General features: G+C 35.3%; 50 protein-coding genes (1 of these 50 running past the window's edge). 26 read left to right on the top strand and 24 right to left on the bottom strand.

Translation table 11 applies throughout. The annotated features are described in order from the left end of the window. Positions 1-18: 18 nt before the first annotated feature. The 3 genes from BUR19_RS18080 to BUR19_RS18070 form a co-directional block, all read right to left on the bottom strand. The gene (locus tag BUR19_RS18080) at positions 19-1,689 is read right to left on the bottom strand and encodes a peptide MFS transporter (RefSeq protein ID WP_074236914.1); all 1,671 of its coding nucleotides are present in this window, start codon (positions 1,687-1,689) and stop codon (positions 19-21) included. Between the two features lie 79 nt (positions 1,690-1,768). Then, entirely contained in the window at positions 1,769-2,386 is a 618-nt protein-coding gene (locus tag BUR19_RS18075; protein WP_074236913.1) for a hypothetical protein, read from the bottom strand. A gap of 8 nt (positions 2,387-2,394) precedes the next feature. Next, positions 2,395-4,533: a S9 family peptidase gene (locus tag BUR19_RS18070; RefSeq protein WP_083600829.1), complete on the bottom strand. Its 2,139-nt coding sequence runs from the start codon at positions 4,531-4,533 to the stop codon at positions 2,395-2,397. Positions 4,534-4,853: 320 nt separating this feature from the next. Between BUR19_RS18070 and trhO the strand changes: the two genes are divergently transcribed. From trhO to BUR19_RS18055, 3 genes are all read left to right on the top strand, one after another. Further along, positions 4,854-6,218 carry an oxygen-dependent tRNA uridine(34) hydroxylase TrhO gene (gene trhO, locus BUR19_RS18065; protein WP_074236912.1) on the top strand — a complete coding sequence of 455 codons (1,365 nt, stop codon included), beginning with the start codon at positions 4,854-4,856 and terminating at the stop codon, positions 6,216-6,218. 12 nt (positions 6,219-6,230) lie between these two features. Continuing rightward, complete coding sequence (locus BUR19_RS18060; protein WP_074236911.1) at positions 6,231-6,809, top strand: 5-formyltetrahydrofolate cyclo-ligase; 579 nt, start codon at positions 6,231-6,233, stop codon at positions 6,807-6,809. A gap of 158 nt (positions 6,810-6,967) precedes the next feature. Further along, positions 6,968-7,204, top strand: a complete 237-nt coding sequence (locus BUR19_RS18055) for a hypothetical protein (protein ID WP_074236910.1) — start codon at positions 6,968-6,970, stop codon at positions 7,202-7,204. A 33-nt stretch (positions 7,205-7,237) separates the two neighbouring features. Here the strand turns inward: BUR19_RS18055 and BUR19_RS18050 are convergent, their stop codons facing one another. Beyond that, the gene (locus BUR19_RS18050) at positions 7,238-7,834 is read right to left on the bottom strand and encodes a hypothetical protein (RefSeq protein WP_074236909.1); all 597 of its coding nucleotides are present in this window, start codon (positions 7,832-7,834) and stop codon (positions 7,238-7,240) included. Continuing rightward, positions 7,818-8,915: a hypothetical protein gene (locus BUR19_RS18045; protein WP_074236908.1), complete on the bottom strand. Its 1,098-nt coding sequence runs from the start codon at positions 8,913-8,915 to the stop codon at positions 7,818-7,820. The genes BUR19_RS18050 and BUR19_RS18045 overlap by 17 nt, the downstream gene beginning before the upstream one ends. A gap of 165 nt (positions 8,916-9,080) precedes the next feature. Here BUR19_RS18045 and BUR19_RS18040 point away from each other — a divergent pair, with 165 nt between their 5' ends. After that, a complete protein-coding gene (locus tag BUR19_RS18040; protein ID WP_074236907.1) occupies positions 9,081-9,311 on the top strand; it encodes a PG1828 family lipoprotein in 231 nt (76 codons plus the stop codon). Between the two features lie 50 nt (positions 9,312-9,361). On the opposite strand, the gene BUR19_RS18035 is transcribed toward BUR19_RS18040, so the two are convergent. After that, the gene (locus tag BUR19_RS18035; protein ID WP_074236906.1) at positions 9,362-10,132 is read right to left on the bottom strand and encodes a TrmH family RNA methyltransferase; all 771 of its coding nucleotides are present in this window, start codon (positions 10,130-10,132) and stop codon (positions 9,362-9,364) included. 242 nt (positions 10,133-10,374) lie between these two features. On the opposite strand from BUR19_RS18035, the gene lptB reads away from it, so the two are divergent. Next, the gene (gene lptB / locus BUR19_RS18030) at positions 10,375-11,103 is read left to right on the top strand and encodes an LPS export ABC transporter ATP-binding protein (protein ID WP_074236905.1); all 729 of its coding nucleotides are present in this window, start codon (positions 10,375-10,377) and stop codon (positions 11,101-11,103) included. Between the two features lie 194 nt (positions 11,104-11,297). Continuing rightward, entirely contained in the window at positions 11,298-11,777 is a 480-nt protein-coding gene (locus tag BUR19_RS18025) for a DinB family protein (RefSeq protein WP_074236904.1), read from the top strand. A gap of 45 nt (positions 11,778-11,822) precedes the next feature. Here BUR19_RS18025 and BUR19_RS18020 read toward each other — a convergent pair whose 3' ends face one another. Continuing rightward, on the bottom strand, positions 11,823-12,785 hold the full coding sequence (locus BUR19_RS18020; protein ID WP_074236903.1) for a helix-turn-helix transcriptional regulator: 963 nt from the start codon (positions 12,783-12,785) through the stop codon (positions 11,823-11,825). A gap of 139 nt (positions 12,786-12,924) precedes the next feature. After that, the gene (locus tag BUR19_RS18015) at positions 12,925-14,652 is read right to left on the bottom strand and encodes an ABC transporter ATP-binding protein (RefSeq protein WP_074237044.1); all 1,728 of its coding nucleotides are present in this window, start codon (positions 14,650-14,652) and stop codon (positions 12,925-12,927) included. Between the two features lie 272 nt (positions 14,653-14,924). Here BUR19_RS18015 and BUR19_RS18010 point away from each other — a divergent pair, with 272 nt between their 5' ends. From BUR19_RS18010 to BUR19_RS17995, 5 genes are all read left to right on the top strand, one after another. Further along, on the top strand, positions 14,925-15,497 hold the full coding sequence (locus BUR19_RS18010; RefSeq protein ID WP_074236902.1) for a cob(I)yrinic acid a,c-diamide adenosyltransferase: 573 nt from the start codon (positions 14,925-14,927) through the stop codon (positions 15,495-15,497). A 4-nt stretch (positions 15,498-15,501) separates the two neighbouring features. Beyond that, positions 15,502-15,630, top strand: a complete 129-nt coding sequence (locus tag BUR19_RS19220) for a hypothetical protein (RefSeq protein ID WP_262494443.1) — start codon at positions 15,502-15,504, stop codon at positions 15,628-15,630. Then, positions 15,620-16,255 (top strand): thiamine diphosphokinase, encoded by a 636-nt coding sequence (locus BUR19_RS18005; protein ID WP_074236901.1) that lies wholly within the window; start codon positions 15,620-15,622, stop codon positions 16,253-16,255. The genes BUR19_RS19220 and BUR19_RS18005 overlap by 11 nt, the downstream gene beginning before the upstream one ends. A 1-nt stretch (position 16,256) precedes the next feature. Beyond that, entirely contained in the window at positions 16,257-16,940 is a 684-nt protein-coding gene (locus BUR19_RS18000) for a hypothetical protein (protein ID WP_074236900.1), read from the top strand. Positions 16,941-17,010: 70 nt separating this feature from the next. Continuing rightward, positions 17,011-18,402 (top strand): type III PLP-dependent enzyme domain-containing protein, encoded by a 1,392-nt coding sequence (locus BUR19_RS17995; RefSeq protein WP_074236899.1) that lies wholly within the window; start codon positions 17,011-17,013, stop codon positions 18,400-18,402. Positions 18,403-18,555: 153 nt separating this feature from the next. Here BUR19_RS17995 and BUR19_RS17990 read toward each other — a convergent pair whose 3' ends face one another. Next, on the bottom strand, positions 18,556-19,188 hold the full coding sequence (locus BUR19_RS17990) for a nitroreductase family protein (RefSeq protein WP_074236898.1): 633 nt from the start codon (positions 19,186-19,188) through the stop codon (positions 18,556-18,558). A gap of 173 nt (positions 19,189-19,361) precedes the next feature. Here BUR19_RS17990 and BUR19_RS17985 point away from each other — a divergent pair, with 173 nt between their 5' ends. The 6 genes from BUR19_RS17985 to BUR19_RS17960 all read left to right on the top strand — a co-directional run bounded on the left by BUR19_RS17985 (position 19,362) and on the right by BUR19_RS17960 (position 29,045). Beyond that, positions 19,362-19,709 (top strand): winged helix-turn-helix transcriptional regulator, encoded by a 348-nt coding sequence (locus tag BUR19_RS17985; protein ID WP_074236897.1) that lies wholly within the window; start codon positions 19,362-19,364, stop codon positions 19,707-19,709. An 87-nt stretch (positions 19,710-19,796) separates the two neighbouring features. Beyond that, positions 19,797-21,278, top strand: coding sequence for a helix-turn-helix domain-containing protein (locus tag BUR19_RS17980; RefSeq protein ID WP_074236896.1), 1,482 nt, complete (start codon positions 19,797-19,799; stop codon positions 21,276-21,278). 2 nt (positions 21,279-21,280) lie between these two features. Then, on the top strand, positions 21,281-22,366 hold the full coding sequence (locus BUR19_RS17975; protein WP_074236895.1) for a tetratricopeptide repeat protein: 1,086 nt from the start codon (positions 21,281-21,283) through the stop codon (positions 22,364-22,366). 157 nt (positions 22,367-22,523) lie between these two features. Next, a complete protein-coding gene (locus BUR19_RS17970; RefSeq protein ID WP_074236894.1) occupies positions 22,524-23,954 on the top strand; it encodes a GEVED domain-containing protein in 1,431 nt (476 codons plus the stop codon). Positions 23,955-24,063: 109 nt separating this feature from the next. After that, positions 24,064-26,043 carry a T9SS type A sorting domain-containing protein gene (locus BUR19_RS17965; protein ID WP_074236893.1) on the top strand — a complete coding sequence of 660 codons (1,980 nt, stop codon included), beginning with the start codon at positions 24,064-24,066 and terminating at the stop codon, positions 26,041-26,043. A 101-nt stretch (positions 26,044-26,144) separates the two neighbouring features. Further along, complete coding sequence (locus BUR19_RS17960) at positions 26,145-29,045, top strand: reprolysin-like metallopeptidase (RefSeq protein ID WP_074236892.1); 2,901 nt, start codon at positions 26,145-26,147, stop codon at positions 29,043-29,045. Positions 29,046-29,203: 158 nt separating this feature from the next. On the opposite strand, the gene BUR19_RS17955 is transcribed toward BUR19_RS17960, so the two are convergent. The 5 genes from BUR19_RS17955 to BUR19_RS17935 form a co-directional block, all read right to left on the bottom strand. Further along, entirely contained in the window at positions 29,204-30,859 is a 1,656-nt protein-coding gene (locus BUR19_RS17955) for a serine hydrolase domain-containing protein (RefSeq protein ID WP_083600821.1), read from the bottom strand. Positions 30,860-30,872: 13 nt separating this feature from the next. Next, positions 30,873-31,445 carry a hypothetical protein gene (locus BUR19_RS17950; RefSeq protein WP_139297424.1) on the bottom strand — a complete coding sequence of 191 codons (573 nt, stop codon included), beginning with the start codon at positions 31,443-31,445 and terminating at the stop codon, positions 30,873-30,875. A gap of 4 nt (positions 31,446-31,449) precedes the next feature. Continuing rightward, positions 31,450-31,716, bottom strand: a complete 267-nt coding sequence (locus tag BUR19_RS17945; RefSeq protein ID WP_074236890.1) for a DUF2089 family protein — start codon at positions 31,714-31,716, stop codon at positions 31,450-31,452. A 144-nt stretch (positions 31,717-31,860) separates the two neighbouring features. Continuing rightward, a complete protein-coding gene (locus BUR19_RS17940) occupies positions 31,861-32,553 on the bottom strand; it encodes a hypothetical protein (RefSeq protein WP_074236889.1) in 693 nt (230 codons plus the stop codon). 35 nt (positions 32,554-32,588) lie between these two features. Continuing rightward, positions 32,589-34,217, bottom strand: coding sequence for an acyl-CoA carboxylase subunit beta (locus tag BUR19_RS17935; RefSeq protein ID WP_074236888.1), 1,629 nt, complete (start codon positions 34,215-34,217; stop codon positions 32,589-32,591). A gap of 292 nt (positions 34,218-34,509) precedes the next feature. Here BUR19_RS17935 and BUR19_RS17930 point away from each other — a divergent pair, with 292 nt between their 5' ends. Genes BUR19_RS17930 through BUR19_RS17915 form a run of 4 tightly spaced genes read left to right on the top strand, consistent with a single transcriptional unit; the run spans position 34,510 to position 40,258 of the window. Continuing rightward, a complete protein-coding gene (locus BUR19_RS17930; RefSeq protein ID WP_074236887.1) occupies positions 34,510-35,409 on the top strand; it encodes a DMT family transporter in 900 nt (299 codons plus the stop codon). Positions 35,410-35,419: 10 nt separating this feature from the next. Beyond that, positions 35,420-36,502, top strand: a complete 1,083-nt coding sequence (locus BUR19_RS17925) for a putative type IX sorting system protein PorV2 (protein WP_175565931.1) — start codon at positions 35,420-35,422, stop codon at positions 36,500-36,502. Positions 36,503-36,517: 15 nt separating this feature from the next. After that, positions 36,518-39,481, top strand: a complete 2,964-nt coding sequence (locus tag BUR19_RS17920; RefSeq protein WP_074236885.1) for a T9SS type A sorting domain-containing protein — start codon at positions 36,518-36,520, stop codon at positions 39,479-39,481. Between the two features lie 12 nt (positions 39,482-39,493). Next, positions 39,494-40,258 (top strand): hypothetical protein, encoded by a 765-nt coding sequence (locus BUR19_RS17915; RefSeq protein WP_074236884.1) that lies wholly within the window; start codon positions 39,494-39,496, stop codon positions 40,256-40,258. 74 nt (positions 40,259-40,332) lie between these two features. Here BUR19_RS17915 and BUR19_RS17910 read toward each other — a convergent pair whose 3' ends face one another. Beyond that, on the bottom strand, positions 40,333-40,968 hold the full coding sequence (locus BUR19_RS17910; protein WP_074236883.1) for a peroxiredoxin: 636 nt from the start codon (positions 40,966-40,968) through the stop codon (positions 40,333-40,335). A 137-nt stretch (positions 40,969-41,105) separates the two neighbouring features. Beyond that, positions 41,106-41,609, bottom strand: a complete 504-nt coding sequence (locus tag BUR19_RS17905; protein WP_139297422.1) for a hypothetical protein — start codon at positions 41,607-41,609, stop codon at positions 41,106-41,108. Between the two features lie 127 nt (positions 41,610-41,736). On the opposite strand from BUR19_RS17905, the gene BUR19_RS17900 reads away from it, so the two are divergent. The 5 genes from BUR19_RS17900 (at position 41,737) to BUR19_RS17880 (ending at position 47,452) form a co-directional block, all read left to right on the top strand. Continuing rightward, a complete protein-coding gene (locus BUR19_RS17900; protein ID WP_074236881.1) occupies positions 41,737-43,488 on the top strand; it encodes a glycoside hydrolase family 3 protein in 1,752 nt (583 codons plus the stop codon). Positions 43,489-43,555: 67 nt separating this feature from the next. Continuing rightward, on the top strand, positions 43,556-44,707 hold the full coding sequence (bshA, locus tag BUR19_RS17895; protein WP_074236880.1) for an N-acetyl-alpha-D-glucosaminyl L-malate synthase BshA: 1,152 nt from the start codon (positions 43,556-43,558) through the stop codon (positions 44,705-44,707). A gap of 226 nt (positions 44,708-44,933) precedes the next feature. Continuing rightward, on the top strand, positions 44,934-45,734 hold the full coding sequence (locus BUR19_RS17890) for a hypothetical protein (RefSeq protein ID WP_074236879.1): 801 nt from the start codon (positions 44,934-44,936) through the stop codon (positions 45,732-45,734). Between the two features lie 198 nt (positions 45,735-45,932). After that, a complete protein-coding gene (locus BUR19_RS17885) occupies positions 45,933-47,201 on the top strand; it encodes a DUF2851 family protein (protein ID WP_074236878.1) in 1,269 nt (422 codons plus the stop codon). Positions 47,202-47,215: 14 nt separating this feature from the next. Beyond that, positions 47,216-47,452 carry a PspC family transcriptional regulator gene (locus BUR19_RS17880; protein WP_074236877.1) on the top strand — a complete coding sequence of 79 codons (237 nt, stop codon included), beginning with the start codon at positions 47,216-47,218 and terminating at the stop codon, positions 47,450-47,452. A gap of 171 nt (positions 47,453-47,623) precedes the next feature. On the opposite strand, the gene BUR19_RS17875 is transcribed toward BUR19_RS17880, so the two are convergent. The 8 genes from BUR19_RS17875 to BUR19_RS17840 all read right to left on the bottom strand — a co-directional run. Continuing rightward, entirely contained in the window at positions 47,624-48,397 is a 774-nt protein-coding gene (locus BUR19_RS17875; RefSeq protein ID WP_074236876.1) for a succinate dehydrogenase/fumarate reductase iron-sulfur subunit, read from the bottom strand. Positions 48,398-48,420: 23 nt separating this feature from the next. Beyond that, entirely contained in the window at positions 48,421-50,433 is a 2,013-nt protein-coding gene (locus BUR19_RS17870) for a fumarate reductase/succinate dehydrogenase flavoprotein subunit (RefSeq protein ID WP_139297420.1), read from the bottom strand. A 10-nt stretch (positions 50,434-50,443) separates the two neighbouring features. Beyond that, positions 50,444-51,103 carry a succinate dehydrogenase cytochrome b subunit gene (locus BUR19_RS17865; protein WP_074236874.1) on the bottom strand — a complete coding sequence of 220 codons (660 nt, stop codon included), beginning with the start codon at positions 51,101-51,103 and terminating at the stop codon, positions 50,444-50,446. 194 nt (positions 51,104-51,297) lie between these two features. Beyond that, entirely contained in the window at positions 51,298-52,767 is a 1,470-nt protein-coding gene (gene rpoN, locus BUR19_RS17860) for an RNA polymerase factor sigma-54 (protein WP_074236873.1), read from the bottom strand. Between the two features lie 142 nt (positions 52,768-52,909). Then, on the bottom strand, positions 52,910-54,991 hold the full coding sequence (locus tag BUR19_RS17855; RefSeq protein WP_074236872.1) for a M13 family metallopeptidase: 2,082 nt from the start codon (positions 54,989-54,991) through the stop codon (positions 52,910-52,912). Between the two features lie 105 nt (positions 54,992-55,096). Then, positions 55,097-56,545, bottom strand: coding sequence for an asparagine--tRNA ligase (gene asnS, locus BUR19_RS17850; RefSeq protein WP_074236871.1), 1,449 nt, complete (start codon positions 56,543-56,545; stop codon positions 55,097-55,099). 111 nt (positions 56,546-56,656) lie between these two features. Next, complete coding sequence (locus tag BUR19_RS17845) at positions 56,657-57,256, bottom strand: CDP-alcohol phosphatidyltransferase family protein (RefSeq protein WP_074236870.1); 600 nt, start codon at positions 57,254-57,256, stop codon at positions 56,657-56,659. Between the two features lie 2 nt (positions 57,257-57,258). Then, positions 57,259-57,671: the 3' portion of a hypothetical protein gene (locus BUR19_RS17840; protein ID WP_139297418.1), read on the bottom strand. It continues 142 nt past the right edge of the window; the window shows 413 of its 555 coding nt (coding positions 143-555); the start codon falls outside the window, past its right edge; it ends in the stop codon at positions 57,259-57,261.

Here is a 57,671-nt window from a genome sequence, read left to right as displayed (position 1 = left end):
TATCGATCATCGTTATTATTAATGTCCGCTTTCCTTCATTATTTTATTAAGTCTTTTCAACATCGATAATCCCAACAAAGTTGCAAATATCAAAAGCCCAAAATTGACCAAGAAATAATTGGCTTTGTTCTCATAATTGTACCAGGTGCTGGCAAGGATTCCAGATAATTTATTCCCAACTGAATTCGCTAAGAAGAATCCCCCCATCATCAACGCCGTCAATCTTGCAGGAGACAATTTGGAAACAAATGATAATCCCATTGGTGACAGACAAAGCTCACCGATTGTTACGACGCCATATCCGGCAATCAACCAAAGTGCAGAAACTTTTTCCGCGCCATTATTTCCGGCGTAAACAGCACCTACCATTACCAAGCAGGACAAACTAGTGATGAACAATCCCAAAACAATTTTACTTGGTGTCAAAGGTTCTTTTCCTCGTTTTCTCAGCATTGCCCAAACACCGACGATTATTGGAGTTAAAGCAATAACCCAAAATGGATTTATCGATTGAAAAAGTTCTGTGTTGTAAAGGAAAACAGGCTTGTCGGAATTCGATTCCAATTCTGATTTTTTCTCCGAGGAAACATTTCTAAAGTAAATATCTTTTCCTGTTTCTTTTAAGGTTTTTCCCTCAGCATCTTTCTGAGAACGAAATTGCTCATCAAAAATCGGGGTTTCCTTATCGGCGTAACTTTTTTCTTCAACCAGGTAAAGCGAAGCCAAAGGTTTTTCCACAGATTCTGAAACACTTCTGTCCGTATAGTAATTTGCCCATCTGGTCAAAGCTGTTCCATTTTGTTTAAAAACCGCCCAGAAAAACATACTGATGAGGAATATCGAAAGCAAAGCACCAATCGCAGGTTTTTCCAGTGGATTAGATTTGAAATAAAGCGAGACATAGAAGTAAATCACAGGAACACAAGCAAAAATAAACGCATCTGTGTTTGTACTTCCAAAGATATTAGTTCCTAAAACCATTGTTGGAACAAACCAGCCAATAACGCCGGCAATAATAGCTGGAACAAAAACTTTCATCAGGATTTCAGATAATTTGGTGTCACCTTCCTGGCTTGGTTTCATTATCGCTGCGTGTCTGTAATGTTTCAGTCCGATTGTGAAAATTACCAATCCAAGCAACATCCCAACGCCGGCCGTAATAAAAGCCTCGCCCCAACCGAATTTATTCCGCATAAATGCCGCAATAATGTTACAGATAAACGCTCCGATATTGATTCCCATATAGAAAATATTGTAACCGGAATCTTTGTTCGCTTTGTAAGGCTCTTCGGAATAGAGATTTCCTAGAAGTGTAGAAATCGTAGGCTTGAAGAAACCATTTCCAATAATAATTAAAGCCAATGAACCATAGAACAAAGGTAAGTCTTTGAAAACACCCACACCAATATAACCTGCAGCCATCAGAACGCCGCCAAGATAAATGGATTTGATGTAACCCAAAACACGGTCAGCTAAAAATCCGCCAAGAAAAGGCGTCAAATACGTCAAGGCAATGAATGTTCCGAAAATATCATCGGCATCTTTATCAGGAATTCCCAATCCTCCGGCAACGCCTTGCGGCTCTATCAGATACAAAACAAAAATTCCGAGAATCAAATAGTAACCGAAACGTTCCCACATTTCTGTGAAAAAAAGGAAAGGCAAGCCTTTAGGATGTTTAGTTTTCATAAAGTTATTTTCTTGATTCGTAAAAATAGGTTTTTAAAATTAATTAATAAAAAAGCCTTTCAAATTTGAAAGGCTTTTGTTATCTTTTATTCTCTAGCATTTGGAAATATGGCGCAATCCTATTCTTCATGTCTTCTCTGTCTCCATTCAACTCAGCTTGGATTTTTCCTTTATCTTCCTGCAGAACTTTAATCATCTGCGAATAGTTTTTCGGATCTTTCAGTTTTTTATAACCTTTTGTTTTACTGATATAAGTGTAATCATTGGTATTATAATAATCCTGCGCCATTTTCAGAACTTTCATATAATTATCAGCATCTACGGCCAGATACATAAAAATGCCTTCTTCCAGCAAGGTTTCATATTCGCTACCAGTATTATAATGTTCATGTCCAAGATTATTAAGGTCTTCTGTTCTCATTTTTCCGAGATAGAATAGAAATCCGCTTTCATTATATTGGTAATTTTTGAAGTATTCCATTGATTTTTTGAAATACTTTTCAGGATATTCTTTATCCGCTAATTTGGCGTCCGAAAGAACTTTTTTAGAATCAATTTGCGCAATTTTTCCAATCGCTAATAACGAATCTGATTTTTCAATCACATTTTTATAAAGCAACAGTACTTCTTTATCGCTCTGACCAAAAATCAAAATGTTAAAAAGAAATAAAGTAGTTATGATGATTTTACGAAGCATAAATTTGATTATAAATTCTCCAAAATAAAATTCGTCATTTTTTCATAAAGCTGAGGTCTGGTTTGTCCGCCATAGATTCCGTGATTCTTATCTGGATATGCCATAAAATCAAATTGTTTTTTGTTCTGAATTAATGCTTCTGAAAACTCCATAGAATTCTGGAAATGAACATTGTCATCAGCCGTTCCGTGAATCAAAAGGAATTTACCCTTTAACAAGTTAGCAAAAGTCGTTGGCGAATTTTGGTCATAACCTTCCGGATTTTCTTGCGGAGTCTGCAGGAACTTTTCTGTGTAGATGCTGTCATAATATCTCCAGTTCGTCACCGGCGCAACCGCGATTCCTAATTTGAAAACATCAGCACCTTTCGTCATAGCCAAAGAACTCATATAACCACCAAAGCTCCATCCGAAAATTCCGATTCTTGACTTATCGATATAAGTTTGATTTCCAAACCATTGTGCTGATGAAATCTGGTCTTCAATTTCATATTTCCCAAGCTGTTTGTAAATTACTTTTTTGAATTTCGAACCTTTGAAGCCTGTTCCACGTCCGTCCACACAAGCTACCACGTAACCTTTCTGAGCCAACATTTCGAACCAGATGGCATTTCCTCCGTCCCAAGAATTTGAAACCTGCTGAGAACCCGGACCAGAATATTGGAACATAAATAATGGATATTTTTTGTTCGGGTCAAAGTTTTTCGGTTTGATAATCCAAGCATTCAATTGGTCGCCAACAGAATTTGGAATGGTGATGAATTCCTTCGTTACAAAATTATCTTTCTGAAGTTTCGCAAGCGCTTCATTATTGTTTTGTAATTCTTTAATTTCTTTACCGGAAGCATCTTTCAAGACATATCTGTTAGGAGAAGCTGCTGTTGAATTGGTGTTAATGAAATAATTAAAAGTCTTGCTGAAACTGGCCGAGTTATTCCCTTCAGGATAAGAAATCAAAGTTGTTTTCCCTGAGTTGATATTCAGTTTTGAAACTACTTTGTTTAAGCTTCCTTTTTCTGTCGTTTGAATGTAGGCTTCTTTGGTTTTAGGGTTGTAACCGTAATAATCTGTGATTTCCCAATTGCCTCTCGCTACTTGTTTTTTAAGTTTTCCGGATTTGTCGTACCAATACAATTGTCTGTAACCATCACGCTCCGAAGCCCAAAGAAAAGAGTTGTCATCCAAAAATTCCAAAGTCAGATTGTCGGTTTCTATCCAAGCGTTGTCAGTTTCTGAGAACAATTTGGTTAAGTTTCCGGATTTTGTATCCACTTTTATCAAATCCACTTTGCTGTGATGTCTGTTGCTGGTTGCGATGACGATTTCATTGGCGTCGTTGTTTTGCCAAAGTTGCGGAATGTAATGATTCTCAAAACTTCCAAGATTCAATGCAGTAGTTTTTGCTGAATTTAATTGATAAAGATTAGCAGAAACGGTTGAGTTGGTTTCTCCAGCTTTTGGATATTTGTATCGCATCTCCGTTGGGTAAAGCGATTTTCCATAAATTGGAATATAGATTTCTGGAACTGCAGATTCATCGAATCTCACGAAGACAATCGCATCGCCCGCTTTGTTCCATTGATAAAAATCGGCGTGACCAAATTCCTCCTCATAAACCCAGTCACCAAGACCGTTGATAATATGATTTTTCTTACCGTCATTCGTGATTTGAGTAATTTTCCCTGAAGTCAAATCCTGATAAAACAAGTTGTTATCAACGATGAAAGCGACTTTGCTTCCGTCCGGAGAGAATTTTGGTTCTTGGATATAGTTACCATTATTTAAAGGCATTACTTTATTTGATTTCAAATCCTTCACATCAAATTTCCCTAAAAATGAATGTCTGTAAATTGACTCACTTTCTTTTTGCAACAAGATTTTGGATTCATCCGCAGAGAAAATATACGATTCGAATTGTCCATCTACGATGTTTCCAGATTTCTGAGACGTTTTGTAATTGTATTTGGCGATGCCATCTTTCTCGATGGTTGCGTAGTTTTCGCCGTCATTCAGGGATGCAATTCCTGCGATTCCTTTTCCACGGTAATAGCCAGAATAGATTTTATCGAGTGTAATTTCCTGAGCATAAGTGTTTTGTGAGAAAGCTGCTGTCATCGTAACAACAGCAAAAAGGACTTTTTTGTTCATAATCTTTCTTTTTTTCTTTTTTGAATTCACGAACCTTGCGGTTTCATTTTTAAGATTTTAATGACGTAAATATAATAAAGATATATTGTTTTGAATGTAATCTTGAAACAGAGAATTGCTAATGCGTGAGGGATAGTAGCGGAAATCCTTTTTTGCGGGGGAATTGGTGTGGGAAAAAGATTGTAGCGGATAGCCCGACCCGAGCGGTGGCCATTGGTGTTGGCGAGGGGCATGCCCAATGATGATAACTGTCAACCAAAATCTTCAACCAAATTTCTTATCTTTGCGCCATTATTTTTCTCACTTAAAACGTTTATAGCATGCAACTGTACAACACCTTAAGCGCAGAAGAAAGAGCCAGACTTATTGATGAAGCTGGTAAGGAACGCCTTACATTGTCTTTCTATGCGTATGCCAAAATTGAAAACCCAAAGAAATTTCGCGACGAATTATTTATAGCCTGGAATGCCCTGGATGCGCTTGGCCGAATCTATGTGGCGCACGAAGGAATCAACGCTCAGATGAGTGTTCCTGCAGAAAATTTTGAGGTTTTTAAAGAAACTTTGGAAGCTTACGATTTTATGAAAGGCATTCGTCTGAATGTTGCTGTGGAGCAGGATAATCACTCGTTTTTGAAGTTGACAATCAAGGTTCGGAACAAGATTGTTGCAGATGGTTTGAATGATGAAACTTTTGATGTCACTAATAAAGGAATCCATTTAAAAGCTCAGGAATTCAATGATTTGTTGGCGAATCCGGATACGATTGTGGTGGATTTCAGGAATCATTATGAGAGTGAAGTGGGGCATTTTGAAGGCGCGATTACGCCGGACGTTGAGAATTTCCGTGAAAGTTTGCCGATTATCAATGAGCAATTACAGGATTTTAAGGAAGATAAAAACCTTTTGATGTATTGTACTGGCGGAATCCGTTGTGAGAAGGCAAGTGCGTATTTTAAACATCAGGGTTTCAAAAATGTGTACCAATTGGAAGGCGGAATTATTGAATATGCGCGTCAGGTAAAGGAAGAAGGTGTTGAAAGTAAGTTTGTTGGGAAGAACTTTGTGTTCGACCACCGTTTAGGCGAAAGAATTACAGATGACATCATTGCGCAATGTCACCAATGCGGAAAACCTTGTGATAATCATACGAATTGTGCGAATGATGCTTGTCATCTGTTATTTATCCAATGCGATGAATGTAAAGCAATTATGGAAAATACTTGTTCAACAGAATGTCATGAAATAATTCATCTGCCTCAGGAAGAGCAAGTTGCAAGAAGAAAAGGACTACAGGTTGGAAATAAAGTGTTCCGAAAAGGCAAGTCTGAAGCTTTGAAGTTTAAGAATTCGGGAGATTTGTCAACTCAGACTTTGGCAAAAGCAAAACCTGAAACCAAAGATATTCGTCAAAAGATAAAAGTTAAAAAAGTCCTCATTGGAAAAGGAGAACATTATTATTCCAAATCTAAAATCGGGCAGTTTTTAATTGAAAACAAAGAACTTTCTGTTGGGGATAAAGTTTTGATTTCCGGACCAACAACTGGAGAACAAGAGTTTACCATAAAAGAAATTTTCGCAAATGGCATTTCTTCTGAAAGTGCTAAAGTTGGAGACCAAATTACTTTTGAGATTCCATTCAGAGTTAGATTGTCGGATAAATTGTATAAAATTTTGGAAGATTAAATCATTTTTACGATGAATTTTAGTCTCACAAAAAAGGAACTTAGAACCATTTATAAAGAAAAAAGAATGGCCTTATCACAAGATGAGGTCAATTTTTTGTCTAAAAAAATCTTTGAACAATTTGTTTTACAATTTAATATCATTGAAAATCAAAGAGTTAATATTTTTTTACCGATTAAAAAATTTAATGAGATAAATACTCAATTTTTTATCGATTATTTTTTTGATAAAAAAGTTCGTGTTTTTGTGCCTAAAATTCAAAGCGAAAAAATGATTTCTGTTGAAATTTTTCCAGATTCAGAATTTGAAATTAACGATTGGGGAATCAAAGAACCGATTTCTAATCTTGACGCTAATGATGAATTGGACTATGTTTTAGCACCATTATTATATTGTGACAGATATGGAAATAGGGTTGGTTATGGAAAAGGGTTTTATGATTCTTTCTTTATGAGTGATTTGAAGATTCATAATAAAATTGGTCTAAATTTCTTTTCCCCGAATGAAGCTATTACAGATGTTTTCGGAAAAGATGTTGCCCTGGATGGGTTGATTACACCTTCAGAATTTGTGAATTTTAATATTAAATGATTGGTAATCAAGTGTATTTATTTGTAAATCACTTTACAATGATATTACAAGTTATTTATTAATGATTTTTGTCAGACCGTCCTACATTTGTAATGTAATTATGACACAATAATTAGGAACAACAAATCAATAATAATAATTAATTAAAATTTTAGAACATGAAAAAGTCATTATTCGTAGCTGCTATCGCTGCAATCTCTCTAGTTGCTTGTAACAAAGCTGATAAAGTTGAAACTGCTGCTGTTGATTCAGTAGACGCTACTGCTGATTCTGCAATCGCTGCAATCGATTCTACAAAAACTGCAACTGTTGATTCAGTTAAAGCTACTGCTGACTCTGCTAAAGCTGAAGTAAAAGCTGACGAGAAAGCTGCTAAAGAAGAAATCAAAAAATAATTAGATTCCAAATCTAATTTAAAACAAAACCCGCTAATTAGCGGGTTTTGTTGTTTTTATAGTATCAGAATCCTTTTTGTAGAAATTGGTAAAGTAAAACTTAAACTCTTTCTGGAATTTGACTGGTGATGCCTTCAGTGTATATTGTGCTTTTCTGTTGACTGTTGTGATGTAAGTTCTTTTGTTGTCATAATATTCTACATCAAAATTAGCAAAATCCAAAGTGTCATTTTCTTTTACAGTTTTAGACGTCGTGAGTTTGCTGACTTTAGCGAATTTCACTTTCAAACTGTCCATTTCTTTTAATAAAGGTGTCAGATTGCTGGAATCTTTTAATAAAAAGTGAGCTTGCATTTGTGTGTAAATCACAGAATCTATTTCTGTATCCTTGTTTCCGGAAGTATAAAGGGCGGATAAGTCTAACAAATCCTGAACTTTTTGAGTCGTAATCAGGTTGATTGCCTGTAAGCTATCCAGTTTTGTCTTAGAATAAGTTCCGTTGTTATTGGCATTTCTAATGACTTCTATAGAATTTTCGTCGCCTTCATATTTTTTATTGCAGGATACTACTGTCACAGTTACTATAGTTATACCTAATATCCAATAATATATTTTATTTTGTTTTTTCATCGTCAGTGATTTTGAATTTAATCATTACAATTTTTCCATTTTTCATTTGAGAATCTATCACTTCCAGATTTTCCAAAGTCGTAGTAGGAAGCGTAACCAACGAGATGTATTTCTGCTTGTCCATAGTTTCTATCCCATAAATATCACTATCAACTACCTGATAGATCAGCGCATTATCACTAATTAATCTATTCAGTTGTTGGGTCTTTTTCTTGAAATCTTTTATCGATTTTGAATAATAATATAACTGAACAGCATATTCATTGGGCTTCAATTCAATATTCTCCTCTCTGTCAGCTGGTGCATTTGTTAAGTCTCTTACAATCGTTTCTGGTTTATAAAATGGAGATGAAATTTCCATTTTCAAGCTTTTACTTTTAGTTTCATAAACAAACTTTGAATTCGGTTTCACTTTAAAAAGAATAGGGGATTCGTTTTCTCTGATAATTTTAACGTCGAGTTCGCCTTTGATTGAGGAGTTTCTGTCCGCATCTGTAAAAGCATAAGTGTATTTTTTATAAAACAAATTATCATAAAATACTAATATCAAGACTGTTGCAAACAAGAAAGCGGAAATTCCCAACCACAGATATCTTTTAAAGAAATTTTGTTTTTCACTCTTGAAATTAATATTTTGATTAATCTCGTCAAAAGCCTGATTGTCTATCGAAACTGGTGGCTTTTCAGTAACTGAAGTTTGATTTTGTTCTACTGTAACTACTTCTATAGGTTCTTCAATCTGCGTTTCTGAAACTACAGTGGCAATCGTTTCCTCTGCAGAAATAGCAATCGGGTTTTTCTTTTTAAACTCAGACCAAGAATTGAAACCGGAATAAACTGATAAAATATTCAGCATATCAATTCTAGGAATTTTTTCCTGAGAATTATTCTTGAAGTAAGTGTAAAAAGTTTTCTCGCTGATATTCCCTTTGGCTTTTTGTCTCAAATCTTCTTGGAAATAAATAATATCTATTCCTTTCCATTTGGAAATGTCATCATATGCTGGGGAATGCGTCTCAAGATATTTGCCCTGAACAGCCTTTTTTAAGGATTGAAAATGTAAAAATTCGGTATCGCTCAAAATTCTATTTATTCTTAAATTGTTGATTTACAGTGATTGTTATTTGTAAATCGTGTTTTACAAATATATTACAATTAATTTTCAAAACAAAAATATTTTATCGATATAATTTTGCCCTGTTCAAATAATGAACAATCTATTAACTAACAATTTAATTAAATTATTATGAAAAAGTCATTCTTCGTAGCTGCTATCGCTGCTGTAGCTCTTGTAGCTTGTAAAAAAACTGAAACTGTTGATACTGCTGCTGCTGATTCTGCTGTAGTTGATTCTTCTGCTGCAACTCTTGATTCTGCTGCTGCTAAAGTTGATTCTGCTGCTGTAAAAGTTGATTCTGCTGCTGCTAAAGTAGAAGGAGCTGCTGCTAAAGTTGATTCTGCTGCTGCTAAAAAATAATCTTAACCAAGTTAAGAATTTGAAACCGTTTCTTTCGAGAAGCGGTTTTTTTATTTCTCTAATTTCTGTCTTAGGATTTCGTAACAAGTAATTGCGGCTGCATTACTTAAGTTTAAAGAATCTATACTTCCGGACATTGGAATCAAAACATTTTCTCCTTTATCTTTCCAGAAGCCACTTAAGCCGGAATGTTCTGTTCCGAATAAAATTGCAGATTTCTCTTTTAAATTTTTTGTTTGAATATTTTTAGCGTCTTCACTCATAAAGGTTGTGAAGATTGTGTATTCGTAAGTTTTCAGAAATTCTAAAGTTTCTTCGTTCGAAGCTTGGAAGATATTCATTCCAAAAAGGCAACCCACACTGGAACGAATGACATTTGGATTGTAAAAATCTGTTCTTGGGTCTGTCACAATCAAAGCATTGATGCCGAAAGCTTCGCAACTTCTCAGGATTGCACCAAGATTTCCAGGCTTTTCTACACTTTCCAAAATGATAATCGCTGAATCTTTTTTTGGACTGAAATCTTCTAATGTTCGTTCTTCCAATTTGTAAATCCCAATGATTCCTTCGGTTGTCCCGCGATAAGCGATTTTTTCATAAAGCTTTTCTGAAACATAATGGATTTTGGAATCTGGTAATTTTCCTTTGAAAATAGATTCGCAGATGAAAAATTCTTCCGGTTGATTGCCAAAATGCATTGCCCTTTCGTTTTCCTGCTGACCTTCTACGATGAAAACGCCTGCTTTTCTTCTGTCCTGATTTTTGGTCAAAAGTCGGGTTAGTTTTTTTATTTTTTCGTTTTGAAGGCTTTCTATAAGCATTTTGAGAATTTTTGCAAATGTACAATGTATAATGTACAATGTAAAATGTACAATGTAAAAAGTTGAATGTTCATTCGAGGCGAAGCGCGTGAGGGATAGCAGCGGAAATTCTTTTATGTTTTTAGCAAAAAACATAAAAGATTGTAGTGGATAGCCCGACCCGGGTACTGGATTTAGCGTTGACGAGGGGAACGCCCAAATTAGATGTAATGAGAAGATGAAAATTTGTATATCTTTGTTTTATGATTTTACGAGGAGAAAATTTAATCAAAGAATACGGACCGAAAAAGGTGGTGAAAGGCGTTTCATTGGAGGTTCAGCAGGGCGAAATCGTTGGACTTTTGGGACCAAACGGAGCTGGAAAAACGACTTCTTTTTATATGATTGTTGGATTGGTGAAACCGACTTTTGGTAATGTGTTTTTGGATAAACAAAATATCACTAAAGATGCAATGTACAAACGGGCGCAGAATGGTATTGGTTATCTGGCGCAGGAAGCTTCGGTTTTCAGAAAGTTGTCTGTTGAGGATAATATTTTGGGTGTTTTGCAATTGACAAAACTTTCCAAAAAAGAACAGCAAATGAAATGTGATGCGCTGATTGAAGAGTTCCATTTGGAACACGTTCGTAAAAACCGTGGGGATTTGCTTTCCGGAGGTGAAAGACGTAGAACCGAAATTGCACGTTGTCTGGCGACAAGCCCGAATTTTATTCTTTTGGATGAGCCTTTTGCAGGAGTTGACCCAATTGCGGTGGAAGATATCCAAAAAATCGTAAGGTCTCTTGTAGAGAAAAATATTGGGATTTTGATTACCGATCACAACGTTCAGCAGACTTTGGCGATTACTAATAAAACGTATATTATGTTCGAAGGGAAAATCCTGAAAGAAGGTTTGCCAGAGGATTTGGCAAATGATCCCGATGTTAGGAAGGCTTATCTTGGGGAGAATTTTAGGTTTGAGAAGTTTTAAATTTTATCGCAAAGGCAGAAAGTTTTTAATTTATTACAAATATAAAAAAGTCGCAAAGGAAAACTTTGCGACTTTTTTATTGCTCAAATCGAATACCTCCGCGCCTTTGCGAAAAAAATAAATTATTCAAAATCCTACTGACAAACTATTGTCACAATAGCCTCATAAATTTGTATCAAATAAAACAAACTATTATGAACGCAGACGTAAAAGTCCTGGACTCACAACAACTTTTAATCCATTGGCAAGGACACAGAAATCTTACCAGAAGAGTGATTGAAGCTTTTCCTGAAAAAGATTTATTTGAGTTTTCAATTGGCGGAATGAGACCTTTCGCAAAATTGGCTTTAGAATTATTGGCAATTGGCGGACCTGCTTTGAAATCAATTGTTGAAGGAACAATTAATGAATTTGATGAATCTTTCAATCCAACTACTAAAGCTGAAATCCTTGCTAAATGGGACGAAGAAACAGAAACCATCAACGAGTATTTTTCTCAAATTTCAGAAGAACGTTTTCAGGAGATGTTCAATCTTTTTGGACAATATGAATTTCCAATTTATCAGAATATTCTATATTTTGTTGATAATGAGATTCATCACAGAGGTCAAGGTTATGTTTATCTGAGAGCCCTGGGAATTGAACCTCCGTTTTTCTGGGAAAGACAACGATAATTTTATACGCTTGATTTGATTTTAAAGTCTGCTTTTGAGCAGGCTTTATTTTTTATTCAAATTATTAGAAATTTTGTTCATCAAACCATTCATTGTGTCTTTGAGGTATTTGGGTTCAAGGATCTCTGCAAAGTCTAGAAATGTGATCAGCCAACGTGGAAAACCTTCATCAATCCATTCTGTTTCGAAAGTCATCAGCATTCCGTTTTCGGTTTCTTCTTCGGCAGTCAAGCCATAATATATTTTGGAATTCACGATATGAGGCATTATTTTCTTTTCAACCAAAAGTTTGATCTGTACTTTTTTCTCGTCAGATTTTTTCCTGTAATCTGCGATATTCCCATAATTCTGCAAAAATTGATTCTTCGTTTTCTCGATTTTCAAAATCCTGTCAATCCGAAATTGTCGGAAATCTTTTCGCATCGTACAAAAAGCCATCATATACCAATAATTCACTTCATAGAAAATTCCAACCGCTTCTATGATTCTTTCGCTGGCTTCATCTTTGACGTTTTGATAGTGGATTTTTAACTGATTTTTTTCGGCGATGCTTTCCAAAATCGTAGGAATAATATTCTTGATAGCATCTGGTTTTTCTGGTCGATGCGTATAAATATCGATTTGATTTTCAATATTCTGAACCATATTTTTCTCCGAGTTTCGAATGACTGCTTTCACTTTTTCCATCGCAGAATTGTAATGAGAATCGAGACTTTCGTGAGAAAATTTCTGCATCAGTTTTTCTGCTGTGATGAAGCTCAAAACTTCTTCTTTCGTAAACATCACGGGTGGAAGTTTGTAGCCATCCACCAAAGAATAACCCGAACCAGCTTCTCCAAAAACCGGAATTCCTGCATTTTCCAATGTCTTGATATCTCTGTAAATCGTCCTAATACTCACATCAAATTTATCCGCCAAATCCTGTGCACGGACAATGGATTTAGTTTGAAGTTGCGTCAGAATCGAAGTAACTCGATCTATTTTTTTTATGTAATGGTCTTCGTTCATTCTTTTTGGTTTTCAATGACTCATTAATAGAAACTGATTTTAGAAAATTTTTTGAAGTTAATTTTCTCGCAGATTAATTGGATTTTGCAGATTTAACAAAATAAAATCTGCTCAATTTGCTAAATCAGAGAGACTTTAATTATTCATCTTTATAAGTTTTTACCAATCTGTCAAGATTCAAACTTCTGGCGGAAGCATCAAAAATTTCTCGATAAGTTCCTTCTTTTTCGTACAATTCTTCGTGCGTTCCGTTTTCCACCACTTCGCCTTTCTTCATCACATAAATCATATCAGAATCCAAAATTTGTGACAACGAATGCGAAATAATAATCACAGTCCTATCTTTTTTAATTGCATCCAAAGAATTTTTGATTTGTTCTGTTGCAATCGCATCCAGACTCGCCGTTGGTTCATCAAGAAAAATAATTGGTGGATTTTTCAGGAATAATCTGGCGATGGCGATTCTCTGTTGCTGACCTCCAGAAAGTTGTGTGGCGTCGTGATTGTAACCATCCGGTAAATCCAAAATCTGCTCGTGAAGATAAGCTTTTGTTGCCGCTTCTTTGATTTCTTCTAAAGTGGCGTGAAGATTTCCGTAACGAATATTATCCTCAATACTTCCTTTGAAAATGTGATTTTTCTGAAGCACCAAACCGAGGTCATCACGCAGATAATCATTATCAAAATCATTCAGATTGTTGCCATCCAAAAGAATTTCCCCCGAATCAGGTTCATAAAATTTACAAAGCAAATTGATAATCGTGGATTTTCCTGCGCCACTCAATCCAACCAAAGCTGTGGTTTTTCCATTTTCGATTTTGAGAGAAACATTTTTCAAAGCTTTCATCCCGTTCGGATAAGTGAAATCGACATTTTTGATTTCAAAATTACCTTGGATTGGGATGTTGTTGATAGTTCCGTTTGGTTCCGTTTCGTCGTCGTCATTTAGAATTTCGAAATAACCTTCGGCATAGATGAACGCATCATTCATATCATCATAAATCCTGTGAAGCTGACGAATAGGCGCAGAAACGTTGTTGAACAACATAATGTGAAGCATAATCGCACCAATCGTCATTTGCTGGTCGAGAACCAAATAAACCGTCAAAAGGATAATCAAAACAACACCAAATTGCTCGATAAACGTCTTCAAACCATCGAAAATAAAACTCGTTCGGCGTGTGTACAACTGACTTTCCATCAAATGCATCTGAAGATTGTACTGTTTTCTCCCTTCAAATTTTTCACGAACAAAACTCTTGATGACCATTATGGAATTAATCAAATTCAAAAGTCCCGACGTTTTTTGCTCGCGTTGATTTCTCAAAGTTCGCCTGACGTTTCCAAGTTTTTTAGCTTGTCTGGAAGTCACATAAAAATAGATAGGAATCACAAAAGTCGAAACCAAACCAACGTAGAGATTCTGCATATACATAACAATCAAAGCAATAATGGCAGTTGAAAATAATGGCAAAATATCAATGAAGAAATTCTGAACGAGTTTTGTTAAGCTTTCAATTCCTCTGTCGATACGGATTTGGAGTTTTCCAGATTCGTGTCGGTCATCATTATAATAAGCAATTCTGTAGGTCAGGATTTTGTCAATCGCCGCTTGTGCCAATTCTGAGCTGACATTAATTCTAATTTTTTCGCCATAAAATTTCTGTCCAAACTGAATGAAAATATTGGCTAGTTCTTTTCCTAAAAGTATAATGGAAATCAGAATCAAAATGTGTATGCCTTCCGACATCGGATGAGGAAGCTGCGTTAGTTTCGTCACTTCATCCACCGTATATTTCAAAACAATCGGGTTGACTTGGGCAAATAATGCACCAATAAAAGTCAAAGCTAAAGTTCCGAAAACCATCCATTTGTAAGGCTTTATGAAGCTTTTTAACTGATTGAAAATATGAATAAGATTGGTTGTTTTCTGAAAAGGTTTTTTCATAATAGCAAGTTAAGAATTATTAGAGTTTAACACAAAGGCACAAAGTTCTTTATTGTCGTTGATGCGTTTTAAGACAAAAATTAAATCGGAGATAAATATTCGAATACTTTAAAATAATTATTTGTGCCATTGTGTTTGACCTCCGTATTCAAATAAAAAAAGTTAATTTTAAACTTTCGTAAAAAGAAACAATGAAAATATATACAAAAACCGGCGATAAAGGTGAAACCGGACTTTACGGCGGAAGCAGGATCTCCAAAGCCAGTGCAAGAGTAGAATCTTATGGAAATATTGATGAACTGAATGCCAACATTGGCGTTGCAAAATCTCATATCGACGATAAAGGTGTCATTAATCAACTCAAAAAAATCCAATTTGATTTGTTTACAGTTGGTTCCGAAGCTTCGACACCGATTGATAAATTGTTTTTGGCTAATGGAAAAGCAAGGTTGCCATTGGTGATTTCTGACAAAGAAATTGAAGAATTGGAAATTTGGATGGACGAAATGGAAACAAAATTAGAACCTTTGCAATATTTCATTTTACCTGGAGGCGGAAAAGCGGCGACTTTTCTTCACGTGGCGAGAACGGTTTGCAGACGTACGGAAAGAAGTTTGGTTTTCCTTAATCAATCCGAAGAAGTGCGTGCGGAATTAATCAAATATCTGAACCGTTTGTCAGATTATCTTTTTGTTTTGGCAAGATATGTTTCGAAGTTAAATAATGAATCGGAGGAATATTGGAATCCTAATGATAGAAGTTAAGATGATGAGAAAATTAAGTATAATCTTAATTGGTGCAGTTTTTTTATCCTCTTGTACAGTTGCAAAACCTACAGATGAAACTGGAAAAGGCTTTTTCTTGAAATGGAAACATAAAAAAGATAATGAGAAATAAAGCCCTTCTTTTCATCAACGGAGATTCTCCAAAATCCATTCCCAATTTGTCAGATTATGATTTGATTGCTTGTACAGATGGTGCATTTCATTATTTGAAACAATTGAAGTTTCCTTTAGACAAACTTAGCTTTATTTCCGGTGATTTCGATTCTCATACAATTGAAGAAGATATTATTAAACAGTCTGAGAATCATCAGTTTGAAATTATAGAAACGCCTGACCAGAACAAAACGGATTTTCATAAAGCTTTGGAAATCATTATAGAAAAAGGTTTTGAAAATATTGATGTTTATGGCGGTAGTGGAGGAGAACAAGACCACTTTCTGGGGAATCTGAGTGTTGCTTTTGCTTTTAAAGATAAGTTGAACCTTAGGTTTTTTGATGAATATTCGTCCTATTATTTTATTCCTAAAGATTTTTCAATTTCTGGTGTGAAGGATAAAATGATTTCGTTAATGCCTTTCCCTATTGCAAAAAGCATCGAAACAGTTGGTTTGAAATGGCCTTTGTATCAGGAAGATTTAATACTCGGAGAAAGAATCGGCACGAGAAATGTTGCAGATAGTCAAGAAGTTTCAATCCAATATAAAGAAGGTGATTTGCTGATTTTTATCCAGAAATAGTATGAGTAAATTTTTGTGTTTTTTACTTCTTTTAATGACCTTGCTGAGTAGTTCTCAAGTCATTGATTATCTGAATCCTCAATTCAAAGGAAAAGTAAAAAGTGCACATTACATCATTTATTTTGATGCCGGAAAAAGTGATTTTGCTGAGCCTTATGACGGGGAAATTGTAAAAGAATATCAGTATAGTTTTGATAAAGAAGGACATTTGGAAGCTATTTTGGAAATTCAGAATGTTGGAGATTGTCCATTTATACTAGAATTTGATAACGGAAAAATCAAGGCTTTTGTACAGAATCTTTGGAACGGCAATTTTTTACAGAAAGGAGAAATTAGTTGGAATGATAATTCGTATCAGATAACGAGTTTTGATATATTTAAAAATACAACCAAGCAGAAATTTGTCCTTGATACAAAATCTGAAATACAAGAAGCTACAATTGAAACTTATACAGACTCAAAATTGTCTAAACAAGAACATTTGAAAGTCGTTCGGCAAGAGTCGGTTGTGAAGAAAATTTTATCTTCAAAATCTTATCCGAATGCAAAAACTGTGGAAAATTGTGAAATTGAATTCTCGGATTTGCAATTTGATTCTACTGGAAATCTGATAGCTTACAGAACAAAAGATTCTTGTTCTTTAACTTATGAAAAACACAAAATTAATATTGTGTATTGGCAGTAATTCAGCTTTCAGAATCCATTATTTTTATGCAATTTTGCATCGTAAAACAATTAAATTTTTTTAGCCAGAAATGAAAATAAAATATTCTGAACTAATTGACCAAACGCTTTATTTTCCAACTGAGGAATTCAGTGTAGAAGAAAATAATCTGAAGTTCCACGACATCAATCTGATGGAAGTTGTGGAGAAATTCGGAACTCCTTTGAAGTTCAATTATTTACCAAAAATATCTCAGAATATAGAAAGGGCAAAATTCTGGTTCAAAGAAGCTTTTGAAAAAAACGATTATCAGAAAAATTACAGATATTGCTACTGCACAAAGTCCAGTCATTTTGCGTTTGTTGTGGAAGAAGCGTTGAAAAATGATATCAGTCTGGAGACGTCTTCTGCTTATGATATGGATATCGTAAAATCGCTTTACGACAAAGGAAAAGTGGCTAAAGATATCGAAGTTATTTGCAATGGTTTCAAAACTGATGATTATTTGGCAAAAATTTCGGAGCTGATTAATAATGGTTTCGAAAATATCACACCGATTCTTGATAACTACAGAGAGTTGGATAAGCTAACGGAAAGCATCGACAGAACTTTTGACATCGGAATCAGAATTGCTTCTGAGGAAGAGCCGAAGTTCGAATTTTATACCTCAAGATTAGGAATCGGATACAAGGATATCATTCCTTATTACAGTCAAAAAATTGCGGAACATCCGAATGCTAGGCTGAAAATGCTTCACTTTTTCATCAATACCGGAATCAAAGACACGGCTTATTATTGGAACGAATTGTACAAATGTCTTCGCGTCTATGCAAGGTTGAAGAAAATTGCACCAGAAGTTGATTCGTTGAATATCGGTGGTGGTTTCCCAATCAAAACATCCTTGAACTTCGATTATGATTACGAATATATGGTTAACGAAATCGTGATGCAAATCAAGAAATTCTGTGAGGAAGAAGGTGTTGAAGAACCAAATATCTATACAGAATTCGGAAGTTTCACAGTTGGAGAAAGTGGAGGTCATCTTTATAAAATTATTTCTCAGAAACGTCAGAACGACAGAGAAAAATGGAATATGATTGACTCGTCTTTTATGACCACTTTGCCAGATACTTGGGCTATTTCCCGTCACTTCATTATGTTGCCATTGAACCGTTGGGATGATTCTTATGAGAGAGTTTTTCTTGGTGGATTGACTTGTGATTCGGATGATTACTATAACTCTGAACAGCATACCAATGCTATTTATCTTCCTGTTTTCAATGAAACGAAACCTTTGTACATTGGTTTTTTCCATACAGGCGCCTATCAGGAGACTATTGGCGGTTACGGTGGTGTCCATCACTGTCTGATGCCTCAGCCAAAACATATTTTGATTGATAAAGATGAAGACGGAAATATCACTTACGAATTGTTCCGGGAAGAGCAAAGGCCAGAAGATGTCTTGAAACTTTTAGGATATTAAATTCAGACATTAGACTTTTAGATAAAAGATAATAGACAAAAAAAGCGGAAAATTAATTTCCGCTTTTTTATTTAATTTTTTCTCCCAGATTTTATGAAATAAGCCTATTTTTTACAATCAGCGTAATCTGTCTAATCAGCGAAAAAAATAATTTTATTTGATCTCAGTGATGAATTCGTCTTTTGGTGTTCTGTATTTTTTAAGATTTACCAGCCAATCTCCGCTTGTATCTCTGTAACCTAAAGGCAGAATCACAACACTTTTCAATCCTTTCTCAGCGAATCCTAATAATTCATCCAGAGCTTGATTGTTAAATCCTTCCATCGGCGTTGCATCCACTTTTTGTTCAGCAGCTGCAGCGATTGCCAATCCGAAAGAGATGTAAGCTTGTTTCGCAGCGTGTGTTGCGTGCCATTCGTTCCCAAGAGGTTCGTACATTCCCCAAAGTCTGGTTTTGTAATCGTCCATCGCCTCTTTTGGAATTCCTCTTTCAGATGTTGTTTTTTCGAAAACTTCGGAGATGCTGTTGTGAGAATAGCCGTCCCAAGCAGCCCAAACCAAAAGATGAGAACCGTCCGTAATCTGAGCCTGGTCAAAAGCAATCGGTTGTATTTTTTCTAATAATTCTTTGTTCGAGATGACAAATAATCTGTAAGGTTGTAAACCAGATGAAGAAGGTGCTAATCTTGCAGATTCTACAATGTAATCTACTTTATCTTGAGGAACGGCTTGTCCGTTCATTTTTTTGGTTGCGTAACGCCAATTTAAGTCTTCTAATAAACTCATTTTTAGATGATTTTTTTAATTTGAAGGTTCAAAGTTAAATAAGAAAAGTTTATTTTTGTAATTAAGTTACAAAAAGTTACTGTTACTAAAAAGTAACTTATTTGATAATTAAATAGTTACGAAATAATATTAATGATAAATTAATATTATGATTTTGAAAATAAAAGATTAATATGAAAATAAAATGTTGTAAAACCAATCTTCTCGCCGTTCAGGATACGATGGATATTTTGAAAGGAAGATGGAAAGTCCAAATCATTGCGGCGCTTTGTTATGATAAAATGCGCTTCTCGGATTTGCAAAAAGAGATTGTAGGTGTTTCTGCAAAAATGTTGAGCAGTGAACTGAAGGATTTAGAAATCAATCAGCTGGTCACGAGAACAGTCCTCAATACGCAACCGATAAGTGTAGAATACGCATTGACAGACTATGGAAGAACGTTGAAAAAAATCATTGAGAATCTTGCGGAATGGGGAATTGAGCATCGTAAAAAGATTATCGGAAAAGTATTAGAGAATTAGTCTGATTTGTATCTTATTTTAAATTTAAAATTGATTTGAGCTTAGATTTTTTTATCTTTATTGTTTGGTTTTGGGATTAAGCAGAATATGTGGAAAAAGGTCTTTTCTTTGTTGGTTTTTTTGATGTTGGCAGTCAGTGCTAACTCGCAAATTACTGATGCGCAGAACTTGACCAAAGATGTAGAAGCATTAATGTATTCTGATCCGGAAAAAGCTTTGAAAACGGCACAATATATTGTTGCCAATCAAAGTTTTGGAAGCGTAGATGATGTTTATAATGCTTGTCTTTTACAAGCAGAGATTTACATTAATCTTGAAAAATATAATGATGCTATCGTAAAATTGATTTCTGCCGACAGGCTTTCTCTCAATGTCAACAGCGATTTTTTCAAAGCTAAAAACGAATATCTTATTGCCAAAATTTATCAGATAATAGGGTTTCAGAAATCTGTTTCTCATTCTATTTTAGAGCTTGATGATTTGTCAAAATCTTTGAAAGATGAAGAGAAAAAAGTAGTGGAACTTTGGAAAGCTGAGTTGGAGATTCGGACTCTGGTTGCAGAGAAAAAATATAAAGAAGCACTGGCTTTGATTCAGAAAAATCAAAATTTACAATCTGATTTGTATCCTACTTTTGCGATGCAACTTAATCAGATTCAGTCAGAAATAGAAAATCAGCCTAGCAAAATTGATTTTAAAGATAATTCTTATTTCAAGTTTTTATCTAATATTAATCTTCTGAAATCAAAAATTAAAACTAAAGATTTTCAGGAATCTGATTTGCTGGTGCTCAAAAAACAAAATCCCCAATATGGTGATGTTTTCTACAGAGATTTGTACAAATATTGGTCTCAGGAAGTCTGTAATGGAGGAAATGCAGAAGACTGCTTTCGTGTAAGAAAAGAATATATCAGGCTGTTGAAGCTTTCGATTTCAGATTTGCAGAATGCGCGCGTCAACATCATCAACCTCATCGACCAAAAGGAAAAACAAATTAATCTCTCGGAAAAAGATTTCCAAAACAAAATTCTATTTGCCTTATTTGTCATCGGATTTTTATCTGTTATAGGCTATTTAATTTACTTTTTAGTGTTAAAAAATAGAATTAAAATGGTCAATTCTGAAATAGAAAAACGAAATATTTCTGATGAATATGAACAGAAGTTGAGTGATCAACTGAAAGATTTTCAGGCAAGTAACGTATTCGTAATTCCGGAAAAAACAGAAAACCTAATTCTTTCCAAATTGGATGTTTTCGAAAAATCAAAGGAAGTGACCAATCCACATTTGTCTTTGGCAGTATTGGCAAAACGTTTGGACACGAACTCAAAATATCTTTCGGAAATCATCAATAAACATAAACAGAAAAATTTTAGTAATTATCTTAATGAACTAAGAGTTAGATATATAGTGGATAAATTGGAAAATAATCCGGAATATCTGCAATATAAAACAAGCTATTTGGCGGAAGAAGCTGGTTTCGCATCCCGAACTACTTTTACTACGATTTTCAAAAATGTGACAGGAACGAGTCCTTCGCAGTTTATCGACCAGCTGAAAAATAAATAATTATGAAAACGTTATTATTTATTTTCTTTTTGATGAGTTCTCAGGTTGTTTTTGGACAATCGGAAGATAATGTGAAGCTGGAAGAGAAAATAACATCGGCAGACAGAATGGCCTTTGTAAATCCTGATTCTGCATTGACTACATTGAAAAAATTGGAGCCAAAAATAGATGGTGGAAGACTAAAAAGTAAATTCTTGCTGGCAAAAGGAAGTGCATATTCTGTAAAACACCTTTCCTCTGACGCGCTCAAATTTGGCTTCGAATCTCTCAATAATTCCCAAAAAGGAAAGGATTCTTTGATGATGATTAATGCATTGGGATTCATTGGAAATCAGTATTATATCCTTAAGCTCAACAAAAAAGCGATTAATTACCTCAACAAAGCGGAAACGATTATTGATTACCTCAATGATGACTCTCTGCAACAGGTTACAGCGAATATTTATTTTGTTAAAGCATTGATTTACAAAGATAATCTGGATTCAGAGTTTGCAATTCGGTATTTTGATAAAGCGATTAATGAATATAAGAAGAGCAAAGATAAAAGCACTTTACTGAATGTCAATATTACTAAAATGCAAAAAGGCTATTCTCTGATTGATATTGGAAGATCTGATGAGGCGGAAAGTATTTATTTGGAAGTAGTTAAAGAAACTGAATATCACAAAATTTCAGAACTTTATCCATATGCTAAGATTGGTCTCGCCGCTGTTTACGAAAGTAAAAAGCAATTTGAGAAAGCTAATAAAATTTTGTTAGAAGCTGAAAAACAAATAAGGAATACTTCTAACATAGGAATGTTAACAGAAGTTTACGATGCATTGAGTCAAAATTATCTCGGGCAAAATGATAAAGAGAAATATTTCTATTACAGCCAAAAACTAGAAAATCATCTGCTTCAAAATGATGATATAGAAAAAAAATCTTTCTCGGACCTGTTAAATAAAAATATAGAATCTCGGGATTTGGAATTGGAAAATAATCAAAGATTATTCGGTATGTTTGTTATTTTGATATTTTTAATTGTATTCGGAAGTTTATTTTACATCAAAAAAAGAATAAATCGACTGAAATCGGTAAATAATTGATTTTGATAGCTTCTTTATTTTAATTGTTTGTTTTTCAGTGTTTTGTGTTCCTAAAACATTGTCTTAATTCTTGTAAATTCTACGATTCTAAACAGTAAACATTTCCTTTTGTTCAATTTCACAACTACATTTGATCCATAATTTAAATTTGAATGATATGAAATTGAAAAACGCTTTTTTTGCTTCTTTATTTTTATCGGGGATGTTATCTGCACAAACGATATCAATTAATACAGAAGTACCAGGTAATCCTACGGCAGCAAATAGTATATATGAATATTGGTATTGGGCTTACGGTATCCAAGTGACCGGAAGTGGTTTTGCAGCCAATTCTGCAATCAAATTTACATCGGTTGATCCGCAAGGTGGTTTAAGAAGTTTATCTTCTACAACAGATGCGAGTGGAAACGTGACTTTCCAGTTCAATGGTTGGACTAATGTGTCACCATTAGGATATTATACTCTTAATGTTGAAGATGCTTCCGGAAAAACGGCTTCTGGAAATTATACGGTTATCAAAGATCCTAAACATGTGATTACTGGTGAAGCTGCTCCTGCAGAATTCAGAATGGGAGATTTTGTTTCGGGATCAAAAGTAAAAGTGAAAAATTTGGTTCCTTACGGTCAGGTAAAAATTAATGTGGGTGATCCTGCTTCTGGTGGTTGGGAATTGAATAAGGATGAAGAAATGTATGCAGATGAGAATGGGGAATTGAGTATTGATTTCAATTCTAATTCCAGACTTTTTGCGCCTGCAGGAATGGTTCCACTTCAGCCTGTAGAAGGTAACTGGGTATTGAGCTACAATGACTGGTCGGGAGAAGGTTTGAAAGGAAGTACAAAAATAAGAGTATTGCCAAACAACCCAAGTACTTCGTCTTATTGCTTGGTTTCAGCAACTACATCTGAACCGATTACATCTGTAACTTTTGCGGATATTACCAATGCATCTGATCCTAATGCCAGCAGTTCTTACGAAAATTTCCTTTCTAAAGTTGGAAATCTTGAAAGAGGTAAAGAATATAAAATCACAGTGAAAGGAAATACAGCTGGATCTTGGAAAGTAAGCACTTTTACTGCCTTTATTGATTGGAATCAGAATGGAACACTTGATAATGCAAACGAAATCTATAGAATCGGTTTTGTAAAAGGAAGCACAGGGATGGATGATCAATTTGCTGAATTAACAATTAAAGTTCCTGAAGATGCAGTGGTTGGAAATACAAGATTGAGACTTCTAAAAGTTAATTCGCCTTCGACTTTTGCAATGTTCTGGCCAACCGGCGCTTGCGGCAACTATAATTATGGACAAGTTGAAGATTACACATTAAAAGTTACGGAAGCATTAGCAACAGGAGAAACTTCTTTCAACAGAGTTCAGTTGTATCCAAATCCGGTTAAAGATGTATTGACAGTTTCATCAAACAAAAAAGTGAATTCGATTTCAGTTTACAATACTGCTGGACAATTGGTAAAAACAGTTCAGAACGCCAACACGGTTAATATGAACAATCTATCTGCTGGCGTTTATGTTATTAAAACTGATGTAGAAGGAAAAACAGAGACTTCTAAAGTCATCAAGAAATAATCAAATTTCTTTCAAATAATCTAAAATCTTCTCGGCTATTGTAAAACTATCTTTTATCGATAGCTGGGATTTTTTTTGCCAAAATTTAACCGAAATTCAAGAAATCTATATGAAAAAAACTATACTTTTTTTATCCAGTTTTATAGGAACTGTAGCAATGGCACAAGTAGATGTGATTGCAACTTCCGGAACTGAAACTGCTACTTATACCACAGTGAAAGGCGCTTTTGATGCTATCAATGCCGGAACACATCAAGGTACAATCAACATCACGCTTACAGCAAACACATCTGAAACTGCAACAGCAGTTCTGAATAGAAGCACGGGAACAACTTCAAACTTTACTTCTGTTTCATTAAAACCTGCGACAGGAATTACTGCTACAATTACCAACTCAACAACGGCTGGTCCGGTTCTGAGAATATTAGGTAGTAATGTGACAATCGACGGAAGTAATAATGGTTCAGACTCCAGAGATCTTAGTATTGTTAATGGTTTTGCAACTGGATCTGTTGTGATTGGAATGGGATCTTCTGATGCTGCCAATCCATTGAATAATGTGACGGTAAAAAATACAACAATCATTAACGGTGCAAAAACGACGGGAAGCGGAATTATTGTAAGTAATACAGCTGGTGCGCAGACGGCAGGCTATTTCAATAATATCAGATTAGAAAATAATTCCATTCAAAAATCTTATCAAGGGATTTATATGATTGCAGTTTCTGCGGTTGGAAATGGCTCTGGCTCTGTGATTACAAAAAATGATCTTTCAACAAGCGGAGAGAATTGTAACCGATATATGGGAATTTATCTAGGTGGTACAGATGGCGTGGTTGTTTCTGAAAATAAAATCGGAAACTTCGAAAATACATCCAACGAAGGAAAAAGAGGAATTTGGCTGGCAGTTTCTACAATGAACTCTACCGTTTCTGATAATATCATTGATAACATCACTGTAAATAATGCAGGAGGAGGAAGTGCAACAGGAATCCAAATTTTTAACAATGCAGGAGCTGGTGGTGTACCTACGGCAAACAAGATTCTCAGAAACAAAATTTCCAATATGTCCAGTAATGGATTCAACAGTTCTGTTGTGGGAATTAGCTTGGGAGGTTCCACGGTTGGTACGGTTATAAGTCAAAATGAAATCAAAAACCTGACAGGTTTAAGAACGGCAACTACGGTAGGTTATGGAGCAGAGGCAATTATCTTGTCTGCAGGAACTGTATCAAACACATTAGTAAGTAACAATTTCATTTCAAAAATCTCTAGTTTTGCGGCTAATACTTCATCAGCAAATTATACTGGAGGCATCTTAATTAATGCAGGAACCGGCTACAAAGTTTATAATAACTCTGTTTACTTGACCGAAACTCAGAATGACGGAACTAATAAAGGTGTCCCAATCGCTTTCAGTGTGACTTCTGGCGTTTCTGGCGCTGGTGCAATTGATCTTAGAAATAATATTTTCGCTGTTAATCTGGCGGATACTACAATTCCTGCTTTCGCAATGTCAACACCACCTGTTGCTTCGATTTATTCTAATATCGATAATAATATTGCCTACAGTTCTGGTCCGGCATTAGGTCAAACGCCAGGCGGGCCGCCTGCATATACAGATATTGCTGGTATGAAAAGTATCTTAGGAGGAAATGATAATTCTCTGAAAGCTCTTCCGAAATTCGTTTCTGATTCTGATCTTCACATTGCGCTTAATGCGGAGAACTCTCCAATCGATAACAAAGGGGTTGTTCTAGCAGATGTGACAACTGACTTTGACGGAGCTGCAAGAAGCACAACAACGCCAGATATTGGAGCGGATGAATTTTCAATCGAGACAATGGCGGTGAATGATGTGGCTAACAAATCGAAAATTCAGGTTTATCCAAATCCTGTGAATGATGTTCTGACAGTTTCATCAGACAAAAAAGTGAATCAAATTTCGGTTTACAATGTTGGCGGACAATTGATTCAGGAAATCAATAATTCTAATGTCATTAATCTTACGAAACTATCTTCCGGAATTTACTTTGTGAAAACAGTTGTAGAAGGTAAAACTGAAATGACAAAGTTGATTAAAAAGTAAATCTAATTCATCATAATTATTAATTCAATACGAGGTTGATCTTATCGGGAAAGGCCTCGTTTTCTTATTAGTTATTTATAATAATTTCATTAAATATATTTATGAAGAAAATATTCACTGTTCTTTTTGTTTGTAGCGGGGTAATTTGGTCTTTTGCTCAATGGAATCCTACAATAATGAAGGGAACCAAATCAAAAGAAACAAAAGCTACCAATTTCTATTCTCTTGATCTTAATTCTATCAGGACAAAGTTGACCTCAGCACAACCAACAGGAAAAAATAACAAACCGATTATTATCAATCTACCAACATTAGAAGGAAAGATTGAACAATTTGAAGTTTACAGTTTACCTGTTGTAGAAAAATCTCTGGCAGATCGTTATCAATTGGGTTCTTATGTTGGTGTAAAAGTAGGCGATCCTACTGTCTGGGTGAGATTCAGTGTGTCGCCTTATGATTTACAATCGATGATGTTCAGAGATGGAAAGTATGAATTTATTGAACCATTAAATACAGAAAAAACAGTTTACGGCGTTTTCCCAAAAACCGAAAAACAAAACGGAGAGGTCGCATTTTCCTGTTCTACTACTGAATCCACAATTAGTAGAAATCAAATCAATCAGTTAACGAAAGGCTCGAATTTCTCAAATTCATTAACAGATTTCAGCAAAGCAGGTGATAAAAAATACAGAACTTACCGATTGGCAATTTCTGTAATTGGAGAATATACACAGTATTTTGGTGGTGTCCCACAAGCTTTTGCTGCTATTAATGCTACAATAACAAGAGTGAATGGTGTCTTCGAAAAAGATTTTGCCATTCATCTGGATGTGCAGGATTTTCCTCAGTTGATTTACACTAATCCGTCAACTGATCCTTACTCCAATGCAAATATAGGAATTGGTGGCGCCTGGAACCTGGAATTACAACAAACTTTGACGTCGGTTATTGGGAATGATGCTTATGACATTGGTCATTTGTTTGGAAGAGCCGGAGGTTCAGGATCTGCTGGATCTGTTGGAAATGTTTGCAAAAATCCTTCCAGTAATACTGATGATGAGGCAAAAGGAGCAGCCTTCAGTACGCCAAAATCAGGTGGTCCAGAGGGTGAACGTTTCGATATCGATTTAGTGGCTCATGAGATGGGGCATCAGTTTGGTGCGGATCACACTTATTCTTTTGATATTCAGGCTGCGCCAAATCAAACGGCTCATATGGAACCAGGATCCGGCTCAACAATTATGGGATATGCAAACATCTCGATTTTTGATAATGTACAAAGCTATTCAGATTCCTATTTTCATGTGAGAAGTGTGGAACAGGTTCAGGCTTATATGGATACTCAAAGTTGTGGAATAAGTACAAATGTTGATAATAATCCACCAGTTATATCGGATTTACAAAACAAAACTATTCCGAAGGGGACTGCTTTTGTATTAACAGCCAACGCCACAGATTCAGAAAATAATCCATTGACTTACAGTTGGGAAGAGTATGATCTGGCGACTAGTCCTGTTACGACAGTGATGGACAATAATACCAATGGTGTCAAATTCCGTTCTTTGCCACCTTCGAACTTACCTTACAGATATTTTCCAAAGCTCAACACAGTTATTGGAGGGAGTCTATCTAGTGCTGCAGATTGGGAATCGGTTTCTAATGTTGCCAGAATAATGAACTTCAAAGTTCTGGTAAGAGATAATAATCCGAATGTAACGCAACAACAGACCGCAAATAGCTCTCAGACAATTACGATTGGAAATGACGGACCTTTTAAAATGACAACTACAAAAGTTTATAACAACGTTTCCAGCCTGATTACTTGGGATGTTGTAAATACCAACCTTGCACCCTACAATGTTTCAAATGTAAAAATTGATTATTCATCTGATCAGGGTTCCACTTGGATTACTTTAACAGCTTCAACACCAAATGACGGCTCAGAATCCTTAGACTTTTCAACAGTTTCTGCCAATCAGGATATTATAGTAAGAGTTTCTGCAGTTGATAATGTTTTTTATGCTCTCGGAACTGTAGCTGTATCCAGTGTTACTGCTTGTAATGGTTCTGCACCAAACAATTTGTCAGCTGGCAATATTACCCAAACCACTGCAAACATAGATTGGGATTTGGTTTCAGGAGCTACTTATACCTTGAGATACAAAAAATCTTCCGACATTAATTGGATAATAATTAATAGCTTAACTACCAATCATTACGAATTATCCCAACTGGAAATCAACAAATCCTATGATGTGAATGTGGCTGCTGTATGTAACGGGACTACGGGAGAATATGCACAGAAAACATTCTTTACAGGTTCATTTAACTATTGTTCTGCAGCATCAACTTATTTGTTTTCTGAGAAAATTTCTAATGTGAATTTTGCAGATATCAACAATAGTTCTACATCCAATGCGGGTTACGAAGATTTCTCTAACGTTGTTGGAAATGTTACGCCAGGCAAAAGTTATAGTTTTACGGCGTCGTCATCTACCGGATCCTCGGATTATGATCAGGTTCTTGTTTGGATAGATCTTAATCAAGATGGTGATTTCGATGATGTTGGTGAAAAAGTGTTGACAAGTAGTTTTAAAAAATCACCTTGGAGTGGAACCATAACAATCCCTACAACCATAAAAGTTGGAAGAACCAAGATGAGAGTCAGACTTTACGGAGCAATCTCCAATCCAAATACAACGCCTTGTGGAGATTCTTATTACGGTCAGGTCGAAGATTATTCTTTGAATATCGGACAATTAGGCGTTTCTGATGTGGATAAAATTGCTATCCAATATTATCCGAACCCGGTTGATGAGGCTTTAACCGTTTCATCTGATAGAAAGGTAAATCACATTTCGGTTTATAGTGTTACAGGGCAATTGCTCCAGGAAATTAATGATACAAATGTTATTAATTTGAGCAAATTATCTTCAGGCATTTATTTTTTGAAGGCCGTTGTGGAAGGAAAAACAGAAACGACAAAAATTATCAAGAAATAAAGTTTATCATAATTGTGTTTTTATTAAACGAGGCCGATCCTATTAAGGAAAAGCCTCGTTTTTTATAATAAAGTTGCGTATCGGTAGAGTCATCTCTGCGCAGAGACGAAGCGATGGGTGCGCAACAATTGATCAACTTCTGCGCATGTTTTTATGAATTACTTTTTGGTGTAGTTGTAAGTTTTTCCGTTTTGAATTAATTGTAACCGATTCGGAAAGAAAACCACCTCAATTTTTGCAGGCGCAAATTTGAATTGATTTTCATCCACAAGTTCTAATGGAAATGCAGATTGTCCTTTTCCTTGGGCAAATAATTGATCACCTTCCGAATAGATTTTCAAATCCATAGCAATATCAGGTGAAGTATAATCGCCAATATATTTTTGGAATTTCTCAGATGCTTTAGAAGCTTTAGCTTCAGATCCGAATTTAGGATATTCATAATCTAAATCATAAATCAAGCTCAGGATGCCGATAGCAAGATTGTTATGTGGAAATTCTTCTCCATTAATAACCATAGAAACCGAATAATCTTCTTTCGTATTATAAGATGTGATGGAGTGGCTTCCGGCTGTATCACCTCCGTGTCCAAAAGAAACCTGATTATAAAACGGAACAGGCATTATTCCTAATCCGAATTTTAGATCTGAACTTGGCTTTGGCAGCATCTTTTCCAGCGTTTCTTTTTTAACGAACTTATTATCGAACAAGTCATTAATAAAAAGATTGAGGTCATAAGCCGTAGAAACAATATCGCCCAAACCGATACAGTTATGAAAATCGAAATCCTCAATTTCTACCCAATTTCCGTCTTTATTTTCAAAAGACTTGAAAACGTTTTTCGGATTATCAAGAACCGAGAAAGTATTCTGCATATTGGCTTTGCTGGTGATATTTTCTTTCAGAAGAACATTATAAGGCTTCTTGGCAACTTTTTCCAAAATTCTGCTCAACAGATAATAACCGGAATTGGAATATCTCGTTTTTTCTCCTGGCTCAAACTCTACGCCTTGTGCTTTGATCGTATCAAGAATTGCTCTGTCTCCGACTGATTTTTTGAAAATCCATTGGTAATGTTCTCCAACATAATCTCCAAGACCGCTGGTGTGATTCATCAGTTTTTCGATGGTGATTTTGTCTGCATTTGGGATTTCAGGGTAATATTTGGACAGCTTGTCATTGATGTTCAGTTTTCCTTTTTCTACCTGTTGCATCAGCATTACAGCGGTAAACAATTTGCTGATAGATCCAACCTGATATTGCGTGTTGGGATTCCATTTTACATTAGGTAATTGGTCTTGCCCAAAGTTTCTTTGGTAGATTTCTTTCCCTTTCCTGAAAATCGAAATACTTCCAACAGACTGTTTGTTCGCCGTTAAGTAGTTTAAGAATTCATCAATTTTCTTAGTATTGATTTCTCTGTTGCCGATGTCTTTGATCTTTTCATCTTTTGGACTTGATTTATCGGTGCCGTCATTTCTGTAAAAACTTAATGGGAACGATCTTGAGTTTTGTTCGAATGTTCCTTCAAAATGGTCAGTTTTGTATTGACCTTTGTAAGACGCCTTCAGCTCATTCATTTCAAAAATCAATTCATTATTACTGAATTCAGTTTTATCAACCTGGATAATTTTGTCTCCTTGTTTTGGACTTCTTGCAGTAGAAATGTAAGCGTTGTTTTCTTTTCTGATTTCAACAATCAGAGGGAGTTTCATCGTTCCTAAATCGATTTCACCTCTCCAGGAACCTGTTAAATCTTGGGCGTAAAAAGTCTGTGCTAATAAAATCAGCACCAATAAAAGTTTGGTTTTCATAAAAAATTAGTATTTAGTTATTGAATATCTGGCAAATGACAACGGTCAGAAATGTAACCACACAAAAGAGTGTAATGTGCTGCCATTTCTTAATATTAGTAGCGGTTTTGAATCCATTATAGAAAAGAACGAAGCTGTAAATCAAACTTCCCAATGTAATAAAAATCACGAGCATCAATATTACAAAATCCAAGAAAGGAAAAGCAATGGAAGGATTCTCCTGATAAATTCTTACTCTGTCGCCAACGTTTTTTATATAATGTATTTTTTCTGTTGATAGTAGCAGGATAATAGGAATTTGTGAAATCAAAACTGTATTAACGATGTCAATAATTCTGGTTTTTCGGTATAGAATAATTCCTAAAAGATACAGTACAATAATGGTTGAAACAAAGCTGATAAGCGTGGGAACAATAATGCCATACAGGTCGCTTTCCTCCAAATATGAGATTCTGTAGATGCTGGTAAAATAAGCATTGGTCCAATAACCGATAGGAATCAGAAGAATCAGGAATGCAATTCCAACAATGAACAATGTTTTCTCATCGTATTTTTCAAACGGATTGAATATAGTTTTCCAAGTCATGGTTTTAGTTTTGAAGTTTTTTGACTTTTTCGATGAGGTCATCCATTTTATTTCTCATTGTGGGATAAGAAAGTTCGGCTTGTTTTGCCATTTCTTTGATGCTTCCGCTGGAAAGAAAAAAGTTGAGAATGAAGTCCTGATCATCCCTGCTCAGTTTCAAAAGCGTGGGAAGTTCGTAATCGCCATTGACTTGTGTTGCGCAAGAAGGACATTTCATCTGACTTACATTCAGAGTGTGATCACAACTTGGACATATAATGGGAAGTTTCATTTAGTTTAATTTTGTTTTACAAATGTAATAATAATTTTAATAAAGTTAAAAAATATTTTAATTTTATTAAAATTTATTTGAAATTAAGAATAAAAAAAACTTCCATTGCTGGAAGTTTCTTCAGTTTATTTAAGTTTTTAAGACTTAATGTGATATTTTAGATTTGTCTGTCGGTTTCACATAATCGCTGTAACTGATTGGAGAATATACTTTCTGCTCCACGATGTTTTTGGAAGCTTTCCAATAGTTAGCATCAAATTTTTTCGACAATGTAATAGAGCACAAAAGAACTTTGTTGCTAATTTTAAGTTTTACAGAATTGATGTAATTACTTTCCGAGTATGTGAATTGCGGAATCTTTTCTGTGGATTCACTGGCTTCACCATTGGCATAAGTTACAGTCCATTTGTAAACATAATCTCCGGAATTGGCATTTGGAAAGAACGAAATAATAGATTCGCTCACCTTCACATCTTTGAAATCATCGATATTGATACCACAACTGTTCTCAAGAAGATTTTGTTTTGGGTCAACAATGTCAATGTTTTTTTCGCATAGCACAACGCCTTTATCTGTTAAGATAGAAACAGAAATTGTACTTTTTCCAAAACTTTTTCCTGCCAGATTTACACTTTTCAGTTTGTTGTTGCCTTCAATCTTTACAACTTGTTCGTTGGACGATTTCCAGGAATAGCACTCATCACATTGTGCATCGGCATTAACTGTAATGGTTGTGATTTCGTTTGGGGTTGGTATTTTACTTGGTGTGATGGCGCATTGTCCATACAAGTTGGTGATTGCCAGGAAACCGGCAATCGGAATAAATAAATTTTTCATCTTTATAAGTGTGTCTTGCAAAGATAAAATAAATTTTATACTTGAATCACACCTAGATTAAATTTTTCTGTAATTGGAGAATGATTAGCCGCTTCTATTCCCATACTGATCCATTTTCTGGTATCAAGAGGGTTGATAATTGCATCTGTCCAAAGCCTTGCTGCAGCGTAAGTTGGCTGGATTTGTTTGTTGTAATCTTTCAGAATTTTGTCAAGAATCTCTTTCCTTTCATCTTCCGAAATTTCCTTTCCTTGTTTTTTAAGCGAAGATTCCTGGATTTGTAATAAAACATTTCCTGCCTGCGAACCTCCCATCACGGCTAATTCTGCCCACGGCCAAGCCACAATCAATCTTGGGTCATAAGCTTTTCCACACATCGCGTAATTTCCTGCGCCATAAGAATTTCCGGTAATCACAGTGAATTTCGGAACCACAGAATTAGAAACCGCATTGACCATTTTTGCACCGTCTTTTATAATACCGCCTTGTTCAGATTTTGATCCAACCATAAAGCCTGTAACATCCTGAAGAAATACCAACGGAATTTTTCTCTGATTACAGTTAGCAATAAAACGCGTTGCTTTATCAGCAGAATCAGAATAGATCACGCCTCCAAATTGCATTTCGCCTTTTCCGCTTTTTACGAGTTTTCTTTGATTGGCAACAATACCTACGCTCCAGCCATCGATTCTGGCAGTTGCACAAATAATGCTTTTACCGTAATCTGGTTTGTATTCTTCGTATTCGGAATTGTCAACGAGACATTTAATGATTTCAAAAGTGTCATATTGCTCAGATCTCACAGCTGGCATTATTCCAAAAATATTGTCCGGATTTTCTTTTGGAGGAAAACTTTCGGTTCTGTCAAAGCCTGCTTTTTCAAAATCTCCGATTGACTTCATTATATTTTTAATGCGATCCAAAGCATCTTTATCATCCTTGGCTTTATAATCTACGACGCCAGAAATTGAGCTGTGCATTGTTGCACCTCCCAAAGCTTCATTGTCAATCGATTCGCCAATTGCCGCTTTAACAAGATAACTTCCTGCCAGAAAGATACTTCCCGTTTTGTCAACAATCATCGCTTCATCACTCATTATCGGGAGATAAGCGCCACCAGCAACACAGCTTCCCATAATCGCAGAAATCTGAATAATCCCTGCAGAACTCATTTTAGCATTATTTCTGAAAATTCTGCCAAACATCTCTTTATCTGGAAAAATTTCATCCTGCATTGGCAAATAAACACCTGCAGAATCTACCAAATAAATAATTGGCAAACGGTTTTCCATCGCAATTTCCTGAGCTCTAAGATTTTTCTTTCCTGTAATTGGGAACCAAGCCCCAGCTTTTACAGTCGCATCATTGGCAACAACAATACACTGTTTACCGGCAATGTATCCAATTTTTACAACCACACCGCCAGCAGGACATCCACCTTCTTTCTCATACATCTCGTAACCTGCAAATGCACCGATTTCTATGGTGTCAGAATTCTTATCAAAAAGATACTCCAAACGTTCTCTCACTGTCATTTTTCCTTGATCGCGTTGTTTTTGAAGCGCTTTTTCGCCGCCTCCTAATTTGATTTTGGACAAAATTTTCTTGGTGTCAGAAAGTTTCAGCTTGTTGATATCTTCTCTTTTATTGAATTCTAAATCCATAGGGTTTTCTTTGGGTCTAAAGATAAAATTTTTTGATTGATGGCAAAACGAAAGAGTTTATTAATTGTTATTACTTTAAATTTAATATTCCTTTTTGTAATATATCTCTGGATTTTCCGTTTGAGAGGTAAATGAAATAAATTTTTAGTTAGTTTATGTTTATTTTAATAAGTTTTCTTATTAGAGATCCGTATGAATTTTTGTACGGATTTTTTCGTTGAGACATCATAGGTTATTGACTTCAAAACAAGAAATTTATCCTAATTTTGCAAATTGAAAATCAATATTCCTAATGAAGAATTCTTATCTGCTGAGGTTACATTTTATCGTCTTTTTATGGGGCTTCACAGCTATTTTAGGAAAATTGATTTCTACTGATGCGCCACTTTTGGTTTTTTACAGAATGTCATTCGCTGCTGTTTTTCTTTACTTATATCTACGTATTGTCAAAAAAGAAAGCATTAAAGTTACAAAAGGCTTGTTGCTAAAATTGGTTGGAATAGGAAGTGTTATGGCTTTTCACTGGCTGTTCTTTTTTCAGTCAATTAAAGTTTCCAATGTATCAATCGCGCTTTCCTGCTTATCATTATCAACGCTATTTGCAGCTTTGATCGAGCCTTTGGTTTTTAAAAGAAAACCAGATTGGATCGAGGTTATTATAGGAATCATCATTGTGATTTGTATTTCTCTGATTTTTAATGCGGAATTGAAATACAAAGAAGGCATATTTTACGGAATCCTTTGTGCGCTTTTCGGAACTATTTTTTCGGTTTTCAACGGTAAAATTTTTGGCAAAACCAGTTCCGGAAATATTATTTTCTACGAGATTGCCGGCGGATGGTTGGTCATTAGTCTGTTTTTTATTTTCACAGGACAAATTTCTTCTTTCAGTGAAATAAGTTATACCGATATTGCGTTAATAGTATTGTTGGCATCTGTTTTTACGGCTTATCCAATGTTCGAAAGTGTAAAGCTGATGAAGTTTATTTCACCTTTCACATTGATTCTGACTGTAAATCTTGAACCTGTTTATGGGATTATTCTGGCTTTTTTTATCTTTGGAGCTTCAGAGCATATGAGTCCCATTTTTTATATTGCTTCTTTGGTGATGATTACAGCAATTGTTATCAATGGTATTATAAAATCAAAACGAAAAAAAGAAGAGATAACTGCAGAAACCAATCCTCTGTAAACAGCTTTTGATGAAAAGAATTTTATTTTTTTTACTGATTATTTTTTCACAAATCTTTGATGCCCAAATCATCAGAAAATATTCTAATGAATTTTTGAATATTGGAGCTGGAGCAAGAGGGCTTGCAATGGGTGGCGCTGTTATTTCTAACCAGGATGATGTTTATTCTCCGATGTGGAATCCGGCTGGTCTGATGAAAATTGACCGCGATTGGCAAGTCGCAGCGATGCACGCAGAATATTTTGAATCCATTGCTAAATACGATTACATTGCTTATGCTAAACCTTTGGATTACGGAAATGGCGTTTTTGCCATTTCATTAGTAAGATTAGGGGTTGATAATATTCTTAATACAACTCAGTTAATAGATTCTGAGGGAAATATTGATTATGATAAAATCAGCTCTTTCTCAACTTCAGATTATGCTGCATTATTTTCTTACGCTTTTCATCCCAATGGAAATCAAAAATTAGACGTAGGAGCAACAGCAAAAGTCGTTTACAGGAACGTGGGGAAGTTTGCAAGTGGTTATGGTTTTGGATTTGATATTGGCGCAGTTTATCGTACAGACACCGATTGGAATTATGGATTTATGCTGAGAGATGCAACAACTACTGTCAATTTCTGGACAATCAATCAGAAAGAATTGTCAGCAGTTGTGAATGGGGAAGAATTTAACCCAGCTCCGACAGACAAAATGGAAATAACAATGCCCAAGTTGAATCTTGGTGTCAGTAAAACTTACGAATTCAATAGAGATTTGAAGTTATTACCGGAAGCAGGAGTCAATATTGATTTTGCAAAAACCGCAGCTCTAGTATCCACAGATTTCGCGAGTATCACACCTTACGTTGGAGGAGAATTGATTTTCCAGGATATGATATTCGTACGTTTAGGTCTCAATAGATTTCAATCGATTACCGATATCGAAGATTTGAAAAGAAAAGTTTCCTTCCAACCCAGTGCAGGTATTGGAATTAAATATAAAGGCTTAACATTAGATTACGCCATCACAAACTCAGGAATTGGTGGTTCCAATTTTTATTCTAATTTCTTTTCTTTGAAATTGGATATGCAAGGTTTCAGAAATTAATAAAAACAAAATCCTATGACAAGAACTTTACTTTTAATATCTTTATTTCTAATATCATTTTTTCAGGCACAAAATATCACTGCTAAACTTAATGAAATTAACTTTCAAGGTTCCAGCACGCCTTATTACACTTTGAGATATAAAAATCAACTGATTTTCACTGCAGAAGGTGGCGATACAGGGAGAGAACTTTGGGATTACGATTTCGGAACAGGTAAGTCTAAGTTGGTAAAAGATATTTTTCCATTCAGTAATAGTGGGATTGATAATAATCCACACTTCAATATTTTAAACGATAAAGTATTCTTTTTAGCGAGATCCAACTTTTCTAACTATTGGCTGTTTTCAACTGATGGTACTGAAGCAGGAACTCAATATGTTTTTCCTTTTCCATCTGATTTATCTTTTTTCCAAGATGTAGTTTTAGCAGGAAATAAAATTTATTTCTTGATCAATTATCAATTGTGGATAAGTGACGGTACTAACGCAGGAACTAAAAAGCTAAAGACTTTCGGATCGTATACGAGCGGATCCGTGAATCTGAGAGTTTTTGGAAACAAAGTAGTAACAGCTATAGACGATGGAATTAATGGAAAACAAGTCTGGATTTCTGATGGAACTACAGATGGTACTTTTCTTTTGAAGAAGATTTCAAACACAGGCAGTGCAATTGGGAATGATTTTGATATTGTTGATTTTAACAACAAGTTTTATTTTTTCGCATATGATACGGAGTCAGCAGTTTGGGAATCTGACGGAACCACTGCTGGTACAAAAAAATTTACCAACAAAGTACGAGGTAATTTTATGCAAGGATATTCGCTTGGAAATAGTTTTGTTTTTGGAGGAACCGATTCTGCGTTTGGAGCAGAGCCGTGGGTAAGCGATGGGACAGTTGATGGAACAAAATTAATAAAAGATGTCGTTCCTGGTGTTTGGGGAAGTGTAGGCATCAATTCAAAGGTCGTTAGGTATCGAAATAAAGTTGCTTTTGATGTTATCAATAATTCTGGGAATTACCAAATATGGGAGACTGATGGAACAACTGATGGAACCAGACAAATCCCAATTACCGATCCCGAATTAGACAGACCTTTGCTTTATAAATCCTCTTCCAATTATCAGGAATTGATTTTGACAAGAGCTAATAATGGAAGCAATTTCTGGCTTTACAATGATGAAAAGGGACTGTTTCGAATTCCCAATGCAACGCCAACTATTTATACAGATGAAGCAAGTAATTTTATCGACGGCAATGATTTTCTTTATTTGACGGCATCTACACCAGAAAATGGCGCAGAGTTATTCAAAGTTAATAAACAAACGAGAGAAATATCGCTTCTGGCAGATTCTAATACCACGCAGAGCAGTAATCCCAATGGTTTTATCAGGAATTCTAGCGGATTAATCATCGTGGCTAATAATGGTCTCTATGGAAATCAATTTTTTAAGATTAATCCTGAAACTGGGGAAAAAACCATTCTTAACAATTTGAAACACGAGTGGAATGGTGAGATGGCTTCCCTTTCTAATTCAGGGTTGATAAAGTTAGGCAATGACATCTATCAGAAAGGAACATACAATGTTGGCATCAATAATAACAATTATTCACTTTTCGCCAAAACAGACGGAACATTTGAAAATACTATTTTTGTAAAGTATGTCGGTAATACTTTGTATGATATTGGTAGAATATTCGAAAATCTCAATGATGAATATCTCATATTTTCTGCTTACGACAGTAGAATTGGTACAGAACTTTTCAGAATCAAAAAAGGTGCGACTGAGATTGAGCTTCTGAAAGATATTTCTACCGACGAAAATGGTGGGCTGTATAATTTGGATTCTCAAACAGTTATAACAGGTGGTTATCTTTATTTTATAGGCAAGGATAACAGCATTAGAACTATTTGGCGTACAGATGGAACGCCGGAAAACACCAAAAGTGTCATCAGCTTTTTAGATGAAAACAGTAACGATGGTGATCCAAAACTGCTGGGCGCTTTGAATGGTAAAATTTTGATATCAAAAGGCAGCTTTTCCAATGGCTCTTTCTATAATTCCAGCTTATATATTTCTGACGGAACTCAATCTGGTACAACATTGTTGAAAAATCATTATACACCTTATTTTTATCCTGATGCCATTAATAATGTAGGTGTCGAATTCAAAAATAAGTTTTATTACACTACTTCTGGCGCAATATATCAGACCGATGGAACGCCGGAAAATATCAAAAATATTTATCAAGCAGGTAACAATAGCGATTATTTCCGCAGTCAGAACAAAATGTTGACTTGTGGAGACAATCTTTTTATAGGCTCGGGAAACCGTTATTCCAGCTATTATGATGGAACTTATGACAAAATCTATGCGCTTTGGAAAACTAATGACTATAGTCAAACAGAATTGGTTCATAAAGTTGAAAATCAATCTGGAGAAGATAATTTCATCAAAGATTTGAAATGTATCAATAACTATGTATATTTCACCAAAACCAATGACAATAAACTTTGGAGAACCAATGGCAAGGCTACGGAAAATGTATCATTAACAATAAATGTTAGCAATGAAGATGCATTTAATATTGATAAAAATGAATTTTTAGGTGATCTATTTGTAGATGAGAACAAACTGCTTTTTACCGCTGTCACCAAAAAGTCTGGTCTAGAGTATTACCAGGTCACTTCAGAACTCCCCGTTTATTTGAATATTAAAGAAGCAGACAACTCGGTTCAGAAAATTAAACTTCTATTATATCCTAACCCTGCTTCGGAGTTTATCAAAGTCAAATATGATAAAGATTATAATCCTGAGTCTTATAAAATCTATAATATGGCTGGAAACATTGTTTCATCTGGGAAATATACTCAGGAAAATCAGACCATCGATGTCTCTAAAATCAATAAGGGTCTGTACGTCATTGAAATTAAATCAAAAGATGGAATTTTATATTCTCAAAAATTCATTAAAAATTAAATTTTCTAGACAATGAAAAGAATCTCAATTTTATTCTCCATTTTCTTATTAATATCAGCCAAAGCTCAAATCGTATCGGATTACAAATATGTGGTAATCCCTGATGAGCTGGCTAATTTTAAAAACAGTAAGTCCTACGGTTTGGATATGATCCTCAAAAATTCTTTGAAAGCGAAGAAATATCAGGTTCTTACAGATTCTAAATCCAATTGGCCTAATGACGCGCTCATGAATCCTTGCAAAATTCTGACTGCAGAAATGTTAGACGATAAAAGTATGTTCAGAAACAAGGTGATTTTACAATTTAAAGATTGTAGTAATAAAGTAATTTTGTCTGAAAAGGGAAGTAGTACAATAAAAGAGTTTGAGCCAGGTTATCAGGATGCATTGAGACAGACTTTGGTCAAAATTCCTGTTTCCAATCCTAAAGTTACTGTAGAACAAGTTGTTGAATCAAAGTCTTCTGAAGTCGACAAAGTCTCTTCCGAATCAAACTCAAAAGAAACTTCCACGCAAGTATCTACTGCTTTGAGATATACCAATGGTAAAACAACTTTACAAAAAATAAAAATCGACGACACGCAGTTTATTTTGGTCGATGGCAATAGTTCTGTTCCCTTTGCTACCTTCAAATCGACAGCAAAAAAGGATGTTTACAGAGTGAAGCTTGGTTCTGGCGAATCTACAATTGGCTATTACGAAAACGGAAATATCGTGATAGAAATGCCGAAAAGCAACGGAGAGTTTTCTAATGAAATCTTTACCGCAACTAATTAAAATTTAATCTTACAAATAAAAATCAAAAAGCTCAGAATCAATTTCTGAGCTTTTTGGTTTTTGAAAGATTTGAATTATTTATTAGGTTGAGGCGTGAAGCGCAAATAAGGTCTCACCACTTTTACGCCTTTTGGGAATTTCTTTTCGGCATCTTCCTGAGAAACCGCTGGCGGAATAATCACATCATCACCGTCTTTCCAATCCACCGGCGTTGCTACACCATAACCATCTACCAACTGCAAAGAATCCAAAACTCTAAGGATTTCTGTGAAATTTCTTCCCGTTGAAGCTGGATAAGTGATAATTAATCTTACCTTTTTATTAGGATCAATAATCAGTAAAGATCTCACGGTTAAAGTGGCGCTTGCGTTCGGATGAATGAAATCATATAATTCTGAAACTTTCTTGTCCTGATCGGCAATGATCGGGAATTCTACTTCTGTATTCTGAGTTTCATTGATATCAGAAATCCAACCTTTATGATTTTCAATTCCGTCAACGCTTAATGCCAGAACTTTTGTATTTCTTTTATCAAATTCTGGTTTCAATTGTGATGTTTTTCCCAGTTCTGTTGTACAAACGGGAGTGTAATCTGCAGGGTGAGAAAATAAAATCCCCCAAGAATCTCCGAGGTATTCGTAAAAATTTAGATTTCCTAAACTGCTTTCTGCATCAAAATCCGGAGCGGTGTCGCCAAGTTTTATAGACATATTTTTAATATTTTATGATTAATGGAAAACAAATTTAGCAATAAAAATTCCAATTCATACTAATTTAGTATTATTTATTTTCAATCATAAAAAAAACCACAGATTCTGTGGTTTTAAACTTATTTGTGAAGTTCGGATTATAATGTTCCAACTTTGCTGTCATCGATTTTATATTTTGCGATAACTTCTTCGTAAGACATTTTCTTCAAATCTTCTGAATTTGCATTTTTTCCGTAAACAGCAGGAACTAACACAACTCTAAATGTTTGATTATTTAAATACTGTGGTGTAGTACTGATATCATAAGTTCCTCCGGCATATATCATAAAATCATTTTTAGAAAAATCAAAATCATAATCTAATTCTCCTTCATTCAAGTAAAGGGTTCTAGGTATTTGTTGCCATACAGGAGAGTTACCGGTTGTTCCAGCTTGTCTGAAGATGATCACATAGTCTTGATCTAGCATAGGATTATTGAAATTCTGTCCATAATGCCAACCATCCGTTGCATTATATGAAAAATTAACATTTCTCAAATCATACACTGCAGGATAATCGACTTCCACTGGTACATAATCATCATCATCATCCTTACAACTGAAGATGAATAAGCTACCAACTAGCAATAATAAAAGGGGCAAAAACTTTTTCATAGGTATAAATATTTTACGTTAAAATTTTAATTACAAATTACAGACCATAAAAATAGCTTTTTTCCGTGGAATTAATATCTTTATGGAAACTTTCTGAATTTTAGATTTTCAAAATATGAAAAGGTTAAGTCTTCTTATAATAACTTTTATTTCGCAATTTTATTTCACTCAGTACCAGCCGAAAAATATTTCCAATTCGGAAATCAAAAAAGCGAATGATTGGGTTAACAAAACTTACAATTCACTTTCGCAAGATGAGAAGTTGGGACAATTGTTCATTGTAGCACTTTATACCAATAAAGATGAAGCACACATCAGCCAAATTAGAAATATTGTTATTAATGATAAAATCGGTGGTTTGATTCTGATGCAGGATGATGCCGCGAGAGAAATCAATCTGGTTAATGAATTTCAAGCGAAATCAAAAGTACCATTGATGATCGGGATGGATGCAGAATGGGGGTTGTTTCAGAGAATAGCAAAAGCACACAAATATCCTTGGGCAATCACTTTAGGCGCCATTCAAGATAAAAATTTGATTTACGAGATGTCTGCGAAGATTGCTGAAGATTGCAAAAGAATGGGCATCAATTGGGATTTTGCGCCAGTTGTGGATGTCAACACCAACCCGAATAATCCAATTATTGGCAACCGCAGTTTCGGTTCCGATGTCAATAATGTGGTGAATTCTGCTCTGGCTTATTCCAATGGTTTGCAGAATAACAAAATCCTTGCAGCAATTAAACACTTCCCTGGACACGGTGATACAGATACAGATTCACATTTGGATTTGCCTGTCGTTTCTCACAATTTGGAAAGATTAGAGAAAACGGAAATTGCACCTTTCAAAGCCTTGATGAATAAAGGAATTGGTGGCGTTATGGTTGCGCATCTATATGTTCCGACTTTGGAAAATGAAAAGGGAATTCCAGCTTCGGTTTCTAAAAAAATAGTGACTGGCGTTTTGAAAGAAAGATTAGGTTACAAAGGGTTGATTATCACTGATGCACTTAATATGGGTGCAGTTGCGAACAGATTCAAAGCAGGGGAATTGGATGCATTGGCTTTCAAAGCTGGGAATGATATTATGCTGTTTTCACAAGATGTTGCAACGGGAAAAAAACTGATTCAGCAAGCGATTGATAAAGGAGAAATTTCCCAAAACAGAGTAGAAGAGAGTGTTAAGAAAATTCTTTTGACGAAGTATTATTTAGGTTTAAATCAATACAACAATATCAATCCAGAAAATGTTAATGAAGATTTGAACAATGCATCACATTCCGAAATCGTTCAAAAAATGTATTCCAACGCTTTGACATTAATTAAGGATGATAAAAAAATGTTGCCTCTCGATTGCAAAGAAACTTACTACTATGTTCCATTAGAAGAAGCACCTTATGAAACTTTTTTAAATCAACTAAATACAGGAACAACGATTATTCTTAAAAAAGCTTCAGAAATCAATACAATTCCAGCCAATTCAAAAGTGATTGTTGGTTTCCATAAAGATAATTCCACAGCTTACAAACCGTACAAAATTTCTGATGCGAGCAAGAACGTTTTATCAGAGCTAAGTAAAAACCAAAATGTGATTTTGAATGTATTTGGAAGTCCCTATGCTTTAAAAGATGTTGATATTTCTAAAGTTTCCACAGTTTTGGTTTCTTATGAAAATAACGACGATTCTATGAAAGCAACAGCAAATGGAATTTTGGGACAGACAAAAATCTGGGGAAGATTGCCGGTTTTGGTGAATGATAATTTAAAATTCGGAATGGGAATGGATATTGAAGCTAAAAATCCAGCCAATCAAACTGATAGAAAAAATAGCTTAGAAACAAAAAATTCTAAGACTGTAATTGAGTAAATTTGTTACGCTTTAAAAAAGCAAAAAAGTCTTTATACTTTTTACATAATACATTGTACAAAAAGAAATGAAAATAGGAATACTTTGCTATCCAACTTACGGCGGAAGCGGAATTGTGGCAACAGAATTAGGAATGAGTTTAGCCGATAAGGGCTTTGAAGTTCATTTCATCAGTTCGGCTTTGCCAGCACGATTGGACGTTACCAATCCGAATATATTTTTCCATAAAGTGAACGTTCAGACCTATCCATTGTTCCAGTATCAGCCTTATGATATCGCATTGTCATCGATGATTTATCGAGTTGTGAATCTTTATAAATTGGATATTCTGCACGCCCATTATGCGATTCCTTATGCTTATGCGGCTTTTACAGCTAAGCAAATGTTGAAGGCAGAACACAAAGATGTGCCTTTGGTGACGACACTTCACGGGACAGATATTACTTTAGTAGGTCAGCATCCAAGTTACAAACACGCTGTCGAATTTTCTATCAATCAGAGCGATACAATTACTTCGGTATCCGAAAGTCTGAAAAAAGATACCTTGCAGTTCTTCAATATTCAGAAAGAAATTCAAGTGATTACGAACTTTATTGATAATTCTGTTTTTGATGATTGCAAAACTTGTCAGAGAGAACAATTTGCGAGTGATGATGAGAAAATTCTTATTCACGTTTCCAATCTTCGTCCGGTTAAGCGAATTCAGGATGTATTAGAAATTTTCAAAAACGTCAACAAGAAAGTGAAATCGAAATTAATTATCATTGGTGAAGGTCCGGAAATGGAGAAGATCTCTGAATTTATGGAAAATAATCCGGAACTGATTGGCGAAATCAAATTACTCGGGAAAGTCAACGATTTGTATAGAATTCTCCAGTTGTCTGATGTTTTCCTTTTACCTTCTGAGCAGGAAAGTTTTGGTTTGGCGGCTTTGGAAGCAATGGCTGCGAGAACACCGGTTATCAGCAGTAATGCAGGTGGGATTCCGGAAGTTAATATTCAGGGCGAAACAGGATTTTTGGCAGAAACAGGGAACGTAGAAGCGATGTCCAATTACTGTATCAAATTGTTGAGTGATGAGAATCTTCTCGAAGAAATGAAAAAGAATGCAAAAGCGCAGGCAGTTCATTTTGATTTGAAAAATATTCTTCCGATTTATATTGATATGTACGAAACCACCATTGCGAAATTTGAAGAGGCAAAATATAAAGAAGTTTGATAGAATATTAACTTTTCAACTTATACAAAATTTTCGACTCCTTTCAGACTGACACTTTAAAATTAAATATTTAGTATTAGAGTTGTCACAATGAAAGGAGTCGAAGTGTTTTTAGGGAAGTATTTAATGTATAATTATTTGAACACTCATGTTTTGTTAAAAATTATTTTATAAATTAGAGAAAAATATTTCTAATAATTTATATAATCATCAAAAGCACAACATTATGAGTATTAAAAAACATTTTCTTGCCCTATTTTTTTTGTTCATTGGTTTTCTGGCATATTCCCAGACCGACACTGTTACAATGACCGATGGTAGAGAACTCCGTGGAAAAGTCGTCAAGTACAATCCGAATGATCTTCAATTTATACATCAAAACGAGACTCTTGAGTACACACTTAACAAAAAAGACATTTCCAAAATTACGTTTTCTTCCGGCCGCATCGAGTATCTTAATTCGACTGCTACAACTCCGAATACTTCTCAATCTAAAGATTACCAGAACAAAGTCGCGATTTTACCTTTCAGCTATGTGAGAGACCAAGAAAAAAGTAACGAAACGATGACTAAAAAAATCCAACAGGAAACGTACACGATTTTCAATTCCAAAAAACAAAACCTTAAATTCCAAGACCCGACGGAAACTAACGCGCTTCTGTACAAAGCAGGCATCAATGAAAGCAATTTGCAAGGCTACACAATGGGTGAGATTGCACACATCCTAAATGTAGAATACGTCATCAGCGGAATGGTTTCTATTGAGAAAACCAACACCTATACGTCCAACTACGGCAGTTCCAATACCAATGTTTCGCAGAAAAATAATGGTGCCAAAGTCAATTCCACAGGCTCTTCTTCTTCCACAACGTATCAGAATTATAACACCAGCATCACGATGAACATTTTTTCTGTGAATGGCGACAATCTGTTTACGCAGAATCATAATTCGTTTTGGCCATACGAAGATGCGTACAAAACCACTTTAGATTATCTAGCGAAACGGACGCCGCTTTATAAAAAGTAAATTTAATTTGGGCAGCTTAATCCGCCTTCCGCTCCCAATCTTTTCACTCCACTACGTTGCGTAAAAAGGATTTCCGCTCAAGTCGGGCTGCGTACAATTCTCTGGTAGAACTACGCTACATTTTAAAATATTTCTGTAACTTAACCTTCCGGAGTTTTTTCCTCGGAAGGTTTTTGTTTAACGGAAATCAACACACAAATGAACGAAGAAATATTACAGTATATTTGGAATTATAAAAAATTTCGGAGCTTCGATTTCGTCTCAACGGATGGAAAAGTGATCGAAATTTCAGATTTCGGAAAGTGGAATAAGAATTCTGGACCGGATTTTCTCTTTGCCAAAATTAAAATTGACAACATCATTTTTGCTGGAAATATCGAGATTCACACCAAAGCTTCCGATTGGTTTTTTCACAATCATTCCGGCAATCCTGAGTTTGGAAACTTGATTCTTCACGCTGTTTATATTAATGACTGCGACATTCCTGAATTAGAAAAACAAAATATTCCAACACTTGAACTCAAGAATTATATTGATGAAGAGCTGATTCAGAAACATCAGAATCTGAAAGCCGAACATTCTTTCATCGCTTGTGAAGAATTGTTTGATGAGAACAAAATTCCGTTATTTTTTGAAGAAACTGTTTTACTAAAAAAGTTAGAAGCCAAATCTCAAATCTTCCAAGAATCACTTAACAAAAATCAAAATAATTACGAAGCAGTTTTGTTTCAAAATCTGGTTTACACCTTCGGATTGAAAGTGAACGCAGAAATCTTTCTTCAAATGGCGGAAAGTCTTGATTTTGCTGTTATTCAAAAAATCAAGCAGAATGATATCCATTTAGAAGCTTTGTTTTTCGGAATTTGTGGATTTTTGGATGCTCCTTCAGACGAAATAATGCAAATCTGGAAACGGGAATTTGATTTTTTAAAGGTAAAATTTAATTTGTCAGATGTTAGGATTCATCCCAAATTTTCCAAGCTTCGTCCACCTAATTTTCCAACCATCCGATTGTCACAATTAGCCAATCTTTATCATACCCAGCCCAATCTTTTTTCTAAGTTGATGGAAGCAAAAACGATTGATGATTTGTACAAGATTTTCGGAAATGTCAAAGCTTCTGAATATTGGGATAATCGTTTTAATTTTGGAAAAATCTCGACAGTTGAAGGAAAGAAATATCTCAGTCAGGATTTTATCGATTTGATTATTATCAATACAATTCTGCCTTTGAAATATTTTTATCACAAAAACCATAATCCGGAAATAGTAGATGATATTTTTGACTTCTACAAAAAGATGAAAGCGGAGAAAAATTCGGTTTTGGATGAGTGGAAACAATTAGGAATGAAATTCGAAAATGCGTTACAAACACAGGCCTTTCTTTATCAATACAAACTATTCTGCAATCATAAAAAATGCTTAAATTGCAGTGTCGGTTTTCAGTTGCTGAAGACAGATGATTAATTAGATTAAAGAAAATGAAAGAGCCTAAAGTTATCAACGGTTTGCGCCACAAAATGGAAAGAGAATGGTTTGGCGTTTTGACGAGATACGGCACCAAACTGGGAATTCCTGTTTCAAAACTGCGCGTTTTCTTCATCTATTCAACATTTGCGACGGCGGGAATTTTCTTTCTTTTTTATCTTGGAATGGGTTTTATGCTTTGGGTAAAAGACTGCATCGTGACCAAACGACCAAGTGTTTTTGATTTGTAATTTAATAAAATAAATATGTTGGTGCCTTGCACCTCTAATCTATATCATTTAAATTCTACCAACATTTCGCGACTTTGTCGCTCCATCAACATAAAAAAAACCGATTGAAGCTTCAATCGGTTTTATATTTTGTAAGAAATCTAAAATCTGACTTCTAAAATCTAATATCTATTAAGAATTAGCTGTAGAAAGGTTTGCTGAAGCATATTCTCTGTTCATTCTTGCGATGTTTTCCAGAGAAATTCCTTTCGGACATTCTACCTCACAAGCTCCAGTATTGGAACAATTTCCGAAGCCTTCTTCGTCCATTGCTTTTACCATATTCAGAACTCTTCTTTTCGCTTCTACACGACCTTGTGGTAACAATGCGAACTGAGATACTTTTGCACCTACAAATAACATTGCAGAACCATTTTTACAAGAAGCCACACAAGCACCGCAACCAATACACGCTGCAGCGTCCATCGCTTTGTCTGCATCTTCTTTCGGAACCGGAATTGCGTTGGCATCCAAAGTGTTTCCGGAAGTATTCACAGATACGAATCCACCTGCAGCCATCACTCTGTCGAAAGCACTTCTATCAACAACCAAATCTTTGATTACCGGAAAAGCAGCACTTCTCCAAGGTTCTATGTGAATCGTTTCGCCATCTTTGAAATGACGCATATGTAACTGACAAGTTGTGATTCCTGTATCCGGACCGTGCGCTCTACCATTGATGTAAAGTGAACACATTCCGCAGATTCCTTCACGGCAATCGTGGTCAAAAGCCACTGGGTCTTTTCCCTCATTGATTAACTGCTCGTTCAGGATATCCAACATTTCTAAGAATGAAGAATCTGTAGAAACATCAGAAATTTTATAGGTATCGAATTGTCCCTTCGACTTATTATTTTTTTGTCTCCAAATTTTCAGCGTAAGATTTAAGCCTTTTTTTGCACTCATTTTTATATATTTTTGAATGGAGATTATTTGTAACTTCTTGCTTTAACTTCGATGTTTTCGTACACCAAATCTTCCTTGTGAACCACAGATTGATTGATGTCCATACCTTTATATTCCCAAGCGGCAACATATTTGTAATTCACGTCATCACGTTCTGCTTCTCCTTCCGGCGTAGAATGGTCTTCACGGAAATGACCTCCACAAGATTCATTTCTGTTCAGTGCATCGATAGCCATCAATTGTCCTAACTCTAAGAAATCTGCCACTCTGAATGCTTTCTCCAATTCAGGATTCAGGTTATCAGCCTCGCCAGGAACTCTCACGTCTTTCCAGAAATTATTTCTAACTTCTTCGATTTCTTTGATTGCTTCTCTCAAGCCTTCCGGCGTTCTTCCCATACCCACTTTGTTCCACATAATATGTCCAAGTTGTTTGTGGAAATGGTCAACAGTATGCGTCCCTTTATTAGTTAAGAAGAAATTAATTTTATCTTTAATTTCTTTTTCAGCATTGTTAAATTCCGGAGTATCTGTAGGGATTTTTCCGGTTCTGATATCTGCAGAAAGATAATCTGCAATCGTGTAAGGTAAAACGAAATATCCGTCTGCTAAACCTTGCATTAAAGCAGAAGCTCCCAATCTGTTGGCTCCGTGGTCTGAGAAGTTGGCTTCTCCAATTACGAAACATCCAGGGATTGTAGATTGCAAGTTATAATCAACCCAAACACCACCCATTGTGTAGTGAACCGCTGGATAAATCTTCATTGGCGTCTTGTAAGGGTCATCAGCAGTAATCTTCTCATACATTACGAATAAGTTACCGTATTTCTCCTCAATCCATTTTTTACCAAGATCATAGATCTGCTGTTCCGTTGGATTATGAATATGTTTTTCAATAGCGGCTTCTTTACCTTTTTTCATAATTTCTGTAGAGAAATCCAGGTAAACACCTTCTTTCGTGTCATTATTTTCGATTCCGTAACCTGCGTCACATCTTTCTTTTCCAGCTCTGGAAGCAACGTCTCTAGGAACCAAGTTTCCAAACGCAGGATATCTTCTTTCAAGATAGTAATCTCTGTCTTCTTCTTTGATATTTTCTGGTCTCAGTTTTCCTTCACGGATTGCGACAGAATCTTCAATTTTCTTAGGAACCCAGATTCTTCCTGAGTTTCTAAGAGATTCTGACATTAGAGTCAACTTAGACTGCTGAGTTCCGTGAACCGGAATACAAGTCGGGTGAATCTGAACATAACAAGGGTTTGCAAAATAAGCTCCCTTTTTATGAATTTTCCATGCTGCAGAAACGTTGGATCCCATTGCATTGGTAGAAAGGAAATAAACATTTCCGTATCCTCCAGAAGCAATTACTACCGCGTGAGCAGAATGTTTTTCGATTTCTCCAGTAACCAAGTTTCTTGCGATAATTCCTCTTGCTTTTCCATCAACAATGACTAGGTCAAGCATCTCGTGACGGTTGAACATCTGGATTCTACCTTTACCGATTTGACGGCTCATTGCAGAATAAGCTCCTAATAATAACTGTTGTCCCGTTTGTCCTTTTGCGTAGAATGTTCTTTTTACCTGAACGCCACCAAATGAACGGTTATCCAATTGTCCGCCGTATTCTCTACCAAAAGGAACACCTTGCGCAACACATTGGTCAATGATATTGGCAGAAACTTCTGCTAATCTGTAAACGTTAGCTTCTCTTGCACGGTAATCTCCACCTTTGATAGTGTCGTAGAACAATCTGTAAGTTGAATCTCCGTCTCCTTGATAATTCTTCGCAGCATTAATACCACCTTGAGCTGCAATAGAGTGCGCTCTTCTTGGAGAATCCTGATAGCAGAAAGCTTTTACGTTGTAACCTTGTTCAGCAAGAGTAGCAGCAGCAGAACCACCAGCTAATCCTGTCCCAACAATGATAATATCTATTTTGTCTCGGTTGTTTGGAGCAACCAAGTTCATATGATCTTTATGATTTTTCCATTTGTCCTTAAGTGGACCGTGAGGAATTTTTGAATCTAAACTCATAATTTACTTTTTATTATTGAGTAACGAAGTGATAAATTGCGATGATGATGAAACCTACCGGAATGATAACAGAATACCAGTTTCCGAAAGCTTTGATAAAAGGTGTGTACTTTGGATGTCTTGCTCCAACAGATTGGAAAGAAGACTGGAATCCGTGTGCCAAGTGTAGACCTAACAATACAAATGCAATAACATAAAGAGCAACTCTCCATACATCGTGGAACTTGTGGTGCAGCTCTTCCCAATATCTCAACTCATCAGGATTGTTTCCTTGGATATACTTATAACTGATTTCCGGAATCCAAAAATCGTAAAAGTGCAAAGCTAAAAATGCTAAAATCACAGCACCTGAAATTAACATATTTCTGGACATCCAAGTAGAATTTGCAGAACCTTGGTTCATTGCATATTTCACTGGTCTTGCATTGTTGTTTCTGATTTCCAGAACGAATCCCATTACAAAATGGAAAACAACTGCAAAAATCAAGATGGGCTGCATCAGAAACTGAACCGCAGGATTGTATCCCATAAAATGAGAAGCAGCGTTGAAACTGTCTTCGCTAAAGATGGAAATCATATTGGTGGATAAGTGCATCACCAAAAAAATCAGCAAGAACATTGCTGAAAGTGCCATAGCATATTTTCTGCCTATAGAAGACGTAATCCCTGCCATAATTCTATTGTTGTTTTGAATTTTCACAAATTTAGAAAATAGTTGAATCACATAACATTGAGAAATGTCAGAAAAATACAGTTTGTAATCTTTCTAAATAACTTTAATGGAATGTTAACAATATTTCAACTTTAATAATTATTCTATCTTAAATATCAATAAAAAACCTCGAAAAATAATTCCGAGGTTCTGTTTTATAATTCTTTTCTCAATCTTGCGACTGGGATGTTCAATTGTTCACGGTATTTTGCAATCGTTCTTCTTGCGATATTGTAACCTTTTTCTTTCAGTATTCCCACGAGAGCGTCGTCTGTGTAGGGTTTTCTTTTGTTTTCTTTATCAATTGCTTCTTGGAGGTGCATTTTGATTTCCTTGGTCGAAACCTCCTCTCCTTCATCATTCGTTAATGAGTCGGAGAAAAGATTTTTTAAATACACAATTCCGTTTGGTGTGTCAGCGTATTTACTTTTTACAACTCTGGAAATTGTAGAAATATCGAATCCTGTAATATCCGCAACATCTTTAAGAATCATCGGTTTGATATTCTTCTCATCACCAGTCAGAAAATACTCTTTTTGAAGCTTCACAATCGCTGTAATGGTTTGCAATAAAGTGTTTTGTCTTTGATTGATCGCATCAATGTACCATTTTGCGGCATCTAATTTCTGTTTGATGAATAGTGCGGCCTGCTTGTGTTCTGCAGATTTTTTGTCGTGAGAATAAGTTGTGAGTATCTCTTTATACTCGTCAGAAACACGAAGAGATGGTGCATTTTTGTTGTTTAATGTTGGAATGACTTGGTTATCCTTAACCTGAATTACAAAATCAGGAATAATTTCTTGATTAATTGTAATAGTCTGCGTATCAAAGTTTCCACCAACTTTCGGAGATAATCTGGAAATTTCGTCCAAAGCTTCTTTCAAATCTTCTTCTTCAATGTCATATTTCTGAAGAATCTTGTTGTAATGCTTATTTGCCAAAGCATCAAATTGATTTCTCAAAATGTTTCCCGCCAAAATCACTGCAGAATCAGAGCTTACTTTTTTCTCAATCTGTAAAAGAAGACATTCTCTTAAATCTCTTGCTCCAACACCTGGCGGGTCGAGTTTTTGAACATAGTTTTCCAAAATGTCGGTTACTTTTTCCTGAGTGGTATAAATTCCCTGAGAAAAAGCCAGGTCATCTACTATGGATTTTACGTCTCTTCTGAGATAGCCATCTGTGTCAAGGTTTCCAATGACATATTCTGCTATTTTTAGATCTTCGTCGTCTACGTTGGAAAGTCTGATCTGTTCCAACAAATAGTCGTAAAGTGACTGTCCCTCTGTTAATAACGATTGATTGTCAAATTCTTCATCGTCGGCAGAGTAATTACTGCTTGCGGTTTTGTAATTTGGTTCATCGTCGTATAGATATTCGTTGACGTCAAAATCCGTATCGATGCTTTCTGTACCTTCGTTTTCGTAAGATTCTTCTTCAGCGGCTGTGTAGTCGTCTTCTTTGCTTTCCTCTTCGTTAACTTTTTCCAAAGCAGGATTTTCTTCCAATTCTCTTTCCAGTTCTTCTTCAAATTCTAACGTATGAAGCTGGATCAACTTCATCAACTGGATCTGTTGAGGGGCCAATTTTTGCCCAAGTCGCATTTGTAGATTTTGCTTTAGCATAATTTTCGTGTTTGTCGATTAATGTCAACTTTACGAAGTTAGAAAAATATTTTTTAAAAACAATAAGTTTAGCACGATTTTTGATGAATGATATTTAACATAAAAAAACCTTCAGAATTTCTGAAGGTTTTTTCTTTGGTTTTTACCAGATTTTTATTCTGTTTTCCGGAGCAACATATAATTTGTCCCCAGGTTTTATATCGAATGCTTTTTGGAATGCATCCATATTCACCAATGGCCCAAAACTTCTGTAATAACCTGGCGAGTGTGGATCTGTTTTTACCTGATTGGTCATATACTTGTCGGTAGATTTGGTTCTCCAAACCGTTGCCCAGCTCATAAAGAATCTTTGATCCTGTGTAAAACCACTGATTTCTCCTGGGTTTCCGTGGTCTTTCAGATACATTTGCAATGCGGTATAAGCAACATTAATTCCACCTAAATCTCCAATATTTTCACCACTTGTGAATTTTCCATTCACAAAACTTCCTGACACAGGCTCATATTTATCATATTGAGCTGCAAGTTGTCCCACTTTTTCGTCAAAGTTTTTTCTGTCACTTTCCGTCCACCAGTTATTTAAGTTTCCATCGCCGTCAAATCTCGAACCGCTGTCATCAAATCCGTGAGAAATCTCGTGACCGATAACACCGCCAATTCCGCCAAAGTTAACTGCAGGGTCTGCATTGAAATTGAAAAACGGAGGTTGTAAAATGGCAGCTGGGAAAACAATCTCATTATTAGAAGAACTATAATAAGCATTCACCGTTTGCGGCGACATTCCCCATTCTGTTTTATCGACGGGTTTTCCTATTTTATCAAGATTTTTAGCATAGCTCCATTCAGAGATTTTCTGAAGATTATTGTAGTAAGTTCCGTTGTTGGATGCTAATTGCAAATTCAGTTTAGAATAATCTTTCCATTTGTTAGGATATGCAATTTTCACTTTGAATTTTGATAACTTTTCCAAAGCTTTTTCTCTGGTCACAGGAGACATCCATTCCAGATTTTCTATGTGTAATTTGAAGGATTTTTTGATATAATCTACATAAGTTTCCATTTTTTGTTTCGCCTCTGCCGGAAAATATTTCTCAACATAAAGCTTTCCAAATGCTTCTCCCAAAACACTATTGATCACGCCAAGCCCGCGTTTTTCCATAGAACGCTGCTCTTGTTGACCTTGCAAATATTTGGAATAAAAATCAAAACGGATGTTATCCAAATCCTTATTAAGATTTCCTGCATTGTTGTTCAACAGGTCATACTTCATATATTCTTTGATGAGACCAATATTTTTATCCGTCATCCAGGAATCCATATTTTGATAATATTTTAATTCTCCGATGATGACTTTGTCTGTGTTGACACCAACCGTTTTCAGATAGTCAGGAAGGTTAATGTTTTTTACTAATGGTTTTAATTCCTCGACAGTTTTAGGATTGTAACGCAAATTAGCATCACGGCCTTGTTCCAGAGTCAGAAGGTCTTGAGCCAGTTTTTTCTCGAAATCTACAATTTGCTGAGCAGTTGCGTCAGGAGTTTTATTTCCAAGAACTGTTTCTAGTTTGGCAACGTAACCTTTATATTCGGCTAGTGTTTTGGTATTGGCGTCGTTCACTTTTTGGTAGTAATCTTTACCTAAACCTAAACTGGGACCGCCAAGATAAACAGCATTCATTACAGAGTTTTTCATGTCCGCACCAACTCGCCATCCGTAAAAAGGATTATCGCCGGAAGGCGTTGCTTCTATCAGATATTTCTGTAAATCTTTTACATTTTTAATTGCATCGATTTTTGTCAATTGAGATTTTATAGGATTGATTCCTTCTGCATTTCTCTTATTCCAATCGATGAAAGTTCCATAAAGTGCCTGAATCTTTTCGCCTTCAGAATTAGAGCTAAATTTTTCCGAAAGAATTTTATTCAAAATGTCTAATGAAGCAACATCCACATCTTCTCTCAAAGCATTGAATGAACCCCAGCTTGGCTTATCCGATGGAATCACCGCAGTTTTCATCCAGCCGCCATTAACATAATTATAGAAATCATCCTGAGGTCTTACAGATTTGTCCATATAAGAAATATTAAGTCCTTCTTCTTTAATTTCCTTTGGCGCTTCTACTTCTTTTTTCGGTCCTTCTACTGAGGTTTTCTGTGATGTAGAGCAAGATTCCAAATAAAATGTTGCTGCAACAGTCAAGATGTAAACACTGATTTTTTTCATTGAGATTTATTTTAATACTTTCAAATTTATGGAATTTAATTTTTCTGAGTTTTTATCAATAAAAAATCCCACTCGATAAGAATGGGATTTGAATATTTTTTGAATTTAAAATTCTGCATTTTTCGGAGTCCTTGGGAAAGGAATCACATCTCTGATGTTTGTCATTCCTGTTACAAAAAGAACTAATCTTTCCAATCCTAATCCAAATCCAGCGTGCGGCACAGAACCGAATTTTCTTGTGTCAAGATACCACCAAAGTTCGTGCTCGTCAACGTGCATTTCTGCCATTTTTGTTTTCAGAACATCCAATCTTGCTTCTCTTTCAGAACCGCCGATTATTTCTCCGATTCCAGGGAAAAGAACGTCCATTGCAGCAACAGTTTTGTTGTCATCGTTCAGTTTCATATAGAAAGCTTTGATTTCTTTCGGATAATCAAACAAAACAACTGGGCTTTCAAAATGTTTTTCAACCAAGAATCTCTCGTGTTCAGACTGCAAATCTGCACCCCATTCTTCGATTGGATATTGGAATTTTCCTTTTTTATTTTCTTTAGAATTTAACAAGATTTCAATTGCTTCTGTATAAGAAACTCTCTTGAATCTTTTTGCAATCACATTTTCCAGCTTCTCGATAAGACCTTCTTTTGCTCTTTCTTTTTCTGGTTTTGATTTTTGCTCTTCTGCGAAACGATTGTTTAAGAAATCCAAATCATCTTTGCAGTTATCTAAAACATATTTAATCACATATTTCAAGAAGTCTTCTGCCAAATCGATGTTGTCTTCCAAATTATTGAAAGCAACTTCCGGCTCAATCATCCAGAACTCAGCTAAGTGACGCGTTGTATTGGAGTTTTCTGCACGGAAAGTTGGTCCGAAAGTATAAATTCTTCCCAATCCCATTGCTGCTGTTTCGCCTTCCAATTGTCCCGAAACTGTTAAGTTAGTTTTCTTGCCAAAAAAATCTGCAGAAAAATCGATTTCTCCGTCTTCGTTTTTCGGGATATTATTAAGGTCAAAGTTGGTAACGCCGAACATTTCGCCAGCGCCTTCTGCATCAGCTCCGGTTACAATAGGAGTGTTGATGTAGAAAAACTGATTTTGATTGAAGAATTGATGAACCGCAAAACTCACAGCGTGACGCACTCTGAAAACGGCACCAAACAAATTGGTTCTGAATCTCAAATGCGCCTGCTCTCTCAAAGTTTCCAATGAGTGTTTTTTTGGCTGAAGAATCGTTTTGTCTCTGTCTTCTGTGAAGTTATCTCCTAAAATAGTGATTTTTTTAGCCACAATCTCCACCGCTTGTCCAGCACCTTGACTTTCTACAACTTCTCCAACGATTTTCAGTGAAGAAGCCGTGCTTATTTTGTTTATTATTTGTTCGTCAAAATTCTCAAAATCAACAACGATTTGCAAATTATTAATCGTAGAACCATCATTTAGCGCAATAAAGCGGTTTGCACGGAACGTTCTTACCCAACCTTGTACGGTAATGTCGTGATGTAATACTTTTTTGTAATCTGCCAATAGGTCTTTAATCGTTTGTCTTTTCATTTTAGTATAAACTTTTGGAAAGTTTCTGTTTTAAAATTAAGTGAGTGCAAATTTAGGAAAAATCGAGGTAAGTCCTTAATTACATTTGGACTTTCTATGTTTTATGTCAAATCAATTCAATAAAACCGATTTTTTCAACGCTTTTCCATTTCGAATTTTCCAAGCGTGATAAGAACTTGGAACATCGAATTGCCATTTCGGTAAAATCAAAATGATTAAAATAACATCGATATGAGAAATTAAGCCAAGAATCAAACATAGATAAAATGCCCAGTTGGCTGTACTGAAACCTATCAAAAAAGTAAAAGCAATTAACAGACTTAATCCCCAAAGTTTGGAAAGCCAAGCGTGTGTACAAGTTTCTTTCCTGAATTTCCAAAAACTGATAATGTAACACAGAGCTTCCATTCCAAAAATCAGAGAAATACTTTTCCAATGGTCTTTTATGATTTCTGAATTCAGCCAATACGTTGCAAATCCGATTGCCAGCCAGAAAATCAAATCGGTTTGACTGTCCAATCTTCTCAATTTTTCGGATGAAACTCCAACTTTGCGTGCAATGATTCCGTCAAAAATATCAGTTAGTAATCCAAAATACATTAGAATTAAAATCAGAGTTCTTGATGTTTCGCCAACAAAATATCCTAAATATAGAATGGCGATTGCTGAAAGGAATCTTAATAAGATTAATAAATAGGGGATTGCTTTCATAATCAATTTATTGTTTTTTCAAAAGTAAAATAAGAATTAGTTGTTTTAGCATCGCCTATTACAACTAAAATTGCCATATAGAAAAAATAGTTGAGCTGAACTTGTAAATTATGATTTTTGTCTATTGTAAAACAAGACTTTTGAACATTCCAACCTCCAGCAACAAATGGAATTCCTTCAATCATAAATTGTTTTTCTCTTAAATACAAGAAACCATCTTTTTTTAATTTTACTTTCAGATTTTTGTCAAACAATAGATTATCAGAATCGATAATTTTGACATTCAGCCTTTTATTGTTAATTATTTTCAATATTAATTTCACATCTTTTATCTTGTCATATTTATTATCCCCACCTTTGAGAAAAGCAAATATATTGGTATCTCTATCAAAAACTTCGGTGAGAGTTTCTGTTC

The organism is Epilithonimonas zeae (assembly GCF_900141765.1).
In the GTDB taxonomy this organism is placed as follows: Bacteria; Bacteroidota; Bacteroidia; order Flavobacteriales; family Weeksellaceae; genus Epilithonimonas; species Epilithonimonas zeae.
This window is presented reverse-complemented; position numbering and strand designations above follow the sequence as displayed.

What these genes read in the sequence shown, in the direction of transcription:
- BUR19_RS18080 (WP_074236914.1), bottom strand. Translation starts at nt 1,689, where the DNA reads ATGAAAACTAAACATCCTAAAGGCTTGCCTTTCCTTTTTTTCACAGAA.
- BUR19_RS18075 (WP_074236913.1), bottom strand. Translation starts at nt 2,386, where the DNA reads ATGCTTCGTAAAATCATCATAACTACTTTATTTCTTTTTAACATTTTG.
- BUR19_RS18070 (WP_083600829.1), bottom strand. Translation starts at nt 4,533, where the DNA reads ATGAACAAAAAAGTCCTTTTTGCTGTTGTTACGATGACAGCAGCTTTC.
- trhO (WP_074236912.1), top strand. Translation starts at nt 4,854, where the DNA reads ATGCAACTGTACAACACCTTAAGCGCAGAAGAAAGAGCCAGACTTATT.
- BUR19_RS18060 (WP_074236911.1), top strand. Translation starts at nt 6,231, where the DNA reads ATGAATTTTAGTCTCACAAAAAAGGAACTTAGAACCATTTATAAAGAA.
- BUR19_RS18055 (WP_074236910.1), top strand. Translation starts at nt 6,968, where the DNA reads ATGAAAAAGTCATTATTCGTAGCTGCTATCGCTGCAATCTCTCTAGTT.
- BUR19_RS18050 (WP_074236909.1), bottom strand. Translation starts at nt 7,834, where the DNA reads ATGAAAAAACAAAATAAAATATATTATTGGATATTAGGTATAACTATA.
- BUR19_RS18040 (WP_074236907.1), top strand. Translation starts at nt 9,081, where the DNA reads ATGAAAAAGTCATTCTTCGTAGCTGCTATCGCTGCTGTAGCTCTTGTA.
- BUR19_RS18035 (WP_074236906.1), bottom strand. Translation starts at nt 10,132, where the DNA reads ATGCTTATAGAAAGCCTTCAAAACGAAAAAATAAAAAAACTAACCCGA.
- lptB (WP_074236905.1), top strand. Translation starts at nt 10,375, where the DNA reads ATGATTTTACGAGGAGAAAATTTAATCAAAGAATACGGACCGAAAAAG.
- BUR19_RS18025 (WP_074236904.1), top strand. Translation starts at nt 11,298, where the DNA reads ATGAACGCAGACGTAAAAGTCCTGGACTCACAACAACTTTTAATCCAT.
- BUR19_RS18020 (WP_074236903.1), bottom strand. Translation starts at nt 12,785, where the DNA reads ATGAACGAAGACCATTACATAAAAAAAATAGATCGAGTTACTTCGATT.
- BUR19_RS18015 (WP_074237044.1), bottom strand. Translation starts at nt 14,652, where the DNA reads ATGGTTTTCGGAACTTTAGCTTTGACTTTTATTGGTGCATTATTTGCC.
- BUR19_RS18010 (WP_074236902.1), top strand. Translation starts at nt 14,925, where the DNA reads ATGAAAATATATACAAAAACCGGCGATAAAGGTGAAACCGGACTTTAC.
- BUR19_RS19220 (WP_262494443.1), top strand. Translation starts at nt 15,502, where the DNA reads ATGAGAAAATTAAGTATAATCTTAATTGGTGCAGTTTTTTTATCCTCT.
- BUR19_RS18005 (WP_074236901.1), top strand. Translation starts at nt 15,620, where the DNA reads ATGAGAAATAAAGCCCTTCTTTTCATCAACGGAGATTCTCCAAAATCC.
- BUR19_RS18000 (WP_074236900.1), top strand. Translation starts at nt 16,257, where the DNA reads ATGAGTAAATTTTTGTGTTTTTTACTTCTTTTAATGACCTTGCTGAGT.
- BUR19_RS17995 (WP_074236899.1), top strand. Translation starts at nt 17,011, where the DNA reads ATGAAAATAAAATATTCTGAACTAATTGACCAAACGCTTTATTTTCCA.
- BUR19_RS17990 (WP_074236898.1), bottom strand. Translation starts at nt 19,188, where the DNA reads ATGAGTTTATTAGAAGACTTAAATTGGCGTTACGCAACCAAAAAAATG.
- BUR19_RS17985 (WP_074236897.1), top strand. Translation starts at nt 19,362, where the DNA reads ATGAAAATAAAATGTTGTAAAACCAATCTTCTCGCCGTTCAGGATACG.
- BUR19_RS17980 (WP_074236896.1), top strand. Translation starts at nt 19,797, where the DNA reads ATGTGGAAAAAGGTCTTTTCTTTGTTGGTTTTTTTGATGTTGGCAGTC.
- BUR19_RS17975 (WP_074236895.1), top strand. Translation starts at nt 21,281, where the DNA reads ATGAAAACGTTATTATTTATTTTCTTTTTGATGAGTTCTCAGGTTGTT.
- BUR19_RS17970 (WP_074236894.1), top strand. Translation starts at nt 22,524, where the DNA reads ATGAAATTGAAAAACGCTTTTTTTGCTTCTTTATTTTTATCGGGGATG.
- BUR19_RS17965 (WP_074236893.1), top strand. Translation starts at nt 24,064, where the DNA reads ATGAAAAAAACTATACTTTTTTTATCCAGTTTTATAGGAACTGTAGCA.
- BUR19_RS17960 (WP_074236892.1), top strand. Translation starts at nt 26,145, where the DNA reads ATGAAGAAAATATTCACTGTTCTTTTTGTTTGTAGCGGGGTAATTTGG.
- BUR19_RS17955 (WP_083600821.1), bottom strand. Translation starts at nt 30,859, where the DNA reads ATGAAAACCAAACTTTTATTGGTGCTGATTTTATTAGCACAGACTTTT.
- BUR19_RS17950 (WP_139297424.1), bottom strand. Translation starts at nt 31,445, where the DNA reads ATGACTTGGAAAACTATATTCAATCCGTTTGAAAAATACGATGAGAAA.
- BUR19_RS17945 (WP_074236890.1), bottom strand. Translation starts at nt 31,716, where the DNA reads ATGAAACTTCCCATTATATGTCCAAGTTGTGATCACACTCTGAATGTA.
- BUR19_RS17940 (WP_074236889.1), bottom strand. Translation starts at nt 32,553, where the DNA reads ATGAAAAATTTATTTATTCCGATTGCCGGTTTCCTGGCAATCACCAAC.
- BUR19_RS17935 (WP_074236888.1), bottom strand. Translation starts at nt 34,217, where the DNA reads ATGGATTTAGAATTCAATAAAAGAGAAGATATCAACAAGCTGAAACTT.
- BUR19_RS17930 (WP_074236887.1), top strand. Translation starts at nt 34,510, where the DNA reads ATGAAGAATTCTTATCTGCTGAGGTTACATTTTATCGTCTTTTTATGG.
- BUR19_RS17925 (WP_175565931.1), top strand. Translation starts at nt 35,420, where the DNA reads ATGAAAAGAATTTTATTTTTTTTACTGATTATTTTTTCACAAATCTTT.
- BUR19_RS17920 (WP_074236885.1), top strand. Translation starts at nt 36,518, where the DNA reads ATGACAAGAACTTTACTTTTAATATCTTTATTTCTAATATCATTTTTT.
- BUR19_RS17915 (WP_074236884.1), top strand. Translation starts at nt 39,494, where the DNA reads ATGAAAAGAATCTCAATTTTATTCTCCATTTTCTTATTAATATCAGCC.
- BUR19_RS17910 (WP_074236883.1), bottom strand. Translation starts at nt 40,968, where the DNA reads ATGTCTATAAAACTTGGCGACACCGCTCCGGATTTTGATGCAGAAAGC.
- BUR19_RS17900 (WP_074236881.1), top strand. Translation starts at nt 41,737, where the DNA reads ATGAAAAGGTTAAGTCTTCTTATAATAACTTTTATTTCGCAATTTTAT.
- bshA (WP_074236880.1), top strand. Translation starts at nt 43,556, where the DNA reads ATGAAAATAGGAATACTTTGCTATCCAACTTACGGCGGAAGCGGAATT.
- BUR19_RS17890 (WP_074236879.1), top strand. Translation starts at nt 44,934, where the DNA reads ATGAGTATTAAAAAACATTTTCTTGCCCTATTTTTTTTGTTCATTGGT.
- BUR19_RS17885 (WP_074236878.1), top strand. Translation starts at nt 45,933, where the DNA reads ATGAACGAAGAAATATTACAGTATATTTGGAATTATAAAAAATTTCGG.
- BUR19_RS17880 (WP_074236877.1), top strand. Translation starts at nt 47,216, where the DNA reads ATGAAAGAGCCTAAAGTTATCAACGGTTTGCGCCACAAAATGGAAAGA.
- BUR19_RS17875 (WP_074236876.1), bottom strand. Translation starts at nt 48,397, where the DNA reads ATGAGTGCAAAAAAAGGCTTAAATCTTACGCTGAAAATTTGGAGACAA.
- BUR19_RS17865 (WP_074236874.1), bottom strand. Translation starts at nt 51,103, where the DNA reads ATGGCAGGGATTACGTCTTCTATAGGCAGAAAATATGCTATGGCACTT.
- rpoN (WP_074236873.1), bottom strand. Translation starts at nt 52,767, where the DNA reads ATGCTAAAGCAAAATCTACAAATGCGACTTGGGCAAAAATTGGCCCCT.
- BUR19_RS17855 (WP_074236872.1), bottom strand. Translation starts at nt 54,991, where the DNA reads ATGAAAAAAATCAGTGTTTACATCTTGACTGTTGCAGCAACATTTTAT.
- asnS (WP_074236871.1), bottom strand. Translation starts at nt 56,545, where the DNA reads ATGAAAAGACAAACGATTAAAGACCTATTGGCAGATTACAAAAAAGTA.
- BUR19_RS17845 (WP_074236870.1), bottom strand. Translation starts at nt 57,256, where the DNA reads ATGAAAGCAATCCCCTATTTATTAATCTTATTAAGATTCCTTTCAGCA.